The following is a 51783-nucleotide window of genomic DNA, read 5'->3' as shown; positions in this document are numbered from 1 at the left end:
GGGACCCATGTCTGAGTATCGCCTTAAGGCGATGCGAGTTTGGGTCCCGGCCGCTCTTTTCGTCGAATCCCGAGGGGGTGTCGCCCCATCCGGCGCCTTTTTTGCCTACTTTTTTGGCAAGACAAAAAAGTAGGTCGCCGCCCCGCAGGGGTGGTGAAACTGCAGTTGCTTTTGACGTTAAGCAGTTGCAGTTGCAGCCGCCACCACACCCCACATAAACTAAAACCTCCCCCGAACCCCCCACAGGAACCCGCCATGCCCCAGGCCCACCCCCGTGAGTTCGAGAATTTCGCCGCCTTCTACCCGTTCTACCTGAACGAACACCGCAACCCCACCTGCCGCCGCCTGCATTTCGCCGGCTCCACAGTGGCATTGCTGTGCCTGCTCGCGCTGATCCTCAGCGGCAACTGGTGGTGGCTGGCAGCGGCCGCGGTATCAGGCTATGCCTTCGCCTGGGTCGGCCATTTCGCCTTCGAGAAGAACCGCCCCGCCACCTTCCGCCATCCGCTCTACAGCCTGATGGGCGACTGGGTCATGTACAGCGAGATGTGGCGCGGCAGGATTCCCTTCTAGCCCACGAGGCTATCAAACCTGGCCGTGCCAGCCGGGCGGCACCACCTCAAGGGTGCGCCGTGCGGGATCGGCCGGGCGTTCCTGGGCTGCCGACCCTGCCTGCGCTTGCCCCTGCTGATCCTGTTGCCGGCGCCGGAAAACCGCCTCCAGCGGCTGGTCCAGGCGTGGGTTGTCCAGCACCTGCTTGAGTGCATCGGCGCCCTGCAGCTGCTGCGCCAGGGCCGTGCGCGGCAGGCGCGGCAGGTTCAGCACCAACCGGTCGTGCAGCGTGCGCAGCGTCACCTGCCCCGGGTCGCACAGCAGCGCCCAGTGCGCCTGGCCGCGATCCTGCGCCAGCCTGCCGACCAGATGCATGGCCTTGAGCTTGCCCAGCAGGTCCGCCAGGTAATCCGCCTCGACCCGCAGCTTGCGCCCCAGGTCCAGCTCGCCGACGCTGCGCGGCACTTCGTCCCGCGCCCGGTAGAGCAGGTAGAGCACGCCAAGCGCGTCGAAGAACTCGCTGCCGGCAAAGGTGCGGCGGCGCCAGTAGCCCTGCCGGATCACCGGCAGGTTGGCGGCGATGGTGGCGCCCAGCAAGGTCACCAGCCAGCTCAGGTAGATCCACAGCAGGAAGATCGGCAGCGCGGCAAAGGTGCCGTAGACCGCGGTGTAGGTCGGGATATGGGTGACAAAGTAACCGAAGCCGCGTTTGGCCAGCTCGAAGGCCAGCGCCGCCACCAGGCCGGCGGCAATCGCATCGCGCCATTCCACGTTGGCGTTGGGCACGGCGGTGTAGAGAAAGGCGAAAGCCACCGCCGAGAGCAGCACCGGCGTCAGGCTCACCACCAGCCCCAGCCCGAACGGCATGGTGCCGACATAGCCGGCCGAGACCGAGATCAGGTAGGAGCTGATCGACAGGCTGGCGCCGATCAGCACGGGGCCCAGCGTCAGCACGGCCCAGAAGACCAGCACGCGCTGCGCCAGCGGGCGGCGCTGCTTGACCCGCCAGATCGCGTTGAGCGCGTCCTCCACCGTCAGCATGGTCAGCACCGAAGTCACCATCAGGCCGCCCAGGCCCACGGCGGTCAGGCCCTTGGCGTTCTTGGCGAACTGGCCGAGGTAGCTGGTAATGGAATTGCTGACGTTGCCCGGAATCAGGTTCTGGAACAGGAATGACTCGGTCTCGCTGCGAAACTCGCGGAACACCGGGAAGGCCGCCAGCAAGGCAAAGGCCACCGTCAGCACAGGCACCACCGCCAGCACCGTGGTGAATGTCAGGCTGGCCGCGACCTGCGGCAAGCGGCCTTCGCCGGCGCGGCGCAGCGCGTAGCGGGTGAGCGCGCGCAGTTTTTGCAGGTTCCATTCCCTGCGCAGGCGAACGATGCGGGCGGCAAACATGCTGGGGCAAACTCCTAACCGGATTCAGTGGCGGGGCCGCAACTATAATACGCGCATTGCCTTCGCGCGCCGCGCAAGGCACAAACCCGGCCTGCCTCCCGGGACCGCCCCATCCTGGCGCCCCCCGGTTACCCGTGGGGCGCCGCAGCCCTGTCCATGACCGAACTCTTAGTCCTCTACTACAGCCGCCACGGCAGCACCCGCAAGCTGGCCGAATGCATCGCCACCGGCGTCGACAGCGTGCCCGGCGCGCAGGCGCGCCTGCGCACGGTGCCGCCCGTCTCGACAGTGAGCGAAGCCACCGCCCCGGATATCCCCGCGGATGGCCCGCCGTACGCGGAACTGCGCGACCTGGAGGAATGCGCCGGCCTGGCCCTGGGCAGCCCCACGCGTTTTGGCAACATGGCCGCGCCGATGAAGTACTTCCTCGATGGCACCGTGGCCCAGTGGCTGTCGGGCGCCCTCACCGGCAAGCCCGCCTGCGTGTTCACCGCCACCGGCAGCCTCCACGGGGGCCAGGAAACCACCTTGCTGTCGATGATGCTGCCCCTGCTCCATCACGGCATGCTGGTCATGGGCCTGCCCTATTCGGAAAGCGCGCTGATGACCACCACCGGCGGCGGCACGCCCTACGGTCCGAGCCACCACGCGCGCGTGGACAACAGCGCGCCGGTGTCCGAGGATGAAGCCGCGCTCGCGCGCGCCATGGGCAAGCGCCTGGCCGAGACCGCGCTGCGGCTGGCCGGCGGGAGCCGCGCATGAGCGCCGCCCCGAACCCCGCGGCACCGTCCGCCGCCAACGCCAGCGACGGCGCGCTGCACAACGCCGCCCTGTGGCGCCTGAGCGCGGGCAGCCTGATTGCGCTGATCGTGCTGTGCATCGCCTGGGAATGGTTCCTGGCGCCGCTGCGTCCTGGCGGCTCCTGGCTGATCCTCAAGTTCCTGCCACTGCTGCTGCCGCTGCGCGGCGTGCTGACCCGCAACCGCTACACCATGCAGTGGTCTTCGATGCTGATCCTGTTGTTCTTCACCGAAGGCATCGTGCGCGCCACCAGCGACCGCGCGCCATCTTCCACGCTGGCGTGGATCGAGGTCGCGCTGACGCTTGTGTTCTTCTTCGGCACCGTCCTCTACCTGCGCCCTTACAAGCGCCGCGCCAAGGCCCTGCAGCCGGCCAAGCCCGGCAAATGACCACGCCGGCGAGCTCGCCGTCAGCCCGCACCGATCCATCCCAGCGCGGCCGCCGCCACGGCGGCCGCCCTCCCGGACCCACCGCCATGAACGCCTCGCACCTCGACTCCTTCCTTGCCCTTTGCCGCGCCGCGCTCGGCGAGCAGCACGTGCTGACCGACGCCGCCGATAAGGCCCCCTACCTGACCGACTGGCGCAAGCGCTACACGGGCGAGGCAGTGGCGGTATTGCGGCCGGGCTCGGCGGAGGAAGTCGCCGCCGCCGTGCACGCCTGCCACGCGCACAAGCTGGCCGTGGTGCCGCAAGGCGGCAATACGGGGCTATGCGGCGGCGCCACGCCGCAGGCGGAACCCGCGTCGGTGGTGATCTCGCTGCAGCGCCTGAACCGGGTGCGGCAGGTGGACCCGCTCAACAACACCATCACCGTGGAAGCCGGCGTGATCCTGCAGCAGTTGCAAGACACCGCGCGCGAGCACGGCCGGCTGTTCCCGCTGAGCCTGGCCGCGGAAGGCAGCTGCACCATCGGCGGCAACCTCTCCACCAACGCGGGCGGCACGGCCGTGCTGCGCTATGGCAATACGCGCGAGCTCTGCCTGGGGCTGGAAGTGGTAACGCCTGCCGGCGAGATCTGGGACGGCCTGCGTGGCCTGCGCAAGGACAACACCGGCTACGACCTGCGCGACCTTTTTATCGGCGCGGAAGGCACGCTCGGCATCATCACCGCCGCCGTGATGAAACTCTACCCGCTGCCACGCGCCCGCGTCACCGCGCTGGCCGCCGTGGCCAACCCGCGCGCGGCGCTGGCCTTGCTCGCTATCGCACAGCAGCGCGCCGGCGCCATGCTCACCGGCTTCGAGCTGATGTCGGAGCGGTGCCTGTCGCTGGTCACGACCCACTACCCGCAACTGCGTTATCCGTTCGACCGGCCGCATCCGCAAGTCGTGCTGCTGGAGCTCTCCGACAACGAAAGCGAAGACCATGCGCGCGCCATCTTCGAAGCGCTGATGGAAACCGCCTTCGAAGCCGGCGTGGTGCAAGACGCGGTAGTCGCCGAATCCGTGCAGCAGTCGCGCGACTTCTGGAACCTGCGCGAGCATATCCCGCTCGCCCAGGTCGACGAAGGCAAGAACATCAAGCACGACATCGCCCTGCCCATCTCGCGCATCGCGGACTTCATCGACACCACCGACGCCCTGATCCAGCAAGCCTTTCCCGGCGCGCGCATGGTCACCTTCGGCCATCTTGGCGACGGCAACCTGCATTACAACGTTTCGCCCCCGGTGGGCGAGAGCCATGATGCATTCCTCGGCAATTCGGAAGCCATCAACCTGATCGTGCATGACAGTGTGCACGCGCATCGGGGATCGATATCGGCGGAACACGGGCTCGGCCAACTCAAGCGTGAAGAGAACCGGCGCTACAAGAGCGAAGTGGAACTGGCGATGATGCGGGCGATCAAGCAGGCGCTGGATCCGCAGGGGCGGATGAATCCGGGCAAGGTGGTCTAGGCGAATGCGGCGGCGGGCAGGCGCTCACGTGCCCTTCAACTCCGCCACGTGCTGGTCCTTCAGCTTGACGTAGTTGGCCGCCGTATAGCGGAAGAAACCGCGCTCCTTCTCCGTCAGCGGCCTCGCCTGCTTCACCGGGCTGCCGACATAGAGATGCCCGCTCTCTAGCACCTTGCCCGGCGGCACCAGGCTGCCGGCGCCGAGGATCACTTCGTCCTCGATCACCGCGCCGTCCATCACGATGGTGCCCATGCCGATCAGGATGCGGCTGCCCACCGTGCAGCCATGCAACAGCGCCTTGTGCCCGATCGTCACGTCGTCGCCGATGGTGAGCGGAAAGCCCTCGGGGTTGAACGGCCCGGCATGCGTGATGTGCAGCACGCTGCCGTCCTGCACGCTGGTGCGCGCGCCGATGCGGATGCGATGCATGTCGCCTCGGATGGTCACCAGCGGCCAGATGGAACTGTCCGCGCCGATCTCTACGTCGCCGATCACGACGGCGCTGGGGTCGACGAACGCGCGGTCGCCGAGTTGGGGGGCCTTGCCCTGGAAGCTGCGAATGGTCACGATGTAAGCCTGAAAACCTGAAAGCCGCCAATCAAACGCATGCGCCGCCGCGCCGGGGTGGCGCCGGGTCAGGCGTGAACATGCGCTGGCACGCGCATTCTAATCCGATCTTCGCTCTCAGCCGTGCCCCACGCGGTCCTTGATGAAGCCCGCCATCCGCTCCAGCACCTGGCTCAGGTCCGGCTGGCGCCGTCGTCGATGTTCATCGCGCTGCCGCGCGATTTCATCTAGTGGCAATCGCTGTGCCACTCCGCGCCGAAACGCGCATGCCGCACGCTCGCGCGATTCGACGCCACAAAAAACAAAACCCCGGAAGACCGCAATCTTCCGGGGTTCCGCCGCCAATACGATGTGTAGTGGCGGAGACGGAGGGATTCGAACCCTCGATCCAGGTTTTGGCCCGGATGCTCCCTTAGCAGGGGAGTGCCTTCGACCTCTCGGCCACGTCTCCCAAATCTGCCGTTGTGTGAGGGAGGCCACACAACGAAGCGCGTATTCTATCGGGCCAATTTCAATTGGTCAACGGTGATTCGATGACTAATTTAAAAAACTTGGTCGGCCCGTCAGAAGCGCAGGCCGCACGCGGCCTGCTTCGCATGGATCACGCCTGATCCAGCTCGAACACCTTATGCAGCGCGCGCACGGCAAGCTCCATGTACTTCTCGTCGATCAGCACCGAGATCTTGATTTCCGAGGTGGAGATCATCTGGATGTTGATGCCTTCTTCGGACAGCGTGCGGAACATCTTGCTGGCGATGCCGACGTGCGAGCGCATGCCCACGCCGACTACCGAGACCTTCGACACCTTCGGGTCGCCCGATACGCTGGCAGCGCCGATATGGGCCTTCACGCCATCGTTGAGGATGGCGAGCGCGCGCTGGTATTCGCCGCGCGGCACGGTGAAGGTGAAGTCGGTCTTGCCGTCGACGGACTGGTTCTGGATGATCATGTCGACGTCGATGTTGGCGTCGGCAACCGGGCCCAGGATCTGGTACGCGATGCCGGGCTTGTCGGGCACGCCCAGGACGGTGATCTTCGCCTCGTCACGGGCAAAGGCGATGCCGGAGATGACGGCTGCTTCCATTTCAGAATTTTCCTCAAAAGTGATCAGCGTGCCCGAGTGCATTTCTTGCTCGAGGGGCATCAGGGGGTCGGTGAGCGACGACAGCACGCGGGTCTTCACGCGGTATTTGCCGGCGAATTCCACCGAACGGATCTGCAGCACCTTGGAGCCCAGGCTGGCCATTTCCAGCATTTCCTCGAAGGTGATCTGGTCCAGGCGGCGAGCGTCTTCGACCACGCGCGGATCGGTGGTGTAGACCCCGTCCACGTCGGTGTAGATCAGGCATTCCTCAGCCTCGATGGCGGCGGCGATCGCCACTGCCGAGGTGTCGGAGCCACCACGGCCCAGCGTGGTGATATTGCCGTTGTCGTCGATGCCCTGGAAGCCCGTGACCACCACCACGCGCCCGGCGTCGAGATCGGCCAGGATGCGCTCGTCATCGATGGACTCGATGCGGGCCTTGGTGTGGGACGAGTCGGTCTTCACCGGCACTTGCCAGCCGGTGTAGCTGATCGCGTCGACGCCCTCACCTTGCAGCGCAATCGCGAGCAAGGCGGAGCTGGCTTGCTCGCCGGTGGCGGCCAGCATATCCAGCTCACGCGGGCTCGGCTGCGCCGAAATTTCCTTAGCAAGGCCAAGCAGGCGATTGGTCTCGCCCGACATGGCCGAAGGCACCACGACTACGCGGTGACCTGCACGATGCCATTTGGCAACGCGCTTGGCGACATTCTTGATGCGTTCCGGAGAACCCATCGAAGTGCCACCGTATTTGTGAACGATGAGAGCCATCTGTTTGTCGACACCAGCGATTGTGCAAAACCCCTGAAAATACACGAAGGGGCGACCCAAGGCAAGGCGTGAGGGCATCGGACGACGGCCGCGGCAAGTGGCGCGCAAGGGTTGCTGCGGCCAGAAAGCGGCCTGAAAGCGGCCCGAAGGCGGCTTACCGAGGCTTAATCGATCGGCGCGATGTGGCCCGGCGCATCCACCCACTCGACCCATTCGACACGCCAGCGCGGCGCGGCCGGCGCATCCGGCCAGCGCCGGTGCATGCCCAGGCCAGCCGCGAACACAAGCTGGTCGCCAGACCACAGCAGCGGCAGCCGCGCGCGGCGCGCCATCGGCACACCAGCTTCCTGGTAGGCCTGCTTGAGCGCGCGCGCGGGCCCGCCCGGGCGCAGCACGATGCGCTCGCCGCCTTGCCGCGCAGCAAGGCGCATGGGGCGGCGCAGTGCCGCTTCCGGCAGGCCGAAGGTATCGTCGCGCGTAAAGCGCAGCTCGCCATGCCACGCGGGCACAGGCAGGCTTGCTTCGCCCTGCCAATGCAGCGCCAGGTCTTCCGACGCGATGGCCGGCCCGGCGCGGCGTGCCAGCACGCGCCCCTGGAAGCGATGCAAGACCAGGGCCTCGTGATGGATGGCGGGCTCGCCGCCTTCGTGTTCGATCAGTTGCGCGCGCATGGCGGACAGCCGCGCGGTGGACGGGGCCTGCGTGCCGAGCTCGCGCAGCCACAGGCGCAGCACTGCATCGGCCTGGGCCGGCGCGAGCGCGCGCAGCCCCGCGAGATCCAGCTCGGCCAGCGTGCTGGCATCGCGCGGCGTGCGCACCAGCCCCGACATCCACTGCGTGGCGAGCGCGTCGAGCAATTCGCCGGCCTGCGCCAGGTGCGCTGCAGCCTGCGCCACGTTGGCACGCAATGCAGGAAACGCGGCAGCCAGCGCCGGCATCTGCTGCCTCAGCGCGTTGCGGGCGAAACGGGCATCGTCATTGGAAGGATCGTCGATCCAGGGGAGCGCGTGGATGGCGCAGTACGCATCGATGTCGTCGCGGCCGACCTCAAGCCAGGGACGCAGCAATACGATCTGCTGCCTCTCCCCAAGCCGGCGCAGGCGCGGCATGCCGCCAAGCCCGGCCAGCCCGCTGCCGCGGAACAGGCGCAACAGCACGGTCTCGACCTGGTCGTCCAGGTGATGCGCGAACAGCAGCAGTTGCGCCCCGGCCTCGTCGCACATGGCCTCGAGCGCAGCGTAGCGCGCGCGCCGCGCTGCTGCCTCCAGCCCTTCGCCCTGCCCCTGGGTCACGGTGACGCGGCGGCTGAAAAACGGCAGTTGCCAGTCGCTGCACAGCGAGGCGCAGAAAGCGTCCCACTGGTCCGCCTCGGCCTGCAGGCCATGATGCACATGCAGTGCGACAACGCGCAGCGGCAGCGACGACGCCACCACGGCCGCACGCAGCGCGTGCAGCAGCGCGACCGAATCGCGTCCGCCGGAAAGGGCCACCGCCACCGTGCCTGCCCGCGCGCCGTCGCCAGAAACAACAAAGGCCGCACCGGCCTGAAGCGCCTGTGCGACCTTGTCGGTCAGGCCGGCGGACGGGTCAGCCCGGTGCGCCGGTTTCCTTGAACTTGCCATAGGCCAGCAGGCGCTCATGACGGCGTGCCTGCAGCTCCTTCACGCTCATGCCCTGGAACTGGCGCAGCGAATCCGCCAGCGAGCGCTTGAGCATGGCAGCCATGCCCTTGACGTCGCGGTGCGCGCCGCCCAGCGGCTCGCTCACGATCTTGTCAATCAGGCTGAGCGCCTTGAGGCGGTGCGCGGTCAGGCCGAGGGCTTCGGCAGCTTCCGGCGCTTTCTCGGCGGTCTTCCACAGGATCGACGCGCAGCCTTCCGGCGAGATCACGGCGTAGGTGGCGAACTGCAGCATCTGCACCACGTCGCCTACGGCAATCGCCAGTGCGCCGCCCGAGCCGCCTTCACCGATGATGGTGGCGATCAGGGGCACCTTGAGGCCTGCCATGACATAGAGATTGTGGCCGATGGCTTCGGATTGGCCGCGCTCTTCGGCGTCGATGCCGGGGAATGCCCCCGGGGTGTCGACGAAGGTGAAGATCGGCAGGCCGAACTTGTCGGCGAGTTCCATCAGGCGCTTGGCCTTGCGATAGCCCTCGGGCTTGGACATGCCGAAGTTGCGCAGCGCGCGCTCCTTGGTGTCGCGGCCCTTCTGGTGGCCCATCACCATGCACGCCTGCCCGTTGAAGCGAGCCAGGCCGCCCACGATCGACAGATCGTCGGCAAAGGCGCGGTCGCCGTGCAGTTCGTGGAAATCGGTGAAGATCTCCCGCACATAGTCCAGCGTGTAAGGACGCTGCGGGTGCCGGGCGATCTGTGCCACCTGCCATGGGGTCAGGTTCGCGTAGATGTCCTTGGTAAGCTGCTGGCTCTTGCCGGCCAGCCGCGAAATCTCTTCGGAGATATCGACAGCCGAATCGTCCTGCACAAATCGCAGTTCTTCGATCTTTGCCTCGAGTTCGGCAATAGGCTGCTCAAAATCTAGGAAGGTGGTTTTCATGAGACTCGCGTACCTGTCTGTGAAGGAGCGCATTCTACCGGAATTCGCCCACTAAACCGCAAGTCTGCGGATGCAGTCTCGCGCACTTCCGTGCAAATTTTGCTGCCTTCCAGCCTAATACGTCACAGGCAAGGGATCAAGACTACGCCACATATACCAGGTAGCGACGGTGCGCCACGGCTCCCAGTTGGCCGCAACCTCGCGCGCCTCGCTGCGCGTGACGGGCTCGCCGCTGAAATAATTCGTCGAGATGGCGTTGATCAGGCCGACGTCATCGAGTGGCAGCACATTGGGCCGCATCAGGTTGAACATCAGGAACATTTCGGCGGTCCAGCGGCCTATGCCGCGGATCTGCGTCAGCTCCGCGATGACGGCTTCGTCATCCATCTCGGTCCAGCTATTCACATGCACGCGCCCTGCCTTGAAATGCTCGGCAAGATCGACGATGTATTCCGCCTTGCGGCGCGACAGGCCGCAGGCGGCCAGGTTGTCGTGGCCCGCCTTGAGCATCTGCGCCGGCGTGAGCTTGGGACAGACCACCACCAGCCGCTCCCACACCGTCTGCGCGGCCTTCACCGAGATCTGCTGGCCCACTACGGACCGGGCCAGCGTGATGAACGGGTCGCCACGCGAGATCAGGTGCGCGGGGCCGTAGGTGGGGATCATCTTGCGCAGGATGCGGTCGCGCTTCATCAGGTCGGCGCAGGCCTCATCCCAGTAAGCCGGACGCACGGCATCCACCACCGTTTCAACCGGCAGCGGCAGCGCCTCGGCTTCAGGCAGCACAGGCCCCCTGGCCGCGCGCGCGCCGGTCTTGAGCGCGGGCTTGCCGTCCGCCTTTAACACCGGGCCAAGTGACTTGCCAGCTTCCTTGGCGGCCGCCTTCACTGGCTTGGCTGGCTTGGCCACCTTCGCCGCCGTGCTCGCCTTAAGCAGTTTCGCGGGCGCCAGCGGCTTGGCCGCGGACTTGGCCTTGGTGGTCGCAGCGGTCTTGGACGGCGCCGCGGGCGTCGCCGTCTTGCGCACGGCAGCGTTCAAGCGCGCCTCCACTCGGTAGCACCGCCGGGCTTGTCTTCGAGAACCACGCCGCCCGCGAGCAACTCGGCTCGGATGCGGTCGGCTTCGGCAAAATTGCGATCGGCCTTGGCCTGCTTGCGCGCCGCGATCAGCCCTTCGATCTGCTCCGGCTCGAGGCCATCGGCCGGCTTGCCGCCTTGCAGGAACGCATGGGCATCGCGCCCCAGCAGGCCCAGCGTGGCGGCCAGCCCCTTGAGCTGGCGCGCCATCACGGAAGAACCAGTGCGATTGACTTCGCCGGCCAGGTCGAACAGCACGGCCATGGCGATCGGCGTATTGAAGTCGTCGCCCATTGCGTCGACAAAGCGCCGCGCATGCGCCTCTTCCCAGTCCAGCGGCAGGACATCGGGTTGCACGTCCTTGAGCGCCGTGTACAGGCGCGTCAGCGAGTGACGGGCGTCTTCCAGGTGGACATTGCTGTAGTGCAGCGGGCTGCGGTAGTGCGCGCGCAGGATGAAGAAGCGCACCACCTCGGCGTCGTACTCCTTGAGCACGTCGCGGATGGTGAAGAAGTTGCCAAGCGACTTCGACATCTTCTCGTCATTGATGCGCACGAAGCCGTTGTGCATCCACAGGTTGACGAACGTCTTGCCGCTGGCACCCTCGGACTGCGCGATCTCGTTCTCATGGTGCGGGAACTGCAGGTCGGCGCCGCCGCCGTGGATGTCGAAATGCTCGCCCAGCAAGGCGCAGCTCATCGCCGAGCACTCGATATGCCAGCCAGGGCGGCCCGAGCCCCACTTGGAGTCCCACTTGCTTTCGGCGGGCTCGCTTTCCTTGGCGGACTTCCACAGCACGAAGTCGAGCGGATCGTGCTTGGCTTCGTTGGTGGCCACGCGCTCGCCGGCGCGCAGGTCCTCCAGCGACTTGCCCGACAGGCGGCCGTAGTTGGGGAACTTGCGCACGGCGTAGTTCACGTCGCCGTCGCTGGCATGGTAGGCCAGGCCGCGGGATTCAAGCTTGCTGATGATGTCGAGCATCTGCGGCACGTAGTCGGTGGCGCGCGGCTCATGGTCCGGGCGCTGGATGCCGAGCGCGTCGGCATCCTCGTGCATGTAGCGGATGAAGCGGTTGGTCAGCGCGCCGATGGTCTCGCCATTCTCCGCGGCGCGGCGAATGATCTTGTCATCGATATCGGTGATGTTCTGGACATATGTCACGTCGTAGCCGGCGGTGCGCAGCCAGCGCTGCACCATGTCGAATACCACCATCACGCGCGCATGGCCGACGTGGCAATAGTCGTACACCGTCATGCCGCAGACATACATGCGTACACGGCCGGGTTCGATTGGCACGAAAGGCTGCTTTTCACGCGCGAGCGTGTTGTAGATATTCAGAGGATGCATGAAACGAGGTGAATGGATGAGGGATTGCGCCATTGTCGCGCCATTCGCGAGACCGGCTACCTGGCGCCTGCCTAAAGCCTGGCGCGACCCATATCTTACCGGAAGCGCCCGGGCGCGGTGGGCCGTTGCCGCGCCTTGCGCCGCAGTACCGCAAGCCCGCGCGGCGAGGCCATCGCACCGATACCCGGGCCGGCATGCCCGCGCTTTGCTAGAATGCCGCGGAGTATAACGGACCGCCCATACATGAGCCTGTTCCTGCCCACCATAGCAACCGCTTCATCCCAGCCCGCGCGCCAACGCCTTGCGGCCGCCTCCTTCGCCTTGGCGGCGATCCTGGCAGGCCTCGTTGCCGTCGCAGCGCCCGCGCGCGCGCAGAACGGTCCGCTATCGCTCGCGGTGCCGGGCACCGCGCCCGGCGGCGTGCGCTCGGCCGACCCCGGCATGGTGGACGCCGAAAAGGCGGCGGCGCAGAAGCAGTATGGCGAGGCCATCGACCGTTTCGACCGCGTGCTGGCCACCAACCCGCGCAATGCCCAGGCGCGCTTCGAGCGTGCATGGGCCCTGGCCCAGGCCGGGCGCGAGGACGAGGCCATTGCGGCGCTGCAATCCATGGCCCAGGACTTCCCGGAGTTGCCCGAACCACACAACAACCTGGCGTTGCTGTATGCCAAGCGCGGGGACTTGAAGCGCGCCGAAGCGGAATTGCTGCTCGCGATCGATGTCAAGCCCGATTTCGCCGTGGGCTATGCCAACCTTGGCGATGTCTACCGCCGCATGGCCGAGAATGCCTACCGCAACGCCCTGCGCCGCAATCCCAAGGATGCGGGCGCCGCTGCCGGCCTCAAGCAATTGCAGCCTGTCGCGGCCACCCAGCCACCGGCCGTCGGCACCCGCAAGCCAGGCGCGGCCGCCAGCGAGCCGGCCGCCGCGCCCAAACCTTAATTACCTTGCCCAACGGGCGGGGCCGCGACCCTGCCCGGCCCTATCGTTTCCCCGATCCACGGAGTCAAGCATGATCTTTTCGCGTCGCCTCGTCCTTGCCGGCATCGCCGCCGCCGCCATGGCGCTCTCGCCGCTGGCCGCGCAGGCACAGCAGACAAAAACCGAGCGGGTGCAGTTCGTCACCAGCGCCGGCAAGTTCACGCTCGAGGTCTATCCGGACGCCGCGCCCAAGACCGTCGCGAACTTCATGGAGTACGTGAAGAGCGGCTTCTATAGCGGTACCATCTTCCACCGCGTCATCAACGGCTTCATGGTGCAAGGCGGCGGCTTCGACCGGGACATGAAGCAAAAGCCCACGCGCGCGCCGATCCCGCTGGAAGCCCAGAACGGGCTGAAGAACAAGGCCGGCACGGTGGCCATGGCACGCACCAGCGATCCGAACTCCGCCACCGCCCAGTTCTTCATCAATGTGGTGGATAATTCCAGTCTCGACTATCCGCAGCCGGACGGTAATGGTTACGCCGTGTTCGGCAAGGTGGTGGAAGGCATGGATACCGTCGACAAGATGAAGAACGCGCCCACCACCTCGTATGGCCCGATGCGCAATGTGCCGGCCACGCCGATCGTGATCGAATCGGCTACCGTCGTCAAATAACCGCCGAACAAACACCGAACAAAGGAAATCCAATGTCCAAGGTAGAGCTCCACACCAACCAGGGTGTCATCACCATCGAACTCGACGCTGAAAAGGCACCGAAGTCGGTTGAAAACTTCCTGTCGTATGTGCGCAAGGGTCACTACGACAACACCATTTTTCACCGTGTGATCAAGAACTTCATGATCCAGGGCGGCGGTTTCGAACCCGGCATGAAGCAAAAGGGCACCGATGCCCCGATCGAGAACGAAGCCGGCAACGGCCTGAAGAACGATCGCTACACGGTTGCCATGGCGCGTACCAACGCACCGCACTCGGCCACCGCGCAGTTCTTCATCAATGCGGTCGACAATGACTTCCTGAACTTCACCTCGCCGACCCCGCAAGGCTTCGGCTATGCCGTGTTCGGCAAGGTTGTCGACGGTACCGACGTGGTCGAGAAGATCAAGGGCGTGCGTACCGGCAGCGCTGGCTTCCACCAGGACGTGCCGCTCGAAGACGTGGTCATCGAAAAGGCCGTGGTGGTCGAATAAGCCACTGGCCATCCCGGGACACGTTTCACCGAGCCCCGCGGGGTCGCACCATGACGTCAGGCCAGCTTCTCTTTCCAACCGCATGACTGTGACCCCATCCACGCCGGCCGCCGGCGCCCTCGCGGTGCCAGCGCCGGCGTGGTTCATTTCCGACCTGCATCTCACCCCCGGCATGCCGCGCACGCTGGCGTCCTTCGAGCACGTGCTCGAACGCGCGGCGCAAGAGGCGCGCGCCCTGTTCATCCTGGGTGATTTTTTCGAATTCTGGGTTGGCGACGAAGAAACCGACAGCCCCTTCGCGGCGCAGGTGGCCGCCAGCCTGCGCCGGCTTGCCGAGCGCGGCGCCAAGGTCTACCTGATGCACGGCAACCGCGACTTCCTGCTGGGGCAGCGCTTTGCGCGCGCCGCAGGCGCCACCTTGCTGCCCGACCCCACCGTGATCGACTGCGCCGGCCAGCGCGTGGTGCTCAGCCATGGCGACATGCTGTGCACCGACGATGCACGCTACATGCGGTTTCGCCACTGGACCCGCAAACGCTGGGTGCAGCGTGTCTTCCTGTCGCTGCCCTTGACGCTGCGGCTGCGCGTGGCGCGCCGGCTGCGCGCGGACAGCGAGGCCGGCCGCACACAGGCCCGCCGCGATGCCCCGCCCGATTACGGCGACACCACCCCGCAGGCCGTGGCCGCACTACTGCGCGCAAGCCAGGCGCCGGCCCTGGTGCATGGCCACACCCACCGCCCCGCCCGGCATGAAAGCCCGGAAGGCGTGCGCTGGGTGCTGACCGACTGGGACCTCGACGGCAAGCGGCCGCGCGCCGCCGTGCTGCAACTCGACGCGGGTGGATTCAGCGTGCTGCCGCAAGTGGGCTGACGCCGAATCCCCCCTTTCCTGCTGCATCCGCCTGCTTCGTCAAATCACTTCGTCAGCTCACTTCATCAACTTGCGCAACTCGCTCGCATCGAAGCGGTCGTTCGGCGTGTTCTCGAGATGCTCGCCCAGGCGATCCAGCGCGGCCATCACGGTCTCCAGCCGTTCGTGCTGCTGCGCCGCGTTGTCGATCAGGCTCTTGAGCGCCAGCGAGACCGGGTCGTCCGCGTTCGGCGTGATGCCATAGGCGGAGAACTCCTGCTTGGCGCCCTGCTGCCCGCTGGGCGCGTCCGGCAAGATGATGCGCGCCGGAATGCCGACCGCGGTGGCGCCCGGCGGCACCGGCTTGAGCACCACGGCATTGGAGCCGATGCGCGCGCCGTCACCGATGGTGTAGCCGCCGAGCACCTTGGCCCCGGCGCTCACCACCACATTCGCACCCAGCGTGGGATGGCGCTTCACGCCCTTGTAGAGCGAGGTCCCGCCCAGGGTCACGCCCTGGTAGATGGTGCAGTCGTCGCCGATCTCCGCGGTCTCGCCCACCACCACGCCCATGCCGTGATCGATGAACACGCGCCGCCCCACCTTGGCGCCGGGGTGGATCTCGATGCCGGTGAAAAAGCGGGCCCAGTGCGAAATCCAGCGGCCCAGCCAGTGAAACCCTGCATTCCAGCAGGCATGCGCGAAGCGATGGAACATCACGGCGTGAAAGCCGGGATAGCAGGTCAGTACCTCCAGACGGCTGCGTGCGGCGGGGTCGCGCCGCATGATGGCGTCGATATCTTCCTTCAGGCGAGTGAACATCTTGGTCGTGTCGTGTTGCCACGCGGTGCGCCGCGCGCCCTGGGTCACCAGGGCTGGCGCGCGATCGCCAGCATGGTCATTGGCCGGTGAAAACGGGATCAGGGAGTGTAAGAGATTTGCTACCCTGCTGCCGCCATGGACATTGACTGCAATGACGCCGGCTGGTCCGCGGGACATGTGGAACATCCGGGACAGGCGGCGCCTGCCATCAACATCGCTCGGGCACGTGAACCAGGCCGGTCATCAGGCGGCGCGCGCTGGTGGGGCGCGAAGGCAATGACGCACCCGCGGGCGCGAGGTAGTCGAGCACGATCCCGGCCGCCGCAAACGGCAGGCCGTCCTCGGCAAGATCGCCATCCTCGAGCGGATGGCCATTGCGGCAAGGCACGCGGGCAACGCAGGCCTGGCCCACGTTCTGCTGCCAGATGCGCACGGAGGTGACGCTGTCGCGCGCGGGCACAAAACCGCGCCAGATCGCGAACGGGCCCGCCGCCGCCAGCAGGTCGCCGCTATTGCCGGCCCAGTCGATGCGCGGCTCGCCGATGGCCACCGCGCCGAACAGGCAGTCCACATCGCAATCGGGACGCTGCGAGGAACGCACCAGCACGACATGGCTGGTGCTGGCGGTGGCGCCGCCCATGCCATCGCTGTGCCGGCCATGCGGATCGAGCGAGCCGATCACGCGCAGCAGCACGCCGTCGCGGTCGCCCGGATCGGTGGGCAAGTCGTCAGCCAGGAAGAAGACGCCTTTGCTGGTGCCGCCACGCATGTAGTAGGCCGGAATCTCCACCTGCTCACTTCTCCTGTTTGGTTGGCGCCCGTGCGCCGGGGCCTTGCGCGGCCGCCAGCATGTGCTTGGCGATGCCCCGCAGGATATTGACTTCCTCGCGCTCCAGGCCGCTGCGTGCGAGCAGCCGGCGCAGGCGCGGCATGAGCTTCTTCGGGCTGGCCGGATCGAGGAAGCCGATGGCTTCCAGCCCCGACTGCAGGTGGCCGAACATGGCCTCGATCTGCTCGGCCGTGGCCGGTTCGCCAGCATAGCCGATCTCGGCGAGCGGCGTCGCCCTCACCTCCAGCAGCGCCAGGCGCATCTCGTAGGCCACCAGTTGCACGGCCTGGGCAAGATTGAGCGAGGTGTAAGCGGGATTGGCGGGAATATGGGTGACCGCCGAGCAGCGGTCGACCACCTCGTTGGGCAGGCCGAAACGCTCATTGCCGAACACGAAGGCTACGCGGGCACCGGCGGCGGCGGTGCTTTGCTGGATGGCTTGCGGGGTGGCTTGCAGGGCGGCAATGCGGGCCCCGGCCTGCGCCACCGCGTCGCGCGGCAGCAGGCGGGGCGGCCCGAACTCGCGCTGGCGTGCAGTGAGCGCCACTGCGTAAGCGGTGCCGGCCAGAGCGGCCTCGATGTTCTCGACGATCACCGCGCCTGCCAACACGTCGTCGGCGCCGCTGGCCATGGCGATGGCATCCGGATGCTCGCGCACCGCCGGCTCACGTGGCGAAACCAGCACCAGGCTGCCCGGCTCGGTACCGAAACCCATGGTCTTCATGGCCCGCGCGACGGCACCGACATTGCCGGGGTGGCTGGTCTCGACCAGCACGAAGCGCACGGCGGCGAACGCGGCGGGGGCCATCAGGGCCGCAGCGGCTGCGGCCTGCGCAGCGACAGCGGAAACTGCCTGGGAAGGCGCGCCAGATGGGGGATCAAGCTCCGGGCCGGCCTGGGTGGCGGGGGCTGCGGCGGGGGCGCCGCTGGCGTCCGCGCTCGTCTGGTTCTGCGGGTTCATATACAATTCAGGCTTCATCTTCGGTGCGCCGCCCGTTTTATGCGATAGCGACGCGCCCGTTCTTCTACAATCCGTTGTGTTGTCAGCCGCCCCGAAGGGCAGCGCGCCGGCCTTTTGCGCCAGGCCGCGCACCCTTGGCCGGCCTGGAGAGATTCATGCATCCGATGCTAAATATTGCCGTCAAGGCGGCCCGCAAGGCAGGTTCCGTCATCAACCGCGCGTCGATGGACGTCGACCGGGTTCAGGTCTCCCGCAAGCAGCACAACGATTTCGTCACCGAAGTCGACCGCGCCGCCGAGGCCGCGATCGTCGAGATCATCCGCACGGCCTACCCGGATCACGCCATTCTAGCGGAAGAGTCCGGCCAGTCCTGGGGCGAGGGCGAAGAACCCACCAGCGAATACGTCTGGGTCATCGACCCGCTCGACGGCACCACCAACTTTATCCATGGCTTCCCGCAGTATGCGGTTTCCATTGCCCAGTTGCACAAGGGCGTGCCGGCACAAGCCGTCGTCTACGATCCGTCGCGTGACGAACTCTTCACAGCCAGCAAGGGTGCCGGCGCGTTCCTGAACAACCGCCGCATCCGTGTGTCCCGCCGCGACAAGCTGGCCGACTGCCTGATCGGCACCGGCTTCCCCTATCGCGACATGGAAGGCCTGGACAAGTACATGGAACTGTTCGCGCTGATGACGCGAAGCTGCGCCGGCCTGCGCCGCCCGGGCGCCGCGGCGCTGGACCTGGCCTACGTGGCCTGCGGCCGCACCGACGGTTTCTTCGAGCAAGGCCTGCACCCGTGGGACATGGCCGCCGGCATGCTGCTGGTGACCGAGGCCGGCGGCCTGGTGGGCAACTACTCGGGCGAAGCGCGCCAGCTCGAGCAGGGTGAAGTGCTGGCCGGCAACCCCAAGGCGTTCGCGCAGATGGTGCGCCTGCTGTCCCCGTTCTCGGTGGACAACGCCAAGCCGGCCCGCTAAGGACCGCGGCAGCGACGCAGCGCGGCCGCCTGGCCGCGCTCAGCGTGACGGGCGCGGCGGCGCCCCGGCAGGATGCCAGATGCCGAGTGCCACGCCGCCCACGATCATCGCCATCGCGCCCAGCAGCGGCCGCCCAAGCGGCTCGCCCAGCACCAGGGCCGAACACAGGCTGCCGAACACCGGCACCCCCAGCAGGCCGAGCGACGTCGCCATGGCCGGCAGTGCGCGGTTCACCGTGGTCAGCGCCAGGTAAGCCAGCGCGATACCGAACACCCCGCCGTACAGCAGCCCCACCACGGCCAGCAGCGCGATGGCCTCTCGACGTGAAAGCACAGGGATGGCCATGGGGTGCTGCCGGCTCAAGCATCCACCGCGACTGTCCTGTCCGGCACCTCCGCCTCGGCGCAGGCGCCCTGCCCCCAGCGCCGCACATAGTCCGGCACGCTGCGCTGCAAGCCATCCGGCACCGGCCGTTGCCCCTGCAGGCTCAGCGGCAGCACGCCCGCCCATACGGGCAACGCCATATCGGCCTCGTCATCCTTGGGCCCGCCGCTGCGGATCTTGGTGGCCGCCTCCTCCAGCCCGATGCGCAACACCGTGGTCGCCGCCAGCTCATTGGCATCCCCTGGCCTCGCCTCGCCCGAACGCCCCACCGCAATGCGCTCCAGGAAGGCATCCATCGCCGCCGCCTTCGCCGCGCCGCCCACCACTTCAAAACTGCCGTAGATCACCGCCGAGCGGTAGTTCATCGAATGATGAAACGCGGATCGCGCCATCACCAGGCCGTCGAGGTGCGTCACGGTTACGCAGACCTGGCTGCCTGTCGCGGCCAGCTTCAGCATGCGGCTGCCATTGGAGCCATGGATGTAGAGGTGCTCGCCCTCGCGCCAGCATGCGGTGGGAATGCAGTGGGTGCCGTGATCGTCGGTGAAGGCCAGGTGGCACAGGTAAGCATCGTCGAGGATCGCATGCAGGGTCGCGCGATCGTAATGGCCGCGCTCGGCAACGCGCCGCACGCGGGTACGTTCGCTCGGCGGCATGGGTTTCTGGCTCATGGTGGCTCCTTGTCATGGGGTTGGGGGGTGGGCTTGCCGCATGGCAATGCATCGCGTTGCGGCGATGCAGCCAAGATAGGGTTTTCGTGGCACCATGGCTAGACCCAACCTACGCACAGTTTTTAGAACCACGGAAACCACGGAAACCACGGAAACCACGATATGGACTACGGCCTGCTGGTCTCGACCTTCACGCGCCAGCTCGATGGCCGCAAGCTCACCCAGCAGCGGCTCCTGTACGAATGCCTGCGCGGCGCCATCCTCGACGGCAGGATCGCCCAGGGCAGCCAGCTGATCGCCACGCGCACGCTGGCGGCGGAGCTCGGCATGGCACGCAACTCGGTGATCTACGCCTACGAGAGCCTGGCGGCGGAAGGCTTCGTGGTGCCGACGCGGCACGGCACCACGGTGGCGCGCGTGGGCCTGGTGCAAGCCGGCCACAGCGCGGGGGCGGTCAAGCGCGTCGCCGCGTTGTCGCAGCGCGTGCGCGGACTGCGGCGCGATGCCGACGGCATGCACGACCTGCTGCCTTTCGTGCCGGGCGTGCCCGACCTCGATGGCTTTCCGCTGGCCGCGTGGCGGCGCTGCATCGAACGCGCCTGGCGCCAGCTCGGTCCCCGCCATCTTGGCTACGGCAAGGTCGAAGGGCAGCCCGCGCTGCGCCACGCCATCGCCGAGTACCTGAAGGTCTCGCGCGGGGTGCGCTGCGACATGGACCAGGTCTTCATCACCGACGGCACGCAGACCAGCCTGGACCTGTGCGCGCGCATCCTGGCCGATGCCGGCGACACGGCCTGGATCGAGAATCCCGGCTACGGCGGCGCGCGGGCCGCCTTCCAGTCGGCCGGGCTTGTGCTCGAGCCCGTGGCGGTGGATGCGGACGGACTGGCGCCCCGCCCCGAGCAGTGGCGCGACGCCCCGCCCCGGCTGATCTACATCACGCCATCCCATCAGTATCCGCTGGGCTCCATCCTCAGCCTGGAACGGCGCCTCAAGCTCATCGAAGATGCCCGCGCCGCCGGCGCCTGGGTCGTCGAGGACGACTACGACAGCGAGTTCCGCCGCGGCGGCGTGCCGCTCTCGGCCGTGCAGGGGCTCAGCGAGGATGCGCCGGTGATCTACCTGGGCACGTTCAGCAAGACCATGTTCCCGGCGCTGCGCCTGGGCTTCATGGTGGTGCCGCGCTACCTGGCCGCGACCATCGCCGGCACGCTTGGCGAAATCACCCGGCGGGGCCACGTGGCCGAGCAGATCGCACTGGCTGACTTCATCGACAGCGGCCAGTTCGCCCGCCACCTGCGCCGCATGCGCCAGCGCTACGGACTGCGCCGCGACGCCCTGGAGGCCGCACTGGCGCGCCACCTGCGCGGCAGCTTGACGGTATCGGCCAGCGCTGGCGGCATGCACCTGTCCGCGCGCCTGGAACTGCCTCTTGCCGATACCGTGGTCACCCGCGCGGCCCGCGCGCAAGGACTGATCGTGCGGCCGCTGAGCACCTACCGCTTGCCCGGCACGCCGCTGGCGCAGTACAACGGCTTCGTGTTCGGCTACGCCGGCGTGCCGGCCGGCGCCATCGACGGGCTGATCGCGCGGCTGGCACAGGTGATCGACGCGCTGCGGGGCGAGCCGGCGTCGTAGCACGGCGCTGAACCCGTGCTTGCGAATCGGCCCGCTCGCCGCCTACATTACTTCCATGGGAGTGCCGAGCTCCCTGTGCTGGCACGCGGGCAGCGACGCCGCCAGCCGCAATCGCGTCCCAATCGCGTCCCAATCGCGTCCCAGTCGCGTCCAAATCGCATTCCAGGTGGCGAACATGGCGGCATTGTCGAAGTGGTGGAGGCACCTGGCCGGCAAGCCGCTCGACCCGCTCGCGCCGGAAACCCGCCACGCGATCGCCGTGGTGCCCGTTCTGGCCTGGGTTGGGCTGGGCGCCGACGGGCTTTCCTCCTCGTGCTACGGGCCCGAGGAGGCATTCCTGGCCCTTGGCACCCACACGCCGCTGGCACTCTTCCTTGCCCTTGCCACCGCCAGCACGGTATTCATCATCGCGGTCGGCTACAACCAGGTCATCGAGCTGTTCCCCACCGGCGGCGGCGGCTACCGCGTGGCCACGGCCTTGCTGGGGCCGCGCCCCGGACTGGTGTCGGGCGCGGCGTTGCTGGTCGACTACGTACTCACCGTCGCGACCTCGCTGGCCAGCGGCGTCGACGCGTTCTTCAGCCTGCTGCCGGTCGAGGCGCAACCCCTCAAGCTGGCAACCGAGCTGGCGATCGTGGTCATGATGACGGGGCTCAATTTCCGCGGCATGAAGGAATCGATCCTGGTGCTTATGCCGATCTTCCTGGCCTTCGTGGTCTTGCATCTCGGGCTGATCGTGTATGGCGTTGCCGCGCACGGCGATCACCTTGGCGCGGTCGTGCCCAACGCCATTGGCGAGGCGTCCGGGATGTCGCAGGCGATGGGGCCGATCGTGGTGGCTGCGCTGCTGATGCGCGCGTTCTCGCTGGGTGGCGGTACCTACACCGGGCTGGAGGCGGTTTCGAACAACGTGAACATGCTGGCCGAGCCGCGGGTGCCGAACGGCAAGTGGACGATGTTCTACATGGCGACTTCACTGGCCTTCACGGCGGGCGGGATCATCCTGCTGTATATGCTTTGGAACGCATCCCCGGTGGAGGGCAAGACGCTGAACGCCGTGGTCTTCGACCGCATCATCGACCATCTCGGCTTCGGCTCGGCATGGTCCCACCAAGCGCTGCTCGCGGCGATCCTGGCCTCGGAGGCCGGGCTGCTGCTCGTAGGGGCGCAGACCGGCTTCCTGGACGGCCCGGCGGTGCTGTCGAACATGGCGGCGGACTACTGGGTGCCGCGGCATTTCCGCGATCTCTCCGCCCGGCTGGTGCGGCAGAACGGCGTCATCGTCATGGGCGTGGCCAGCTTGCTGATCCTGCTGTGGACGCACGGCCAGGTTGCGGTCCTGGTGGTGCTGTACAGCATCAATGTGTTCCTGACCTTCAGCCTGTCGCTGCTTGGCCTGTGCATCTATTGGTGGCGCCATCGCGGCGAGCCGCGCTGGATCGTGCGCTTCGCCCTGTCCCTCTTGGGCTTGACGGTCACCGCTACGGTCCTGGTGATCACGCTGGTGGAAAAATTCACCGCCGGCGGCTGGCTGACCGTGCTGGTAACGGGCCTGGTGATCGCATTGTGCGTGCTGGTCAAGCGGCACTACACGGCCACCCGCACCGAGCTCGCCCGCGCGGATGCCCTGTTCGCAGGCAGCCCGCCGCTGGTCGATGCGAGCCGCGTGCGGCCGCTCGACCGCACATTGCCCACCGCGATCGTACTGGTGGGCAAGCACCGCGGCGTCAGCATGCATGCACTGCTCTGGGTCGAGCGCCTGTTTCCGGGACACTTCAAGAACATGATCTTCCTGGCCGTGGGAGAGGTCGATGCGCAGAGCTACGAGGGCCAGGAAACCCTGCACCACCTTCAGCAGGCGATTGGAGAGTCACTGCGCTACTACGTCGCCAATTGCCAGCGCCACGGCCTGGCGGCCGATTCGCGCGCGGCATTCGGCACAAACCCGGTGCTCGAGTTCATGACGCTGGTCGATGCCGTAACGGCGGAGTACCCGAACAGCGTCTGCTTTGCCAGCAAGCTGATCTTCCAGCACGTCAATTTCCTCACCGCCAGGCTGCACAACCAGACCCCCGCCGAGCTTCAGGCACGGCTGCACCTGCAAGGAAAGCAGATGGTGCTGCTGCCGATGAACGTGGCGTGAGAGTGCCGTGAGAGTGCGAGCTACTTGACCAGCGTCACCGGCACGCTCGACATGCGTATCAGCTTGTTGGTCAGCCGTCCCGCCAGCAACGCGCCCACGGCCGTGCGCCCGGCCGTGCCCATCACGATGGCATCGCAGTCGTTCGCGGCCGCGGCCTGCGCAATGGTGTGCGCCACGTCGCCCACCTTGATCTGCGCAACATACCTGGCCCCGGCGTCGTCCAGGATGCTGCGTGCATCGCGCAGCGCGGCCTCCCCGCTCGCCTCCTCCAGCTTGCGCAACGCGGCCAGCGAGTGGAAGGCCGAGGCGCGGCCGAATTCCAGCGGCGGCTGGACATTGAGCAGGACCACCTCGGACACACAGCGGTCCCGGAACATGAAGGCGGCATGACGCACCGCATCCAGCGCGTGCGCGGAGCCGTTGACGGGTACCAGAACTCTCAGCATGTCGACCCCCTTCCCTTGTCTCGATCCTTGATCGTTTCGCGACCGGCGTGTATCGGCCAGTCATCTCGATTCCATATAAGTTCGGATCCCGCAAAGATTCTGTAAAGACACAGATTGCCGCATATTTTTTTCGTAAACATCCTTCATCCGCGAACGCGCCGCGGCACGCCGCCTTTTTTTGTTTACGGAAATTTGACATCGGGCCCGCCCATCTTTACCGCATGATGCCGCCGGCACGGCTATAGCTAATGCAGATATCGCGCGCCCTCCCGTATCAGCCTCCGACGGGCCGGCACAGCGCTTCAGGCGACGTGGAGCACACGCTCATGAACCTCTTCTTATGGCTTCCCCTGCTGTTCGCGCTGGGCCTTGCCGGCATCGGCCTGTGCGGATTGTTCCTGCTCGGCTGCGAACGCATCTGAAGGCCGCCGGGGCGGCTCGATTGCATTGGAGATACCCACCATGACCTGGCTTGCCGCGGGCTTGTCCCTGTTCGTCTTTGTGTACCTGGTGCTGGCCCTGATCCGGCCGGAATGGTTCTAGCGCGGCGAAATTCGCCGTCACTTCCCGGAGCGACCTATGTGGACCCTCCCCCTGCTCATCCTGGCCCTCGCCATTGCCGTGTCGATCCCGCTCAGCCGCTACATGGCGTGGATCATGGATGGCAAGTACCGGCCGCTGCCGGGCCTGCGCTGGTTCGAAGCGCGCCTCGATAGCGGGCCCCAGGACTGGAAGCAATACACGCTGGCCTTGCTGGTGTTCAACGGCTTGCTGTTCGTCTATGGCTACCTGGTGCTATCGCTGCAGCCCGTCACGCCGCTCAACCCGATGGGCCGCGGCATGCTGGCGCCATCGACCATCTTCAACACGGTCATCTCGTTCATCACCAATACCAACCTGCAGCACTACTCGGGCGACCAGCACCTCTCCAACTTCAGCCAGATCTTCTTCATCCTGCCGAACATGTTCCTGTCGGCGGCGGTTGGCTTGTGCGCGCTGGCAGCCATCATCCGCGCGCTGCGCGGCGAGCCGGCCCTGGGCAACTTCTTCGTGGACATGTGGCGGGTGGTGATCTACATGTTCTTGCCGGCGGCGCTGGTGTGCGGCGTGATCTTCATCCAGCAAGGCACGCCCATGACCTACCAGAGCGCCTACCAGGTGAGCACGCTGGAGCCAGCCGCGATGGGCACGGCCGACAATGGCGAGCCCAAGACGCAGACCATCATCGTCGGCCCGGTCGCGGCGGTGGTGCCGATCAAGATGCTCGGCACCAATGGCGGTGGCTTCTATGGCATGAACGCGGCGCATCCTTTTGAAAACCCGACGGCGGCCAGCAATGTGCTGACCACCGTTGCCATGATGGTGTTCCCGTTCGCGCTCGTGCTGATGTACGGCCGCATGCTCGGGCGGCTGCGCCACGCCGTGGTGATCTACGGCGTGATGCTGACCATGATGGTCAGCCTGATCGGCTGGACGATCTACTGGGACGCCTTGCAGCCCAATCCCGCGCTGACGGCGCATCCGGTGGCGCGCAGCTACCCGATGCCCGGCAAGGCAGCGGGCTCGCCCGCCATGCTGACGATACCGGCGCTGCCCGCACTGCCGGTGGACCAGCACCTGGGCAACCTGGAAGGCAAGGAACTACGCTTTGGCACTTCCGCCGGCGCGACCTTTGCCGCCATCACGACGGATGTGACCTGCGGCGCCGTCAATGCCGAGCACGACAGCCTGCATCCGATGGCGGGGCTCGCGCCGCTGATCGGCATGTGGATCAATTGCGTGTTCGGCGGCAAGGGCGTCGGCATGATCAACCTGTTGCTGTTCCTGATCGTGGGCGTGTTCCTGGCGGGACAGATGGTGGGCCGCACACCGGAGTACCTGGGACGCAAGGTCGGCGCGCGCGAAATGAAGCTGGCCATGATCGCGCTGCTGATCCATCCGATCCTGATCCTGGGCCCCACCGGCATCGTCTCCGCGACCGACTGGGGCCCCAAGGCCGCGCCCAATGCCGGCCCGCACGCCTTCACCGAGATCACCTACCAGTTCTCCTCGGCCTCGGCCAACAATGGATCCGCCTTCGATGGACTGGCAGTCAGCTATGGCCCCAACGCCAACCCGGCCCCGCCACCGTCGGCCGTGCCGCTGGACGTGTCGACCGGCCTGGTGATGCTGTTCAGCCGTTACCTGCCGATCATCGCGCCGATCGCCATGGCGGTCTTCCTCGGGCGCAAGAAGGTGGCGCCGACGACCTTGGGCACCATGCGCGACAACACCCTGACCTTCGGCCTGCTGCTGCTGGGCACCATTGCCATCGTGGGTGCGCTGCTGTTCCTGCCGGTAGCAGCGCTTGGGCCGCTGGCCGAGTATCTCGGGCCGATCCCGTTCGGGGGTTAGCCAGGGAGCGCCCCCGGTTGCAGTTTTGCAGTGATGCCTCTATCGAAGGAACCCTGTCATGGCTAGCATCAAGACACCTCACGATGCGGTTGCCGGCCTGCCCACCGGGCTGAAGCCGTCGCGCAGCCTGATGCCGCACGAACTCTTCCCCTGGCCGCTGGTGCGCACCGCCATGTGGGAGGCGGTGCTGGCGCTGCGGCCGGACGTGCAATGGAAAAACCCGGTGATGTTCGTGGTGGAGCTCGGTGCGCTGCTGACCCTGTTCTACACCGTGCAAGTGGCGCTTGGCCACGCCGTGAGCCAGGTTCCGCTGACCTACTTCGTCGCGCTCGATGGCTGGCTGTGGGCGACCGTGCTGTTTGCCAATTTCGCCACGGCCATCGCCGAGGAGCGCGGCAAGGCACAGGCAGAATCCATGCGCCGTACGCGCCACGACACGGTGGCCTACCGGCTGCAGGGCGATCGCGTGGAGACAGTGAGATCGACCAAGCTGGTGCCGGGCGACCTGGTGATCGTCAAGGCCTGGCAGATCATTCCCAGCGACGGCGAAGTGGTCGAGGGCGCGGCGGCGGTGGACGAATCCGCCATCACCGGCGAGTCCGCGCCGGTGATCCGCGAGTTCGGCGGCGACCGCACCGGCGTGACCGGCGGCACCATGGTGATCTCCGACGAGATCACCATCCGCATCACCGCGCGCGCGGGCGACACCTTCATCGACCACATGATCCGCCTGGTGGAAGGCGCGGTACGGCAACGCACACCGAACGAGATCGCGCTGACGCTGGTCCTGTCCGCCTTCACCCTGATCTTCCTGATCGTGGTGGTGCCACTGTGGCCGATGGCCCTGAACGCCGAGCAGTACATGACGTCGTACCTCGGGCTGGCCACGCCGCTCAAGAGCCTGGGCACCGATATCCCGACCCTGGTGGCCCTGCTGGTATGCCTGATCCCCACCACCATCGGCGCCCTGCTCGCGGCCATCGGCATCGCCGGCATGGACCGGGCGATGCGCGCCAATATCATTGCCAAGAGCGGCAAGGCGGTCGAGGTGGCGGGCGATATCGACACCGTGGTGCTCGACAAGACCGGCACCATCACCGTGGGCAATCGCCGCGCCACCCAGTTCCTGCCCGTGGCCACCTGCTCCGAGGCCGAGCTGCAGCGGCTGGCGGCGCTAGCATCCGCCGGCGACCAGACTCCCGAGGGCAAGAGCATCGTGACGGCAGCCCTTGGCCGCAGCGCCAATGCACCGCCCCATGGCACCATCATCGTGCCCTTCTCGGCGCAGAGCCGCATGAGCGGCATCGACCTGCCGGATGGGAGCGTGCTGCGCAAGGGGGCGCCGGATGCGGTCCTGGCCCACGTCGGCAAGCTCGGCGGCACGGTGCCGCCCGGACTGGACGCCATGCTCAGGATGATCGGCGGCAAGGGCGCCACGCCGCTGGTGGTGGCCTCCGGCAATGCCATCCTCGGCGTGGTGGTGCTGGAGGACGTGCTCAAGGAAGGCATCCGCGAGCGCATCCTGCACCTGCGCAAGATGGGGCTGCATACCGTGATGGTGACCGGCGACAACGCCCTCACCGCCGCCACGATTGCGGACCTCGCAGGCGTGGATGAATTCATCGCGCAAGCGACGCCGGAGGCCAAGCTCACCTACCTGCGGCGCGAACAGGCCGAGGGCAAGTTGGTGGCCATGATGGGCGACGGCACCAACGACGCCCCGGCCCTGGCCCAGGCCGATGTCGGCCTGGCCATGAATTCCGGCACCCAGGCCGCCAAGGAGGCCGGCAATATGGTCGACCTCGACAGCGACCCGACCAAGCTGATCGAAGTGGTCGAGATCGGCAAGCAGTTGCTGATGACCCGCGGCGCGCTGACCACGTTCTCCATCGCCAACGACGTGGCGAAGTACTTCGCCATCGTGCCGGCGCTGTTCGCGGGCACGCTGCCGTGGCTCAAGGGGATGGACGTGATGCAACTGCACTCGCCCACCTCGGCCATCCTCTCGGCGGTGATCTTCAATGCGCTCATCATCCCGATGCTGATCCCGATCGCGCTCAAGGGCGTCACCTACCGGCCGCTGGGCGCCGATGCCCTGCTGCGCCGCAACCTCCTGGTGTGGGGGCTGGGCGGCGTGGTGGTGCCGTTCATCGGCATCAAGTTGATCGACCTGCTGCTGGTGGCGCTGCAGCTGGCGGGCTGAGGCTCGTGCCACGAAAGGACACGAAAGGACATGAAAGGAGAAAGCCATGTTTCGCCATGTCATCAAGAGCATAGGGTTGCTGGTCAGCGTGGTGGTGGTGGTGTGCGGCCTCTATCCGGCCGTGCTGTGGGTCATCGGCCAGAGCGCGTTTCCCTTCCAGGCCAACGGCAGCATGGTCGCCGGCCCCGATGGCAAGCTGGTCGGCTCCTTGCTGATCGCGCAGCCGTTCAGCAAGGACGAATACTTCCAGCCGCGCCCATCGGCGGTCTCGTACGACGCCTCCGCCTCGGGCTCGTCGTCGCTGGCGCCCAGCAACTACGCGCTGCGCGACCGCGTGGCGCGCTCGCTCGGGCCGGTGGCGCGCTATGGCAGCGGGCCGCAGCAGGGTCAAGCGGTGGGGCCGGATGTGGAACGGTGGTTCCAGGCCGACCGCTTCCAGGGGCAGCCGCACCTGGTGGCGCAGTGGGCGCAGGCGCACGGCAGCCTGGCGCAAGCCTGGGTCAGCGCCAGCCCGGCGCATGGCGCCTATGTCGACACTTGGGCAAAGCACAACCCGCAACGGGTGGCGGCGTGGGTCAAGGACAATCCAGGCACGCCACAACCCAAGGCAGCCGACCTGGCCGTACCCTTCTTCGAAGCCTTCTCCATCGCGCAACCCGGCAGGTTCCCAAGTGACGTTTCCCATCCCGGCGCGGACGGCAAGACCGTCAGCACGGTCGAGGCCGTGCGGGAAGGCAGCGACATCCAGTCGGTCTTCTTCGACATGTGGCGGCAGGACCATCCGCAAGCCGACATCGCGCCGGTGCCCGCCGACATGGTCACCACCTCCGGCTCCGGCCTGGACCCCGACATCACCCTGGCTAACGCACTATTCCAGCTCGAGCGCGTCGCGGGCGCATGGGCGCGCGATACCAAGCGCGACGCCGGCCCGGTGCGCCAGGAAATCGCAGACCTGTTGCAGCAGCGGGCCAAGGCCCCCCTTGGCGGCCTGGCCGGCGAGCCGATGGTCAATGTGCTGGCCATCAACCTCGAACTGCGCAAGCGCTACGGCCAACCGGCAGGCTAGCGCGGCCTGCCCGGCCCGCGCGGGCTGCCGGCTCGCGCGGACCCCGCCCCTTCCCGCCCCTTCCCCCTTCCTGCACCCTTCTGTCCCCTTCTCGCCCCCTTCGGCGCCCGGCTCGCAGTAAAATGCCGGTTTTATCCGCGCCCGCCCATCCACGGCGCCTGCCGCGCACGCCGCGCCAGGCCCGCGGGCCGCCGGAGTACCCGAAAACAGGTGGTTTCGCCAAAACCGCCCGAGAGGATTGCATGTCCGTAGAACCCCGACAGTCCGCCAAGACCGAGCCCAAGGCCGGCAACGCGGAAAAGCACACGCCCATGATGGCGCAGTACCTCGGCCTGAAAGCCGACCATCCGGACACCTTGCTGTTCTACCGGATGGGCGACTTCTACGAGCTCTTCCACGACGATGCCGAAAAGGCCTCGCGCCTGCTCGACATCACCCTGACATCGCGCGGCAGCTCCAACGGCGTGCCGATCCGCATGGCCGGGATCCCCTTCCATTCGGTGGACCAATACCTCGCGCGGCTGGTCAAGCTGGGCGAATCGGTGGCGATCTGCGAGCAGATCGGCGACCCGGCCACCAGCAAGGGGCCGGTGGAGCGCAAAGTGGTGCGCATCGTTACGCCGGGCACGTTGACCGACGCGGCGCTGCTGCCGGACAAGGTCGATACCTACCTGATGGCGGTGCACCAGCAAACCACGCGCCGCGGCGTGAGCAAGACCGGGCTGGCCTGGCTCAACCTGGCCAGCGGCGAGTTGCGCCTGATGGAGTGCGATGTCGCGCAGTTCGGCCGCGAACTGGAGCGGATCCGCCCGGCGGAGCTGCTGTATGCCGATGGCATCGAGCTGCCTGCGCTGGAGTGCGCGCGCACCCGGCTGCCGGAATGGCATTTCGACCAGGAAGCCGGCACCCGCCGCCTGCGCGAGCAACTCGGCGTGGCCAGCCTCGATCCGTTCGGCTGTGCCGGGCTGGGCGCGGCGCTGGGCGCCGCCGGCGCGCTGCTGAACTACGCGGCCGCAACCCAGGGACAGTCGCTGCGCCACGTGAAGGGCGTGACGGTCGAGCGCGAAACCGAATTCGTTGGCCTGGACACCGCCACGCGGCGCAATCTGGAACTGACCGAGACCCTGCGCGGCGGCGAGTCGCCGACGCTGTTCTCGCTGCTGGACACCTGCGCCACCGCCATGGGCAGCCGCCTGCTGCGCCACTGGCTGCACCATCCGCTGCGCGACAGCACCATCCCGCAGGCGCGCCAGCAAGCCATCGGCGCGCTGATCGGCCAAGGCACCGATGCGCTGCGCGCGGCGCTGCGCCGGCTGTCCGACGTGGAGCGCATTACCGCGCGCCTCGCCCTGATGAATGCGCGCCCGCGCGACCTGTCCTCGCTGCGCGACACGCTGACCGCCCTGCCCGACGTGCAGGCCTGCCTGCGCGCTGACGATGCCGCGCCGTTGCTCAACCAGACGCTGACGGAACTGGCGGTGCCGTGGGAATGCCATGCCCTGCTGGCCAGCGCGGTGGCGCCGGAGCCGGCCACCGTGATCCGCGATGGCGGCGTGATCGCCCGCGGCTACGATGCCACGCTCGACGAGCTGCGCGATATCTCCGAGAACTGCGGCCAGTTCCTGGTGGAACTGGAAGCCCGCGAGCGCACCCGCACCGGCATCGCCAACCTGCGCGTGGAATACAACCGCGTGCATGGCTTCTATATCGAGGTGACCAACGGCCAGGCCGACAAGGTCCCCGACGACTACCGCCGCCGCCAGACGCTGAAGAACGCCGAGCGCTACATCACGCCCGAGCTCAAGGTCTTCGAGGACAAGGCCCTGTCCGCGCAGGACCGCGCGCTGGTGCGCGAGAAGCAGCTGTATGACGCGTTGCTGCAGCAGTTGCTGCCGCATATCGGCGAGTTGCAGCGGGTCGCCGGCGCGCTGGCGCGCCTGGACGTCCTCGCGGCGCTGGCCGAGCGCGCGCAGACGCTGGACTGGACCCAGCCCGAGCGCGTCGCCGAGAACGTGATCGACCTCACCCAGGGCCGCCACCCGGTCGTGGAGGGCCAGCTCGCAGCGGAATCCGTGCCGTTCATCGCCAACGATTGCCAGCTGACGGAAGCGCGCAAGCTGCTGCTGATCACCGGCCCGAACATGGGCGGTAAATCGACCTTCATGCGCCAGACCGCGCTGATCGTGCTGCTGGCTTGCGTGGGCGCCTATGTGCCGGCGCGGCGCGCGGTGATCGGCCCGATCGACCGCATCTTCACCCGCATCGGCGCCGCCGACGACCTGGCGGGCGGGCGCTCCACCTTCATGGTGGAAATGACCGAGGCCGCCAGCATCCTGCACAACGCCACGCCGGCCAGCCTGGTGCTGATGGACGAGATCGGCCGCGGCACGTCGACCTTCGACGGCCTCGCGCTGGCATGGGCGATTGCGCGCCACCTGCTGGCGCACAACCGCAGCCATACGCTGTTTGCCACCCATTACTTCGAGCTGACGCAGCTGCCGCAGGAGTTCACGCAGGCGGCCAATGTCCACCTGTCCGCGGTCGAGCATGGCGACGGCATCGTCTTCCTGCACGCCGTGCAGGACGGGCCCGCCAGCCAGAGCTACGGCCTGCAGGTGGCGCAGCTGGCAGGCGTGCCGCAGCCCGTGATCCGGGCTGCGCGCAAGCACCTGGCCTGGCTGGAGCAACAGTCGGCGGACGCCACGCCCACGCCGCAGCTGGACCTGTTCGCCGCGCCGCCCTCGCCCCCGGACGATGACGACGACTACCTGGAACAAGCCGAAGGCAATGGCGAGCGCATTGGCGATGGCCAGACGGTCAACGCGATCTCTGCGCAGCAGGCCGCGCTGCTCGACGCGGTGGCCGAGCTCGACCCGGACAGCCTGACGCCGCGCGACGCGCTCGATGCGCTCTATCGGCTGCGCGCGCTCGCCAAGGATGCTGTAGCCACAGCATGACGCCCATCGGGATCGTGCGCCAGCGCTGGCAGCGCCTGGCCGGACTGGCCATGCTCGGCGTGTTGCTGGCGCTGCCTGCGCTGCCGGGCCAGGCGCTGGTGAACCGCGCCCGGGTTCCGGCTCAGGTTCCGGCCGCGGAAACGATCCGCGTGGCCCTGATCGCCGACCAGCCGCAGTGGCCGGCCGCCGAAGCGGGCACCGCCCGCCTGCTCGAATTCCTGGCCGCGCGGCGGCTGGAATTTGTCGTCCATCTGGGCGGCATCAAGGGCGATACCGAATCCTGCGGCGACACCTTGCTTTCCGCTCGCCAGCGGCTGCTCGACCAGTCGCCCCTGCCGCTCGTCTACCTGCCAGGCGAGACCGACTGGGCGGAATGCGCTCGCGCCGCCAACGGGCGCTTCGATGCGGTGGAGCGGCTGAACCGCCTGCGCGAGCTGTTCTATCCGGCCGATACCACGCTGGGCCAGCGGGTGCTGCCGCTGATGCGGCAGTCCGAGCAGGCTACCTTTCGCAGCTATCGGGAAAACGTGCGCTGGCACGCTGGCAGCGTCATGCTGGTGGGGTTGAACCTGCCGGGCGACAACAATCACTATCGCTCGGAAGGCGGGCGCAACGGCGAGTTCGAGGATCGCCGCGAGGCCAACCGCCAATGGCTGGCGCGCGCGTTTTCGCTGGCACAGCAGCAGAACCTGCCCGGCATCGTGCTGCTCACGCATGCCGACCCGCAGTTCGGCAACGGCTGGGAGCAGCGCGGCAATCCCTCCCTGTTCGACGGATTCCTGCGCCGGCGCACGCGCGATGGCTTCCTGGAGTTCAAGCGCCAGCTGCGCGAGCTGGCCGGGCGCTACCGGGGCCAGGTCCTGCTGGTGCATACCGGCCTGGGCGGCTTCGGCATCGACAGGCCGATGAAAGATGCCAGCGGCAAGACGCTGCGCAATGTCTCCCGCGTGGTGTTGCCAAGCGGCGCGCCCGGCCAGTACACCGAACTGGCGATCACGCCGGGGTCGCCTTCGCTGTTTGAAGTCACGCTCAAGGATGGCCCCGAGGCGGAATAAATGGCGTCAGTCCAAGCCCGCGAGCACAAAGAAAAAGCCGGCGATGCCGGCTTTATTCGTGGGACCTTCCGCGAGGGCTCGCGCGCGCCGCGCACTCAGTGCAGCGTGCGGCTGCTGTCGCCTTCGTCGTCCTCATCCTCGTCCACGACTTCGATGCCCGAGGCACCGTGCGCGTGGCCGTGCTGCACTTCGTCGGCCGTGGCTTCGCGGACTTCCGCTACCTGCAGCCAGAAACGCAGTGCCATGCCGGCCAGCGGATGGTTGCCATCCAGCACGACCTTGTCTTGGGCCACGTCGGTCACGGTGTAGATGATCGAGTCTTCGTCGTCGCCGTCTTCGGGCACGCCTTCGAACTGCATGCCGACTTCCAGCGGCTCGGGGAAACGGTCGCGCGGCTCTACCTTGACCATATCGGCGTCGTAATCGCCGAAGGCTTCCTCGGGCTCGAGCTGCAGCTGGGTTTCGAAGCCGGCTTCATGGCCTTCCAGCGCTTCCTCGATCTTGGGGAACGTGCCATCATATCCGCCGTGCAAGTAGACCATCGGCTCATCCGACTCCTCGATCAGATTGCCCTGCGCATCCGACAGCTTGTACACCACGGATACCACCGTGTTCTTAGCGATTTTCAATTCTTGACTCCATGAACGATTCCGCATTATACGCGCAGGCCTTGCCCCCCGGCCCCGTCGATCCTGACGCGCCGCTCACCCTCCTGGGTGGCATGACGCCAGCTGCTTTCATGCGCGATATCTGGCACCGCAAACCCCTGCTGATTCGACAAGCCCTACCGGGAATCGTGCCGCCGGTATCGCGCGAGTCGCTTTTCCAACTGGCCGACCGCGACGATGTCGAGTCGCGCCTGGTGTCGCACTTTCGCAACCGCTGGAAGCTCGAGCAAGGCCCCTTCGCCGCTGACAACCTGCCCTCCCTGAAAGCCCGTCAATGGTCGCTGCTGGTGCAGGGCGTTAACCTCCACGATAGTGCAGCCGCGGACTTGCTGGGGCAATTCCGTTTCGCCCCGGATGCGCGCCTGGACGACCTGATGGTCAGCTACGCCACCGACGGCGGCGGCGTGGGCCCGCACTTCGATTCCTACGACGTTTTTCTCTTGCAAGTATCGGGCCGGCGGCGCTGGCGCATCTCGTCCCAGACCAAGCTCGACCTGGTCCCGGACCTGCCGCTCAAGATCCTGGCGGACTTCACGGCCGAAGAGGAATGGGTGCTGGAGCCAGGCGATATGCTGTACCTGCCACCTCAGTACGCCCACGACGGCGTGGCCGAGGGCGAGTGCATGACATACTCGATCGGTTTTCGCGCACCGGCCTACCGCGAGCTGGCGGGGCACTTCCTGGCCTGGTTGTCGGAAACGGTCGAGGACAACGAGGACCTGAGCGGACGCTACGCTGACCCCGGCGAGCCGGCAACGGCACATCCGGCCCAGTTGCCGGCCCGGATGGTGCGGGCGGTGACCGAAAAACTGAGCGCCCTCCGTTGGTCGGGTAGCATGGTTTCGGAGTTTCTGGGCGCGCATCTATCGGAGCCCAAGCCTAGCGTGGAGTTTGCGGAAATACCCGAAATCACGCTGAAGAAATACAACAAACTCGCCTTGTCTCACGGCGTAGTACTTGCGCCGGGATCCATTGCGTTGTATGACCGCACCCATTTCTTTATCAATGGCGAAGCCTACGAACCGCCCTCGGCGCTGGCGCGCTGGCTGCGCCTGCTGGCGGACCAGCGCTGCCTGAGCGCCGCGGAAGTGGCTGCCTGCGCGGATCTGCCGGATCTGATGGAGACTTTCCATCACTGGGCGCTGGAAGGCTGGCTGCAATTCGGACCCGTGTCGCTGTAATAATCCGTAACAACCAAAAACAGGAAAAGACAGCGCTACACAAGCCGGGAAAACGCGGATATAATCATCGGCTGGCTAGTACTGTGTACCACTGCATTTGTCGGCACCCGGGAGAGCCTCTATTTTGCAGTTCAAGAGCGATAATTACCGGTAATTATTCATCGCCTGTTTTTCTGTTATTAAAGTTAAAGGACGAACAATGAAGAAGTCTCTCCTGATCGCATCGCTGCTCGCCGCCGTTGCTCTCGCCGCTTGCGGCAAGAAAGAAGAAGCCGCTGCTCCGGCACCGGAAGCTTCGGCTCCGGCTGCTGCCGCTCCGGCTGAAGCATCGGCTCCGGCTGCTGCTGCTCCCGCTGCTGACGCATCGGCTCCGGCCGCTGAAGCTTCGGCACCGGCTGCTGACGCATCGGCTGCAACTGCTAAGCAGTAATCGGTCTCGACCGATAAAAAAGCCGACCTTCGGGTCGGCTTTTTTTACGTCTGCAGCATTTGCACTTGCAGGTTTCGTCGGCGTATTGCCCGCCCCGCCTCAGGCCCTGACCGGCTGCCAGTCCAGCCCCTCGTGCTGGTCCGCCACCAGGATTTCGTCGGGCGACGCGCCAAGCACGGTCGCCAGTGCCTGGGTAGCCAGTTCCCGGGTATTGTTCTGCTGGCTCAGGTGCGCGGCCACCACGCGCTGCAGCCCCGCATGCGCCACCCGCTCCAGGATGCCGGCCGCAACTTCATTGGCAAGGTGGCCAAAGTCGCCACCGATGCGCCGCTTCAGCGAATACGGATAGGCGGAATTGCGCAGCATCTCCCGATCATGGTTGCACTCCAGCACCAGCGCATGCACCCCGGCCAGCCGCGCGGTGACGTAAGGCGTCTCCATGCCGGCATCGGTCAGCACGCCCAGGCGGGCGTCGCCGTCACTTAGCACGAACTGCAATGGCTCGCGCGCATCGTGCGGCACGGTGTACGGGAGTATGTGGAGGCTGCCGATCAGCAGCGGATGGTCGGCACCGCACACGCGCACGTCGGCCTTGTCCGCCCCGCGCATATGCGAGGTGGCAAGCCAGGTGCCGTGGCTGGTGTGCACCGGCAAATCGTGACGGGAAGCAAAGGCGTAGGCCGAGCCGACATGATCGCCGTGCTCATGGGTGACCAGCACGGCATCGAGCTGGTCCGGCGTGACGCCAAGCCGCTCGAGCCGCCGTGCGGTTTCTCGAATGCCAAATCCGCAATCGAGCAACACCCTGGTCGTGGTGATGCCCTCTTGCGACTCGATCAACAGGGAATTGCCCTCGCTGCCGCTACCGAGGAAGGCAAAGCGCATCATGCGCCCGCCTCCCCTGGCAGCCCGGCAGGCCACCCCGCGGCCGGGCGCCGCGGGCTGGTTTGCGTGACCCGCACGCCGGTCAGCGCAGTTGCTCGTCGAGCAAGGAAAGGATGCGCTTGCCGACTTCGGTGCCTTCCGGCTGGCCCGCATCGTTCTGCACCGTCACGGTCGTGCCGGTGCCGTCGCCCTTCAGCGCCACGCGATATTTCTTCGCCTTCTTGCTGTCTTCGGTGCCGGTCTTGGTGAACAGCTTGGAGAAGAAGCCACGATTGTCCACGGTGTCGCGCGGGTCGACATAGCGCACGTAGTACACGCCCTGCGCGCGGTCCCGGTCTTCTACCGTGAAGTTCACGCGGTCCAGTGCCAGGCCGACCGAGCGCCAGGCGCGGTCGAACGGCTCGGACAGCTGCAATGCCTGGCTGCCATTGACCTGGGTCAGGTTGGAATTGGCGCTAGGCGCAGCACCCTTTGCGGCTGCCGCCGTCGTGCCCGCAGCAGCGGCTGCCGGTGCGGCGGGGTTCTTGGCCATGCGGTCGGCCTGCTCCTTCTGCACGCCCAGGCGCTGCGCGAAGCGCGAAAGGAATTCGGCTTCCAGCTCAGGATCGGAGGGGCGCGGCGTCCAGATCGTGTTCGACTTGTCGATGCCGGTCAGCTGTTCCTGCGCGCCGCGATGGCTGATGAAGACTTCAAGGTTGCCGTTCTGCGAGCGCTCCACGCGCGTGCGGAACTTGTCGCGCTCGGACGTCGAGTACAGGCCATCGAAGACCTTGCCGATCGTATTGCGGATGAAATCCTGCGGGATCTTGGCGCGGTTCTCGGCCCAGTCGGTTTCCATGATGCCGGTCTCGGGCGAGTCCTGCACCAGCAGGAAACCGCTCTCCTGCCAGAATTCACGCATCGACTGCCACAGCTTGTCCGCCGGCATGCCGTTGCTGATCACCAGCCAGCGCTGGTTGCCGTCGCGCTCCATGCGGATGCCTTGCGTGGAGGGCAGCACGTTCTCGCTACCGGCCTGCTGTTGCACGGTCTTGGTCGCCTGGTTGTAGGTCGACAGCGTGGAGGTGCCGTTCTGATCCGGCACGGAGTAGCGGCGATCGCCTTCGATCTTGGTCAGGTCCGGCGGCACGTCCAGCGTGGAGGTGCGCTTGGCAGCGGACTTGTAGTCGATCTTGTCGGGCGCCATCGCGTCGTTGATGCTGCTGCAACCGGACATCGCGCTTGCCACTAGCACGGGCAAGATCAGGGCGGCACGGCCAACTTGCGTTGCACCGTGGCGGTTAAGCTTGAGTTTCATTGACACGCAATCCTAGTTGATGGGATGACGGCAAAACACCGGACGATCAGCCGAGCAGGCCGGCCGCCGACAGCGCCTTGCGCACCGCTTCGTGGTATTCCGTTGACAGCGGGGTGAGCGGGAGGCGGATACCGCCCTGCATCTTGCCCATTTGCTGGAGCGCCCACTTGACGGGAATCGGGTTGGCCTCGACGAACATCGCCTTGTTCAGCGCAACCAGTTCCATATGGATGCGACGCGCGGTGATAGCGTCGCCCTTCAGGGCAGCCACGCACAATTCGTGCATCTTGCGTGGCGCCACGTTGGCCGTGACCGAGATATTGCCATGACCACCCAGCAGCATCAGGGCAATCGCGGTGGGATCGTCGCCACTGTAGATGGCGAAGCCTTCCGGCGCATCCTTGATCAGCTGCGCGGCGCGGTCGATGTTGCCGGTCGCTTCCTTCACGCCGATGATGCCCGGCACCTGCGCCAGGCGCAGGATGGTGTCGTGCTGCATGTCGGCCACGGTACGGCCCGGCACGTTGTACAGCACAACCGGCAGTTCCACCGCTTCCGCGATCGTGCGGAAATGGCGGTACATGCCCTCCTGGGTGGGCTTGTTGTAGTAGGGCACCACCTGCAGCGACGCATCGGCGCCGACCTGCTTGGCGAACGCGGTCAGCTCGATCGCTTCCTTGGTCGAGTTGCCGCCGGTGCCGGCGATGATCGGGATGCGCTTGTCGGCCTGCTCCACGGCAACGCGGATCAGCTCGCAATGCTCATCCACGTTCACCGTGGGAGACTCGCCGGTGGTGCCGACGATCACAATGCCATCGGTGCCCTCGGCCACGTGCCAGTCGACCAGGGCGCGCAGCGCGGGGAAATCCAGGCTGCCATCTTCCTGCATCGGCGTCACGATAGCGACGATGCTGCCGTTAATCTGTGTCATAACGTTTGAGAATTCGAGAAACGAATACCGCGATTGTACCGGATACCCAAGGCCTTCCGACCGCACCTTCGACCGGGGAAAACCCAAGGCAGTTCAACGCGTGAAGCCCAGGTCTCGCCGACCGGGCCCGCACATAACCGGGGCCGCACTTCAGCCCGGCAAAGGATACCGCGGCGGCGCTCGGCCGCCCGTTTTGCCTGATTCTTCGCGAATCGCGCAAATACGCTGCACAAAGGCAGTTTTAGGCACTTCCAGCATACCATCTTCGAAGGCAACCACCCGCAAGATGCCGCGCACGGCATCCAGCAACTCGCCCGGCTGCAGCAAGAAATCAGGGTTCGAAGGCTTGCCCACGGTCTCGTTGCCGGCCGCGAAGGTTTCGTAAAGAAGCACGCCGCCGGGCGCCAGCGCAGCGAACAAATGCGGCCAAAGAGGCCTGTGCAGGTAATTTGTGACCACGATCGCGTCGAAACCCGGCTCGTCCGCAAGCGGCCACGCGCCCTGCTCCAGGTCGGCCGGGCGCGTGGCGACGCCTTCGGGCAATGCCGCCAGCGCGTCCAATGCCGCCGCATCGCGATCGACGCCCAGCACCACATGGCCGCGGCGCGCGAACCAGGTGGCGTGGCGGCCGTTGCCACAGGCCAGGTCGAGCACGCGGCCGCCAGGGCGCACCAGATGTGCCCAGCGCGTCACCCACGGCGACGGCGCGCCCAGCGGCGCGTGGGGGAGGCCCGCCGCCGTGCTCACCGGTACCCCAGGCCCATGACGGCACGCACGTCGCGCATCGTCTCGCGCGCCACCCGCCTGGCCTGGTCGCAGCCGTGGTCGACGATGGCGCGCAGCAGCACGGGATCGTCCATGTATTTTTGCGCCCGCTCGAGCAGGGGCTGCTGCTCGCGCAGGATGCCCTCGATCACCGGCTGCTTGCATTCGATGCAGCCGATGCCGGCGCTGCGGCATCCCTTCTCGACCCACTCGCGGGTGGGCGCATCCGTATAGACCTGGTGCAGTTGCCACACCGGGCAACGCGCCGGCTCGCCGGCATCGGTGCGGCGCACGCGGGCTGGATCGGTTGGCATGGTGCGCACCTTCTTTTCCACCGACGCCTTGTCCTCGCGCATGCGGATGGTGTTGCCATAGGACTTCGACATCTTCTGGCCGTCCAGCCCGGGCATGCGCGATGCCGCGGTCAGCAGCGCCTGCGGCTCGACCAGGATGGTCTTGCGCGAGCCGCCCAGGTAGCCCAGCAGCAATTCACGGTCTTCGGCGGCCAGGCTCTGCGACTGCGCCACCAGCGCGCCGCCCTCTTCCAGCGCCTCCGCCTTGCCCTGTTCCTGATAGGCGCGGCGCAGTTCCAGATAAGCCTTGGTGCGCTTGCCGCCCAGCTTTTTGGCGGCTTCCTGCGCCTGCGCCTCGAAGTCCGGCTGGCGCCCGTACAGATAGTTGAAGCGGCGCGCGATCTCGCGCGTGATCTCCACGTGCGGCACCTGGTCCTCGCCCACCGGCACGCGGCCGGCGCGGTAGATCAGGATATCGGCGGCCTGCAGCAGCGGATAGCCAAGAAAGCCGTAGGTGGAGAGATCCTTGTCCTTGAGCTTCTCGATCTGGTCCTTGTAGGTCGGCACCCGCTCCAGCCAGCCCAGCGGCGTGCCCATCGACAGCAGCAGGAACAGCTCGGCATGCTCGGGCACGCGGCTCTGGATAAACAGCGTGGCGCGCTCGGGATCGACGCCGGCGGCGAGCCAGTCGATCAGCATCTCCCACACCGATTCGCCGATCACCTCCGGCGATTCATAGTGCGTGGTGAGCGCATGCCAGTCTGCCACGAAGAAGAAACAGGGATATTCGGCCTGGAGCTGGACCCAGTTCTTGAGTACGCCGTGATAGTGACCCAGGTGCAGCGCGCCGGTAGGCCGCATGCCGGAAAGAACGCGATCGGGGAACATGTCTATCTGTATTTGTGGGAGTCGGTGCAGGTACGGGTACTCGTATTCGACCTCGGCGCCGCCATGGGCGCCGGCGCCGTGGCGCGGCCTACTGCACCAGCGCCAGGATGGGTTGCAGCATCAGCAGCACCAGGCTTCTGAGCGCCCCCATCACCGGCTGCATCCACACTTTGGTGATCACGCCAGCCGCCACCAGCGCCAGCACCACGAAGATGCCGTAGGGCTCGATGCGCGACACCGCATGCGCGATCCGCTGCGGCAACAGCGCAGTCAGCACGCGGCCGCCGTCGAGCGGCGGCACGGGGAACAGGTTGAACGCAGCCATCACCAGGTTGACCAGCACGCCGGCCTGCGCCATCTGGGTGAAGAAGGGCTCCTGCACCCTGGCCACCACCAGGCCGACCGCCATCAGCGCCCACAGGAAGGCCTGCAGCACATTGCTGCCCGGGCCCGCCAGCGCCACCCACATGCCATGCCAACGCGGATTGCGCAGGTGGTCGAAGGCGACCGGCACTGGCTTGGCGTAGCCGAAGACGAACTGGCCGCTGGTCATGAAATAGAGCAGCAGCGGCACCGCGATGGTGCCGATGGGATCGATATGGCGCGCCGGGTTAAGGCTGACGCGGCCCATCGAGTAGGCGGTGTTGTCGCCGAACAGCTTGGCCACGTAGCCGTGCGCGGCCTCATGCAGCGTGATGGCGAACAGGACCGGCAGGGCGTAGACCGCTAGGGTCTGAATCAGGGAAGAATCCATGGGTCGCTATTGTACCGGGACCGCGGCAAAGCGACTGTTCGGTGGCAATCAGAGGCCGAAACGTTCGATATCGCCGCCCCCCTGGCGCACCAGCTCGGGCTCGCCGGCGGTCAGGTCGATCACCGTGGTCGGCTGCGCCGGCGCGGCACCGCCGCAGATCACCAGTTCCAGCAGCTTTTCCAGCCGGGCACGGATCACTTCCGGTTCGTTGAGCGGGGCTTCGTCTCCCGGCAGCTGCAGGGTGGCCGAAATCAGCGGCTCGCCCACTTCGGCCAGCAGCGCCAGCGGGATGGGATGGTCGGGCACCCGCACGCCGATGGTCTTGCGGGCGGGATGCGAGAGCCGGCGCGGCACTTCCTTGGTGGCCTCGAGGATGAAGACATAGGGCCCGGGCGTGGCGCCCTTGAGCCAGCGGTACTGCCGGTTGTCCACCCGCGCGAAGTTGCCGAGCTCTGACAAGTCGCTGCACATCAGGGTCAGATGGTGCTTGTCGTCGATCCCGCGCAGGCGGCGCAGCCGCTCCACCGCGGCCTTGTCGTCGAGCCGGCAGGCCAGCGCGTAGCTGGAGTCGGTGGGCAAGGCAATCAGCCCGCCCTGCCCGATGATCTGCGCGGCCTGCTTGATCAGGCGGGATTGCGGGTTGAGCGGATGGATTTCGAAGTATTGGGACATGTGCGGGCCTGGGGCGGCCAGCCGCGGGATCCGCGCAAACGCCGCGCGCACACCGGGCCGGTTCTGCGATGGGGAGATGCGAAGGGAGCGCATGGCGGATTCGGGCGGCCTTGGCGCCGGGCGGGCAGTGGCCGGCGCGGCTTACCAGTCATGCCAGACCGGGGTGACCGACGACGGCAGCGGCGGCAGCGAGCCCAGCTCGATCCGTCCCTCGCCCGGCCCATGGAAGTCCGAGCCGCGCGAGGCCAGCAGGCCGTAGTGATGCGCGACATTGGCATATTGGCGGTACTGCTCCGGCGTATGGCTGCCGGTGACCACCTCGACCGCCGCCCCGCCGAGCTGCTTGAACTCGTCGAACAGCGCATCGTGCTGGAGTTGCGTGTAGTTGTAGCGGCCCGGGTGCGCCATCACCGGAATGCCGCCGGCGGCCTGGATCCACTTCACCGCATCGGACAGTTTGGCCCAGCGGTGCCCGACATAGCCCGGACAGCCTTCGCCGAGGTAATCGTCGAACACCTCGCTGATGGTCTTGCACCGCTCTTGCTCCACCAGCCAGCGCGCGAAATGGGTGCGGGAGATCAGGTCGGGATTGCCGACATGGCGCAGCGCGCCCTCATAGGCGCCCTCGATGCCGATCGCGGCCAGCGCCTCGCCGATGTCCTGCGCCCTGGCGGCGCGCCCGGAGCGCGTGGCGGCCAGGCCATTGACCAGCACCTGGCAGTCGGGATCGATCTGCAAGCCAACGATATGCACGGTCTGGCCGGCCCACGTCACCGAGATCTCCACCCCGGGCACGTAGCGCATGCCGAGCGCCTCGGCCGCGGCCCGCGCCCTGGCCTGGCCCTTGACCTCGTCATGGTCCGTCAGCGCCCAGAACGCCACGCCGCCGGCGTGTGCGCGCGCGGCAACCTCCTCGGGGGACAACATGCCGTCGGAAACCGTGGAATGGCAATGCAGATCTGCGTTGATTGCGTGTGAATTTTGCATACGTCTATTCTACTCTCGCGATAATTCCACGTTAATCCAACTTCAATCCGACTTTAATCCCGCGCCAATGCGCGCCGCGTGGGCTGGCCCACACATTCGCGCCGATAGCCCTGCCGCCAACGCTGGCGTAGGCGGCCGGCCCGGCCCTGCGCGGTATAGTTGGGGCCTGACGACCCTCCTGCCTGGCGCCGCCGCGCGCGCCGCCTGCCAAGCCATGCCGACCCAAGCCCCTGCTTCCGCCACGCCCGATGCCCGCCCCCCAACCGTCCCGACCGACGTGATCCGCACCGATGTGCTGATCGTCGGCGCCGGCCCGGTCGGCCTGTTCGCCGCTTTCCAGGCGGGCGTGCTGGGGCTGAAGTGCGAGCTCATCGACGTGCTGGACCGCGCCGGCGGCCAGTGCACCGAGCTCTATCCGGAAAAGCCGATCTACGACATCCCCGCGGTGCCCGGCTGCCTGGCGCAGGACCTGGTCGACCGCCTGCTCGAGCAATGCGCGCCGTTCGCCTTTCCCATGCATTTCAACGAGCGCGCCAACGGACTGACCGAGATCCCGCGCGAACATCACGCCGCGGCCGGCCATGAGCACGCGCACCGCCTGCTGGTCACAACCGACACCGGCAGGCGCTTCGACGTGGCCGCGGTGCTGGTGTGCTCCGGCGCCGGCGCCTTCGCCCCGCAGCGCGTGGCGCTGCCCGAGGCTGCTGCGCTGGAAGACCGCCACCTGCACTACGCCGTGCGCGATACCGCGCGCTTCAAGGGCAAGCGCGTGGTGGTGGCCGGCGGCGGAGACTCCGCCCTGGACTGGGCGCTGGCGCTGCGCAAGACCGCCGCGCGCGTCACGCTGCTGCATCGCCGGGAAGCCTTTCGCGCGGCCGACGGCACGGTAGCCGAGATGCGCGCGGCCGTCGCCGCCGGCGAGATGGACTTCGTGGTGGGCATGCTGGGCGCGATCAAGACCGAGGGCGACACCCTGGCCAGCGTCGACATCCGTACCCGCGACGACACCATCAGCCTGCCCGCCGACGAACTCGTGGCGCTGTACGGCCTGGTCTCCGAGCCCGGCCCGATCGCCCAATGGGACCTCGACATGCACGCCGGGCGCATCATGGTGGATACCACCACCTACGAAACATCCCGGCGCGGCATTTTCGCCGCGGGCGACATCGCCTTCTACCCCAACAAGCAAAAGCTCATCCTGTCGGGCTTCCACGAGGCCGCGCTGGCGCTGCGGCGCGCGTATCACTACGCCTTCCCCGAAAAGGCGCTGGTCCATGTCCACACCAGCAACAACGCCACGCTCAAGGAAAAGCTGACGCACGCCTGAGCGCGTCAGCAGCGACAGCCGCGCAGCTTCAGGCGCAGAAGGACTCCACCAGACCGGCAACCATCCGCGGCTGGTCGTGATGGAGCATGTGGCCGGCGTCATCGACAACGGCCTCGCGGAAATCGCGGAACGCCTTGAAGCGCTGCTTGAACGCCTCCAGCGGCTGCCCCTTTGCGATATGGCTGAGCGTCTGCGAATTGCGCGCTTCCACATGCAGCACCGGCGCGGTGGCCTGCGCCCAGATCGCCATCACCTCGTCGAGCCGGTACAGGACCGGGTTGACCATCTTGTGCGCGGCATCGCCCAGGATCTCCCAACGGCCATCCGCATTGCGCGCTGACCAGTGCTCAGCCAGGAAAGCTGCGCGGTCATCGGGCAGGCGCGGGTTGGTCTTCTGCAGCCGTGCCGCCACCGCCCCCACGCTGTCATAGGACCGCAGCGGCTGGCGCTGGCGCAACTCATCGAGCCAGCGCGCATAGCGACCGGGCGCTTGCTCGGCGCGCGTGCCCGTCATGCCAAATCCCTCCAGGTCGACCACGCGGCGCACCCGCTCGGGACGGATGCCAGCATAAAAGCAGGCCACGTTGGCGCCCATGCTATGCCCCACCAGGTTCACCGGCGCGTCCGGCTGGTAGTGGTCGAGCACGGCCTCGAGATCGGCGACATAGTCGGGAAACCAGTAGGACTCCGTGCCGGGATAGCGCGTGGGCCAGTCGGTCTGGCCAAAGCCGCGCCAGTCCGGGGCGATCACGTGCCACTCGCGTTCCAGCGCGTCCACCATGAACTGGAACGAGGCCGCCACGTCCATCCAGCCGTGCAGCAGGAACAAGGGGGGCGCGCCGGGCTCGCCCCAATGGCGCACGTGCATGTTGAGGCCGCGCAACGTGATAAATTCCGAGCGCGAGGTTTCTCTTATTGTCATGGTGTCTCCCCGGGTGCCTTTTCCCTGATCGTGGCGGACGCTTTCACCCGCGACAACGGGGAAGCCTAAAAATAGAACGATCGTTCGTTTGCGGATTATAGCGGCAAGCCGGCGGGCCCACATCCCGGCCCGCCTCCGGCGCAAAGCGAGCGCAACCCAGGAGACCCAGCATGGCCGCACCCGCCCTGCCAGCAAGCCGGCGCGACGATTATCCCGCGCTCTACACGCAATTCCACTGGCATGTGCCCGAGTTATTCAACCTGGCCGACGCATGCTGCGGCCGCTGGGCACGCGACCCCGCCACGATGGACCGCATCGCGGTCCACACCGAGCATGAGGACGGGCGCCGCGCCAGCTACAGCTACGCCTTCATCCAGGCCGAGGCCGATCGCCTCTCGCGAGCGCTGCGCACGCTGGGGGTGGCACGCGGCGACCGCGTCGGCATCGTCATGCCCCAGCGCATCGAGACGGTGATTGCGCACATGGCGATCTACCAGCTCGGCGCCATTGCCATGCCCTTGTCGATGCTGTTCGGCCCGGAGGCGCTGGCCTACCGCCTCCAGCACAGCGAGGCCAGCGTGGCCATCGCCGACGAATCCTCGATCGACAACCTGCTGGCCGCGCGCGCGCAGTGCCCCGCCCTGGCCTCGGTGATCGGCGTCGGCGCTGCCGTGGGCCGCGCGGAGCATGACTGGGACGTGATGCTCGCCGCGGAACTGCCTGAATTCACCGCCGTGGAAACCAAGGCTGACGAGGCCGCGGTGCTGATCTACACCAGCGGCACCACCGGCCAGCCCAAGGGCGCCCTGATCCCGCACCGCGCGCTGATCGGCAATCTCACCGGCTTCGTCTGTTCGCAAAACTGGTTTCCCCGAGCCGGCGACGTGTTCTGGAGCCCGGCCGACTGGGCCTGGACCGGCGGGCTGTGGGATGCGCTGATGCCCACGCTGTATTTCGGCAAGACCATCGTGGGCTACCAGGGCAGGTTCTCCGCGCAAACCGCCTTCGCGCTGATGGAGCGCTATCGCGTCACCAATACCTTCCTGTTTCCCACCGCGCTCAAGCAGATGATGAAGGCCTGCCCCGCGCCGCGCGAGCACTATCAGTTGCACCTGCGCGCGCTGATGAGCGCGGGCGAAGCCGTGGGGGAAACCGTGTTCGCCTGGTGCCGCGACGCGCTCGGCGTGGTCGTCAACGAAATGTTCGGCCAGACCGAGATCAACTACATCGTGGGCAACTGCACCGCGCAGAACGACGATGGCCAGCTAGGCTGGCCGGCGCGCCCGGGCTCGATGGGCCGGCCCTACCCCGGCCACCGCATCGCCGTGGTCGACGACGAGGGCAAGCCCTGCGCGGCGGGCGAGGACGGCGAGGTGGCCGTGTGCAGCACCGACGTCCACGGCCACCCCGACCCCGTGTTCTTCCTCGGCTACTGGCGCAACGAGGACGCCACTGCCGGCAAGTACCTGGAGCGTGACGGGCTGCGCTGGTGCCGCACGGGCGACCTGGCGCGCATCGACGAAGACGGCTACCTGTGGTATCAGGGGCGCGCCGACGATGTCTTCAAATCCTCAGGCTACCGCATCGGCCCGAGCGAGATCGAGAACTGCCTGCTCAAGCATCCCGCCGTGTCGAACTGCGCGGTGGTGCCCTCGCCGGACCCGGAGCGCGGCGCGGTGGTCAAGGCGTTCATCGTGCTGGTGCCATCGGTCGCGCGTTCGGCGCAAGCCGACGCCGCGCTGGTTGCCGAGCTGCAGCAGCATGTGCGCGGCCAACTTGCGCCGTATGAATATCCCAAGGCCATCGAGTTCATCGCGCAGTTGCCGATGACCACCACCGGCAAGATCCAGCGCCGCCTGCTGCGCGAGATGGAAGCCAAGCGCAATACCGCTACGCGCCCGTAGCCTGGCGCGGGCGCGGCCGCAAGGCTGCCGCCCGCCTATCGCCTTTCATCGCCCCCTCCCCCCGGTCAAGTATTCCCCGAATCTGACGTTAGCAAGGACATGCAACGCCAGGCCCGGGGAGTCGCCTATGGCAATTCAAAATTCCAGGAATATTTATAAGAATGTTCTTATAAAAACCCTGAAAACAAACCAGATCCCCTTTCAAACTAGGAATATTCCTATGCATGACCGCTCTCTGCCGCGCTCAATACACCTATCAGCGCCAATCTGACCAGACAGAATAGTGCAAAAATATGTCTAGGAAAATTCAGATTAGCGTGAATATTTTTTCTGATTATTGGAAATAAAATTCCCAAAGAGCGCGCAGAAATTTCCTAACGCGCTTCAACTCGATGCTGAACAGGGGGTCACGATGAGCACGTTTGCACGCACCGGCCACTGCGCCGCCCAACAACTCGCAAGGCGCCTGCCTCTCGTCCTGGCGAGTGCAGCGCTATCCGTCTGCGCGTGGGCCGCGGATGGCGTCATCATCTTCCAGGGAGCCATCGTGGCGCCGTCCTGCACCGCACAGATGAGCGCGAGCGGAACCCCCTCGGTGAGTTGTCCGGCGAACGGCAGCCATTCCGCGGAATTCGCCGCGCTGCCGCCGGTGCCCGGCAAGGTGGCCATCCTGAAGACTGCACGGACATCCGTCCAGGCCGTGCAGTTCATGAAAGGCAACGATCCCGGCAGCAGCCGGCAAGGCATCGTCTTGATGGCCGACTATTACTGAGCCGCCTGCCCTTCCAGCAAGGCCAGCTCGATCTCGTCGAAGCCCGCCGCGCGCCGCGCCGCCAGGTTGAAAGGCGGGCGCAGGCGCGGCGCCTGGTAGCGCTCGGCAAGTTCTGCGTAGGTGGCGACAGGGTCGAGGCCACGGCCCGCGCATAGCCAGCGATACCAGTGGTTGCCGATCGCCACGTGGCCAACCTCATCGCGCAGGATGATGTCGATGATGGCGGCGGCGTCATGATCGCCGGCCGCGGCCAGCTTGGCCCGCACCGGCGGCGAGGCGTCCAGCCCCCGCGCCTCCAGGGTGCGCGGCACCAGCGCCATGCGTGCCAGCACGTCGCCAGCGGTCTTGTCCGCCATTTCCCACAGGCTGTTGTGCGCGGGCAAGTCGCCGTAACGCGCGCCCAGCGTGGCCAGGTGCCCCGCCAGCAGGCTGAAGTGCAGCGCTTCTTCGTCGGCCACGCGCAGCCAGTCCACGTAGAAGGCCGGCGGCATCCCGCCAAAGCGCCAGATCGCATCCAGTGCCAGGTTGATGGCATTGAACTCGATATGCGCAAGCGCGTGGATCAGCGCCGCGCGGCCGGCCGGCGTATGGATGGAGCGCCGCCGTTCCACCCTTTGCGGAGGCACCAGTTCGGGCAGTGGCGGCCGGCCCGGTACCGGCAGCTCGGCCAGGATCGACTCATCGATGCCGAGCGCCTCTGGCGTCACGGCGGCGACCGCCTGCCGCATCCAGCGCGTGGCGGCGGCCTTATGGTGCGCATCGCTCAGGCACAGGATGGCAAGCGCCTGGCGGCGCAAGGACAGGGATGCGAAGCCGCGCGGCAGCTCAGGTGCAGCAAGCGGCGCGCCGCAGGCATCGGGATCAGGAAGGTTTGCTGGCATAAGCGTAAAATCCGGGTTGCCGCCATTGTAGGGTGCCGCGGACCGCGCAGTCGCACCCCCGCCCCGCACCCTTTAAAGCCTGGCGGCAAACCCCATATACCCATACGAACTTGTGCAGGAGACCCCATGGCGCTTTACCAGCTCGGCGACGTTGCCCCCACCATCGATCCGGATGCCTACGTGGCGCCGGAGGCCACCATCATCGGTAATGTGACGCTTAAGGCACGTTCCAGCGTTTGGCCAGGCGTGGTGATCCGTGGCGACAACGAGCCGATCGTGGTGGGTGAGTCCAGCAATGTGCAGGAAGGCACCGTGCTCCATACCGACCCCGGCTGCCCGCTGACCATCGGCGACAAGGTCTCGATCGGCCACCAGGCCATGCTGCACGGCTGCACGGTGGGCGAAGGCTCGCTGATCGGCATCCAGGCGGTGATCCTGAACCGTGCCGTGATCGGCAAGGAGTGCCTGGTCGGCGCCGGCGCCGTCGTCACGGAAGGCAAGGTCTTCCCGGACCGCTCGCTGATCCTCGGCGCGCCGGCCAAGGTGGTACGCGAGCTCACCGAGCAGGACGTGGCCAACCTGTATCGCAATGCCGAGACCTACGCCACGCGCCAGGCCATGTACAAGACGCAACTCAAACGCATCGACTAAGCGACCAAGGCGCCGCGCCAGCGGCACCGATTTACCGACGGATCATCGTGACTGACACCACCACCCCTGACACCCTGCAGAAATTCCTGTTCGACGCGGCCCCCGTGCGCGGCGAGCTGGTACGCATGCAGGCCACCTGGCAAGAAGTGCTGCGCCGCAATCATTACCCCACGCCGGTGCGCCGGCTACTGGGCGAAATGATGTCGGCCGCCGCCCTGCTTTCAGCCAACCTGAAGTTCAACGGCGCGCTGGTGATGCAAGTACACGGCGACGGCCCGGTGCGCATGCTGGTGGTGGAGTGTCTGTCCGACCTGTCGATGCGCGCAACCGCCAAGCTCGCCGAAGGCGTGACGCTGGCCGACGACGCTACGCTGGCGGATCTCGTCAACGTCAGCGGCCACGGCCGCTTCGCCATCACGCTGGACCCGCAGGACAAGCTCCCCGGGCAGCAGCCTTACCAAAGCATCGTGCCGCTGGCCGACAAGCATGGCCCGATGGCATCCATGACCGCCGTGCTCGAGCACTATATGCAGACGTCCGAGCAGCTCGACACGCGGCTGTGGCTGGCCGCCGACGACAAGATCGCCGCGGGCATGCTGCTGCAAAAGCTGCCGTCCTACGGCGGCACGCTGGAAGGCCACGCCGAACGCCCGCCCGCGGAAGTCGGCGAAACCGGTGCACCGCTAGGGGAAAGCGGCCGCGCGCAGGATCTCGACACCTGGGACCGTGCCTGCCAGCTCGGCGCCACGCTGAAGGACGCCGAACTGCTGGCCGAGACGCCGGATACCTTGCTGCGCCGCCTGTTCTGGGAAGACCTGGAAGCCACCGGCCTGCGTGTGTTCGAGCCGCTGACCCCGCACTTCCAGTGCTCGTGCTCGCGCGCCAAGGTGGCGGGCATGCTGCAGAACCTGGGCCGCGTGGAGATTGAAGACATCCTGGTGGAACGCGGCGAAGTGGAAATCCAGTGCGATTTCTGCGGCCAGCAATACCACTTCGACCCGGTCGACTGCGCGCAGCTGTTCACGCCGGTCCCCGTGGCTACCGGCGCCGGCGACGGCGCGGGCCAGCAGCACTGAGCGGCAGCGCCGGCGGACGATGCAAGCGACGACACCAGGCGCAGCGGCAGGAACCTTTCTGCCCTGCGCCGGGGTCCAAGCGTCAGCGACCCACCAGAGTCAGGGAGTCATCATGCCCGCTTTGCCTTCTCACCCGTGCGCCACGATCAGCGCCCTGCTTCTAGGCACCGTCCTGGCCTGCGGCGGCTGCGCCCAGTTGCCGCGCGACATCAACGGCTCGCCGCCGACTGCCCGCCTGGCGCCCAATGGCGTGCCGCCGCCTCCCGTCACCGCAGAAGATATCCAGAAGATCGATGCGCTGAACCGCCAGGTGCTGCGCGAGCAGGAGGCCGCGATTGCCCGCCAGCAACAGGCGGAGGCCATGGCGCGGGCCGCAACCTATGGCTATCCTTCGCCAAGCTGGAACCTGTATTACGGCGGATGGGGAGGTGGCCACTGGGGCGGCGGGGTTGGCTTCAGCAGCCCGGGATACTACCGGGGTTGGGGCGGCTACCCGTACTGGTGGTGAGCTTGCGGGAATGCGCCAAAACCGACTGAAATGACGACGGTGTTTGCTCCCTCTCCCCTCCGTGGGAGAGGGGGCGGGCGCCCGCTACCGATCGAGGCTGACGCCAGTCAATGGCGATTGAATGCCGGGGAGTTCGCCGGAGGCGGCAGCGGCGGCGTGGCGCTGACCTTGGGGGCCGGCGCCACGAACTGCACGAACACCTCGCCATCCTTGACCATGCCCAGCTCGTAGCGGGCACGCTCTTCAATGGCCCCGGTGCCATCCTGCAGGTCCTTCACTTCCCCTTCCAGCTTGGCATTGCGCAGCTTGAGCGCCTGGTTGTGCGCGCTCTGTTCCTGCACCTGCTTGTCCATATCCCACACACGCAGCCAGCCGCCCTTGCCCAGCCATAAGGGATACTGGATGGCGAGCAACAG

Annotated in this window: 50 protein-coding genes and 1 tRNA gene; 25 read left to right on the top strand and 26 right to left on the bottom strand. The window is 66.8% G+C overall.

What is annotated here, in order from left to right:
- Positions 1-255: 255 nt before the first annotated feature.
- Positions 256-573 carry an Mpo1-like protein gene (locus ACYP5B_RS32705; RefSeq protein ID WP_459572387.1) on the top strand — a complete coding sequence of 106 codons (318 nt, stop codon included), beginning with the start codon at positions 256-258 and terminating at the stop codon, positions 571-573.
- Between the two features lie 12 nt (positions 574-585).
- Here the strand turns inward: ACYP5B_RS32705 and ACYP5B_RS32700 are convergent, their stop codons facing one another.
- Positions 586-1950, bottom strand: a complete 1365-nt coding sequence (locus ACYP5B_RS32700) for a YihY family inner membrane protein (RefSeq protein ID WP_400095606.1) — start codon at positions 1948-1950, stop codon at positions 586-588.
- 156 nt (positions 1951-2106) lie between these two features.
- Between ACYP5B_RS32700 and wrbA the strand changes: the two genes are divergently transcribed.
- The 3 genes from wrbA (at position 2107) to ACYP5B_RS32685 (ending at position 4648) form a co-directional block, all read left to right on the top strand.
- The gene (gene wrbA / locus ACYP5B_RS32695; RefSeq protein ID WP_267606164.1) at positions 2107-2712 is read left to right on the top strand and encodes an NAD(P)H:quinone oxidoreductase; all 606 of its coding nucleotides are present in this window, start codon (positions 2107-2109) and stop codon (positions 2710-2712) included.
- Complete coding sequence (locus ACYP5B_RS32690; protein WP_400095608.1) at positions 2709-3140, top strand: DUF2069 domain-containing protein; 432 nt, start codon at positions 2709-2711, stop codon at positions 3138-3140. The genes wrbA and ACYP5B_RS32690 overlap by 4 nt, the downstream gene beginning before the upstream one ends.
- Positions 3141-3226: 86 nt before the next feature.
- Positions 3227-4648: an FAD-binding oxidoreductase gene (locus ACYP5B_RS32685; RefSeq protein ID WP_400095610.1), complete on the top strand. Its 1422-nt coding sequence runs from the start codon at positions 3227-3229 to the stop codon at positions 4646-4648.
- Between the two features lie 24 nt (positions 4649-4672).
- Here the strand turns inward: ACYP5B_RS32685 and ACYP5B_RS32680 are convergent, their stop codons facing one another.
- The 7 genes from ACYP5B_RS32680 to cysS form a co-directional block, all read right to left on the bottom strand.
- Positions 4673-5215: a gamma carbonic anhydrase family protein gene (locus ACYP5B_RS32680; protein WP_400095612.1), complete on the bottom strand. Its 543-nt coding sequence runs from the start codon at positions 5213-5215 to the stop codon at positions 4673-4675.
- 357 nt (positions 5216-5572) lie between these two features.
- Positions 5573-5666 (bottom strand) — tRNA-Ser (locus ACYP5B_RS32675).
- Between the two features lie 150 nt (positions 5667-5816).
- Entirely contained in the window at positions 5817-7067 is a 1251-nt protein-coding gene (locus ACYP5B_RS32670; RefSeq protein WP_183030978.1) for an aspartate kinase, read from the bottom strand.
- Between the two features lie 164 nt (positions 7068-7231).
- Positions 7232-8689 carry a tRNA lysidine(34) synthetase TilS gene (gene tilS, locus ACYP5B_RS32665; protein WP_459572385.1) on the bottom strand — a complete coding sequence of 486 codons (1458 nt, stop codon included), beginning with the start codon at positions 8687-8689 and terminating at the stop codon, positions 7232-7234.
- Positions 8655-9626: an acetyl-CoA carboxylase carboxyltransferase subunit alpha gene (locus ACYP5B_RS32660; RefSeq protein ID WP_006163150.1), complete on the bottom strand. Its 972-nt coding sequence runs from the start codon at positions 9624-9626 to the stop codon at positions 8655-8657. The genes tilS and ACYP5B_RS32660 overlap by 35 nt, the downstream gene beginning before the upstream one ends.
- 114 nt (positions 9627-9740) lie before the next feature.
- Positions 9741-10664: a DNA-3-methyladenine glycosylase family protein gene (locus ACYP5B_RS32655; protein ID WP_400095615.1), complete on the bottom strand. Its 924-nt coding sequence runs from the start codon at positions 10662-10664 to the stop codon at positions 9741-9743.
- Positions 10661-12049 carry a cysteine--tRNA ligase gene (gene cysS, locus ACYP5B_RS32650; protein WP_400095616.1) on the bottom strand — a complete coding sequence of 463 codons (1389 nt, stop codon included), beginning with the start codon at positions 12047-12049 and terminating at the stop codon, positions 10661-10663. Before cysS ends, ACYP5B_RS32655 begins: the two co-directional genes overlap by 4 nt.
- A 243-nt stretch (positions 12050-12292) precedes the next feature.
- Here cysS and ACYP5B_RS32645 point away from each other — a divergent pair, with 243 nt between their 5' ends.
- The 4 genes from ACYP5B_RS32645 (at position 12293) to ACYP5B_RS32630 (ending at position 15050) form a co-directional block, all read left to right on the top strand.
- Positions 12293-12991 carry a tetratricopeptide repeat protein gene (locus tag ACYP5B_RS32645; protein ID WP_400095618.1) on the top strand — a complete coding sequence of 233 codons (699 nt, stop codon included), beginning with the start codon at positions 12293-12295 and terminating at the stop codon, positions 12989-12991.
- A 70-nt stretch (positions 12992-13061) separates the two neighbouring features.
- Complete coding sequence (locus tag ACYP5B_RS32640; RefSeq protein ID WP_318230754.1) at positions 13062-13646, top strand: peptidylprolyl isomerase; 585 nt, start codon at positions 13062-13064, stop codon at positions 13644-13646.
- Positions 13647-13678: 32 nt separating this feature from the next.
- Positions 13679-14179 carry a peptidylprolyl isomerase gene (locus ACYP5B_RS32635; protein WP_267606156.1) on the top strand — a complete coding sequence of 167 codons (501 nt, stop codon included), beginning with the start codon at positions 13679-13681 and terminating at the stop codon, positions 14177-14179.
- A gap of 82 nt (positions 14180-14261) precedes the next feature.
- Complete coding sequence (locus ACYP5B_RS32630; protein ID WP_400095620.1) at positions 14262-15050, top strand: UDP-2,3-diacylglucosamine diphosphatase; 789 nt, start codon at positions 14262-14264, stop codon at positions 15048-15050.
- Between the two features lie 57 nt (positions 15051-15107).
- Here ACYP5B_RS32630 and cysE read toward each other — a convergent pair whose 3' ends face one another.
- The 3 genes from cysE to ACYP5B_RS32615 are packed head-to-tail and all read right to left on the bottom strand — an operon-like array spanning position 15108 to position 17659.
- A complete protein-coding gene (cysE, locus tag ACYP5B_RS32625; RefSeq protein WP_318230752.1) occupies positions 15108-16028 on the bottom strand; it encodes a serine O-acetyltransferase in 921 nt (306 codons plus the stop codon).
- A 31-nt stretch (positions 16029-16059) separates the two neighbouring features.
- Positions 16060-16641: a PrpF domain-containing protein gene (locus ACYP5B_RS32620; RefSeq protein ID WP_459572384.1), complete on the bottom strand. Its 582-nt coding sequence runs from the start codon at positions 16639-16641 to the stop codon at positions 16060-16062.
- A 4-nt stretch (positions 16642-16645) separates the two neighbouring features.
- The gene (locus tag ACYP5B_RS32615; RefSeq protein WP_459572383.1) at positions 16646-17659 is read right to left on the bottom strand and encodes an RNA methyltransferase; all 1014 of its coding nucleotides are present in this window, start codon (positions 17657-17659) and stop codon (positions 16646-16648) included.
- Positions 17660-17796: 137 nt separating this feature from the next.
- Here ACYP5B_RS32615 and ACYP5B_RS32610 point away from each other — a divergent pair, with 137 nt between their 5' ends.
- Entirely contained in the window at positions 17797-18618 is an 822-nt protein-coding gene (locus ACYP5B_RS32610; protein WP_459572382.1) for an inositol monophosphatase family protein, read from the top strand.
- A 39-nt stretch (positions 18619-18657) separates the two neighbouring features.
- On the opposite strand, the gene ACYP5B_RS32605 is transcribed toward ACYP5B_RS32610, so the two are convergent.
- Both ACYP5B_RS32605 and ACYP5B_RS32600 read right to left on the bottom strand, forming a co-directional pair.
- Positions 18658-18963, bottom strand: coding sequence for a hypothetical protein (locus ACYP5B_RS32605; protein WP_459572381.1), 306 nt, complete (start codon positions 18961-18963; stop codon positions 18658-18660).
- A 14-nt stretch (positions 18964-18977) separates the two neighbouring features.
- Complete coding sequence (locus tag ACYP5B_RS32600) at positions 18978-19673, bottom strand: pyridoxamine 5'-phosphate oxidase family protein (protein WP_459572380.1); 696 nt, start codon at positions 19671-19673, stop codon at positions 18978-18980.
- A gap of 162 nt (positions 19674-19835) precedes the next feature.
- Between ACYP5B_RS32600 and pdxR the strand changes: the two genes are divergently transcribed.
- Positions 19836-21311: a MocR-like pyridoxine biosynthesis transcription factor PdxR gene (gene pdxR / locus ACYP5B_RS32595; RefSeq protein ID WP_459572379.1), complete on the top strand. Its 1476-nt coding sequence runs from the start codon at positions 19836-19838 to the stop codon at positions 21309-21311.
- Positions 21312-21486: 175 nt separating this feature from the next.
- On the top strand, positions 21487-23454 hold the full coding sequence (locus ACYP5B_RS32590; protein ID WP_459572378.1) for an APC family permease: 1968 nt from the start codon (positions 21487-21489) through the stop codon (positions 23452-23454).
- Between the two features lie 20 nt (positions 23455-23474).
- Here the strand turns inward: ACYP5B_RS32590 and ACYP5B_RS32585 are convergent, their stop codons facing one another.
- Positions 23475-23900: a universal stress protein gene (locus ACYP5B_RS32585; RefSeq protein ID WP_267606147.1), complete on the bottom strand. Its 426-nt coding sequence runs from the start codon at positions 23898-23900 to the stop codon at positions 23475-23477.
- 447 nt (positions 23901-24347) lie between these two features.
- Between ACYP5B_RS32585 and ACYP5B_RS32580 the strand changes: the two genes are divergently transcribed.
- From ACYP5B_RS32580 to ACYP5B_RS32555, 6 genes are all read left to right on the top strand, one after another.
- On the top strand, positions 24348-24443 hold the full coding sequence (locus ACYP5B_RS32580) for a potassium-transporting ATPase subunit F (protein ID WP_267606146.1): 96 nt from the start codon (positions 24348-24350) through the stop codon (positions 24441-24443).
- 36 nt (positions 24444-24479) lie between these two features.
- Positions 24480-26294 carry a potassium-transporting ATPase subunit KdpA gene (gene kdpA / locus ACYP5B_RS32575; protein WP_459572377.1) on the top strand — a complete coding sequence of 605 codons (1815 nt, stop codon included), beginning with the start codon at positions 24480-24482 and terminating at the stop codon, positions 26292-26294.
- Between the two features lie 58 nt (positions 26295-26352).
- Positions 26353-28497: a potassium-transporting ATPase subunit KdpB gene (kdpB, locus tag ACYP5B_RS32570; protein ID WP_400095637.1), complete on the top strand. Its 2145-nt coding sequence runs from the start codon at positions 26353-26355 to the stop codon at positions 28495-28497.
- 46 nt (positions 28498-28543) lie between these two features.
- Positions 28544-29563 carry a potassium-transporting ATPase subunit C gene (locus tag ACYP5B_RS32565; RefSeq protein WP_459572376.1) on the top strand — a complete coding sequence of 340 codons (1020 nt, stop codon included), beginning with the start codon at positions 28544-28546 and terminating at the stop codon, positions 29561-29563.
- 242 nt (positions 29564-29805) lie between these two features.
- Positions 29806-32520 carry a DNA mismatch repair protein MutS gene (gene mutS, locus ACYP5B_RS32560; protein WP_459572375.1) on the top strand — a complete coding sequence of 905 codons (2715 nt, stop codon included), beginning with the start codon at positions 29806-29808 and terminating at the stop codon, positions 32518-32520.
- Positions 32517-33575: a hypothetical protein gene (locus ACYP5B_RS32555; protein WP_459572374.1), complete on the top strand. Its 1059-nt coding sequence runs from the start codon at positions 32517-32519 to the stop codon at positions 33573-33575. Before mutS ends, ACYP5B_RS32555 begins: the two co-directional genes overlap by 4 nt.
- A gap of 95 nt (positions 33576-33670) precedes the next feature.
- On the opposite strand, the gene ACYP5B_RS32550 is transcribed toward ACYP5B_RS32555, so the two are convergent.
- Positions 33671-34204 carry an FKBP-type peptidyl-prolyl cis-trans isomerase gene (locus ACYP5B_RS32550; RefSeq protein WP_267606142.1) on the bottom strand — a complete coding sequence of 178 codons (534 nt, stop codon included), beginning with the start codon at positions 34202-34204 and terminating at the stop codon, positions 33671-33673.
- An 11-nt stretch (positions 34205-34215) separates the two neighbouring features.
- On the opposite strand from ACYP5B_RS32550, the gene ACYP5B_RS32545 reads away from it, so the two are divergent.
- Together ACYP5B_RS32545 and ACYP5B_RS32540 are read left to right on the top strand one after the other, a co-directional pair.
- Positions 34216-35424: a JmjC domain-containing protein gene (locus tag ACYP5B_RS32545; RefSeq protein ID WP_459572373.1), complete on the top strand. Its 1209-nt coding sequence runs from the start codon at positions 34216-34218 to the stop codon at positions 35422-35424.
- Between the two features lie 199 nt (positions 35425-35623).
- Entirely contained in the window at positions 35624-35854 is a 231-nt protein-coding gene (locus tag ACYP5B_RS32540) for a hypothetical protein (RefSeq protein WP_459572372.1), read from the top strand.
- 99 nt (positions 35855-35953) lie between these two features.
- Here ACYP5B_RS32540 and ACYP5B_RS32535 read toward each other — a convergent pair whose 3' ends face one another.
- From ACYP5B_RS32535 to ACYP5B_RS32500, 8 genes are all read right to left on the bottom strand, one after another.
- On the bottom strand, positions 35954-36742 hold the full coding sequence (locus tag ACYP5B_RS32535) for an MBL fold metallo-hydrolase (RefSeq protein WP_459572371.1): 789 nt from the start codon (positions 36740-36742) through the stop codon (positions 35954-35956).
- Positions 36743-36821: 79 nt separating this feature from the next.
- Positions 36822-38036 carry an outer membrane protein assembly factor BamC gene (gene bamC / locus ACYP5B_RS32530; RefSeq protein ID WP_459572370.1) on the bottom strand — a complete coding sequence of 405 codons (1215 nt, stop codon included), beginning with the start codon at positions 38034-38036 and terminating at the stop codon, positions 36822-36824.
- A gap of 46 nt (positions 38037-38082) precedes the next feature.
- Positions 38083-38967, bottom strand: coding sequence for a 4-hydroxy-tetrahydrodipicolinate synthase (gene dapA / locus ACYP5B_RS32525; RefSeq protein ID WP_267606138.1), 885 nt, complete (start codon positions 38965-38967; stop codon positions 38083-38085).
- Between the two features lie 150 nt (positions 38968-39117).
- Complete coding sequence (locus ACYP5B_RS32520) at positions 39118-39714, bottom strand: class I SAM-dependent methyltransferase (protein WP_459572369.1); 597 nt, start codon at positions 39712-39714, stop codon at positions 39118-39120.
- Positions 39711-40913, bottom strand: a complete 1203-nt coding sequence (locus tag ACYP5B_RS32515; RefSeq protein WP_400095655.1) for a tryptophan--tRNA ligase — start codon at positions 40911-40913, stop codon at positions 39711-39713. Before ACYP5B_RS32515 ends, ACYP5B_RS32520 begins: the two co-directional genes overlap by 4 nt.
- Positions 40914-41001: 88 nt before the next feature.
- On the bottom strand, positions 41002-41667 hold the full coding sequence (locus ACYP5B_RS32510) for a site-2 protease family protein (RefSeq protein WP_400095656.1): 666 nt from the start codon (positions 41665-41667) through the stop codon (positions 41002-41004).
- Positions 41668-41715: 48 nt separating this feature from the next.
- On the bottom strand, positions 41716-42339 hold the full coding sequence (locus ACYP5B_RS32505; protein WP_267606633.1) for an L-threonylcarbamoyladenylate synthase: 624 nt from the start codon (positions 42337-42339) through the stop codon (positions 41716-41718).
- Positions 42340-42480: 141 nt separating this feature from the next.
- Positions 42481-43326 (bottom strand): 3',5'-nucleoside bisphosphate phosphatase, encoded by an 846-nt coding sequence (locus tag ACYP5B_RS32500; protein ID WP_459572368.1) that lies wholly within the window; start codon positions 43324-43326, stop codon positions 42481-42483.
- Positions 43327-43540: 214 nt separating this feature from the next.
- Between ACYP5B_RS32500 and ACYP5B_RS32495 the strand changes: the two genes are divergently transcribed.
- Complete coding sequence (locus ACYP5B_RS32495) at positions 43541-44653, top strand: NAD(P)/FAD-dependent oxidoreductase (protein WP_400095660.1); 1113 nt, start codon at positions 43541-43543, stop codon at positions 44651-44653.
- 28 nt (positions 44654-44681) lie between these two features.
- Here ACYP5B_RS32495 and ACYP5B_RS32490 read toward each other — a convergent pair whose 3' ends face one another.
- On the bottom strand, positions 44682-45575 hold the full coding sequence (locus ACYP5B_RS32490; protein ID WP_459572367.1) for an alpha/beta fold hydrolase: 894 nt from the start codon (positions 45573-45575) through the stop codon (positions 44682-44684).
- Positions 45576-45745: 170 nt separating this feature from the next.
- On the opposite strand from ACYP5B_RS32490, the gene ACYP5B_RS32485 reads away from it, so the two are divergent.
- Both ACYP5B_RS32485 and ACYP5B_RS32480 read left to right on the top strand, forming a co-directional pair.
- Complete coding sequence (locus ACYP5B_RS32485; protein WP_459572366.1) at positions 45746-47479, top strand: acyl-CoA synthetase; 1734 nt, start codon at positions 45746-45748, stop codon at positions 47477-47479.
- 412 nt (positions 47480-47891) lie between these two features.
- Positions 47892-48251: a hypothetical protein gene (locus tag ACYP5B_RS32480; protein ID WP_459572365.1), complete on the top strand. Its 360-nt coding sequence runs from the start codon at positions 47892-47894 to the stop codon at positions 48249-48251.
- On the opposite strand, the gene ACYP5B_RS32475 is transcribed toward ACYP5B_RS32480, so the two are convergent.
- A complete protein-coding gene (locus ACYP5B_RS32475) occupies positions 48245-49132 on the bottom strand; it encodes a ferritin-like domain-containing protein (protein ID WP_459572364.1) in 888 nt (295 codons plus the stop codon). The two genes, ACYP5B_RS32480 and ACYP5B_RS32475, sit on opposite strands and share 7 nt — an antisense overlap.
- A gap of 126 nt (positions 49133-49258) precedes the next feature.
- On the opposite strand from ACYP5B_RS32475, the gene ACYP5B_RS32470 reads away from it, so the two are divergent.
- The 3 genes from ACYP5B_RS32470 (at position 49259) to ACYP5B_RS32460 (ending at position 51367) form a co-directional block, all read left to right on the top strand.
- Positions 49259-49783: a gamma carbonic anhydrase family protein gene (locus ACYP5B_RS32470; protein ID WP_459572363.1), complete on the top strand. Its 525-nt coding sequence runs from the start codon at positions 49259-49261 to the stop codon at positions 49781-49783.
- Positions 49784-49830: 47 nt separating this feature from the next.
- Complete coding sequence (gene hslO, locus ACYP5B_RS32465; RefSeq protein WP_400095668.1) at positions 49831-50859, top strand: Hsp33 family molecular chaperone HslO; 1029 nt, start codon at positions 49831-49833, stop codon at positions 50857-50859.
- Between the two features lie 112 nt (positions 50860-50971).
- Entirely contained in the window at positions 50972-51367 is a 396-nt protein-coding gene (locus ACYP5B_RS32460) for a hypothetical protein (protein ID WP_400095670.1), read from the top strand.
- Between the two features lie 107 nt (positions 51368-51474).
- Here the strand turns inward: ACYP5B_RS32460 and ftsB are convergent.
- On the bottom strand, positions 51475-51783 hold a 309-nt coding region (gene ftsB, locus ACYP5B_RS32455), incomplete at its 5' end, for a cell division protein FtsB (RefSeq protein ID WP_459572362.1).

The sequence above is a fragment of the Cupriavidus sp. 8B genome (genome assembly GCF_054589115.1).
The sequence above is the reverse complement of the archived record's forward strand: the minus strand, read 5'-3'. Positions and strand labels throughout refer to the sequence as shown.

Excerpts from the sequence above, each read along its gene's own strand:
- ACYP5B_RS32705 (WP_459572387.1), top strand. The coding sequence starts at position 256 with ATGCCCCAGGCCCACCCCCGTGAGTTCGAGAATTTCGCCGCCTTCTAC.
- ACYP5B_RS32700 (WP_400095606.1), bottom strand. The coding sequence starts at position 1,950 with ATGTTTGCCGCCCGCATCGTTCGCCTGCGCAGGGAATGGAACCTGCAA.
- wrbA (WP_267606164.1), top strand. The coding sequence starts at position 2,107 with ATGACCGAACTCTTAGTCCTCTACTACAGCCGCCACGGCAGCACCCGC.
- ACYP5B_RS32690 (WP_400095608.1), top strand. The coding sequence starts at position 2,709 with ATGAGCGCCGCCCCGAACCCCGCGGCACCGTCCGCCGCCAACGCCAGC.
- ACYP5B_RS32685 (WP_400095610.1), top strand. The coding sequence starts at position 3,227 with ATGAACGCCTCGCACCTCGACTCCTTCCTTGCCCTTTGCCGCGCCGCG.
- ACYP5B_RS32670 (WP_183030978.1), bottom strand. The coding sequence starts at position 7,067 with ATGGCTCTCATCGTTCACAAATACGGTGGCACTTCGATGGGTTCTCCG.
- tilS (WP_459572385.1), bottom strand. The coding sequence starts at position 8,689 with ATGGCAAGTTCAAGGAAACCGGCGCACCGGGCTGACCCGTCCGCCGGC.
- ACYP5B_RS32660 (WP_006163150.1), bottom strand. The coding sequence starts at position 9,626 with ATGAAAACCACCTTCCTAGATTTTGAGCAGCCTATTGCCGAACTCGAG.
- cysS (WP_400095616.1), bottom strand. The coding sequence starts at position 12,049 with ATGCATCCTCTGAATATCTACAACACGCTCGCGCGTGAAAAGCAGCCT.
- ACYP5B_RS32645 (WP_400095618.1), top strand. The coding sequence starts at position 12,293 with ATGAGCCTGTTCCTGCCCACCATAGCAACCGCTTCATCCCAGCCCGCG.
- ACYP5B_RS32640 (WP_318230754.1), top strand. The coding sequence starts at position 13,062 with ATGATCTTTTCGCGTCGCCTCGTCCTTGCCGGCATCGCCGCCGCCGCC.
- ACYP5B_RS32635 (WP_267606156.1), top strand. The coding sequence starts at position 13,679 with ATGTCCAAGGTAGAGCTCCACACCAACCAGGGTGTCATCACCATCGAA.
- ACYP5B_RS32630 (WP_400095620.1), top strand. The coding sequence starts at position 14,262 with ATGACTGTGACCCCATCCACGCCGGCCGCCGGCGCCCTCGCGGTGCCA.
- cysE (WP_318230752.1), bottom strand. The coding sequence starts at position 16,028 with ATGTCCCGCGGACCAGCCGGCGTCATTGCAGTCAATGTCCATGGCGGC.
- ACYP5B_RS32615 (WP_459572383.1), bottom strand. The coding sequence starts at position 17,659 with ATGAAGCCTGAATTGTATATGAACCCGCAGAACCAGACGAGCGCGGAC.
- ACYP5B_RS32610 (WP_459572382.1), top strand. The coding sequence starts at position 17,797 with ATGCATCCGATGCTAAATATTGCCGTCAAGGCGGCCCGCAAGGCAGGT.
- ACYP5B_RS32605 (WP_459572381.1), bottom strand. The coding sequence starts at position 18,963 with ATGGCCATCCCTGTGCTTTCACGTCGAGAGGCCATCGCGCTGCTGGCC.
- ACYP5B_RS32600 (WP_459572380.1), bottom strand. The coding sequence starts at position 19,673 with ATGAGCCAGAAACCCATGCCGCCGAGCGAACGTACCCGCGTGCGGCGC.
- pdxR (WP_459572379.1), top strand. The coding sequence starts at position 19,836 with ATGGACTACGGCCTGCTGGTCTCGACCTTCACGCGCCAGCTCGATGGC.
- ACYP5B_RS32590 (WP_459572378.1), top strand. The coding sequence starts at position 21,487 with ATGGCGGCATTGTCGAAGTGGTGGAGGCACCTGGCCGGCAAGCCGCTC.
- ACYP5B_RS32585 (WP_267606147.1), bottom strand. The coding sequence starts at position 23,900 with ATGCTGAGAGTTCTGGTACCCGTCAACGGCTCCGCGCACGCGCTGGAT.
- kdpA (WP_459572377.1), top strand. The coding sequence starts at position 24,480 with ATGTGGACCCTCCCCCTGCTCATCCTGGCCCTCGCCATTGCCGTGTCG.
- kdpB (WP_400095637.1), top strand. The coding sequence starts at position 26,353 with ATGGCTAGCATCAAGACACCTCACGATGCGGTTGCCGGCCTGCCCACC.
- ACYP5B_RS32565 (WP_459572376.1), top strand. The coding sequence starts at position 28,544 with ATGTTTCGCCATGTCATCAAGAGCATAGGGTTGCTGGTCAGCGTGGTG.
- mutS (WP_459572375.1), top strand. The coding sequence starts at position 29,806 with ATGTCCGTAGAACCCCGACAGTCCGCCAAGACCGAGCCCAAGGCCGGC.
- ACYP5B_RS32555 (WP_459572374.1), top strand. The coding sequence starts at position 32,517 with ATGACGCCCATCGGGATCGTGCGCCAGCGCTGGCAGCGCCTGGCCGGA.
- ACYP5B_RS32545 (WP_459572373.1), top strand. The coding sequence starts at position 34,216 with ATGAACGATTCCGCATTATACGCGCAGGCCTTGCCCCCCGGCCCCGTC.
- ACYP5B_RS32540 (WP_459572372.1), top strand. The coding sequence starts at position 35,624 with ATGAAGAAGTCTCTCCTGATCGCATCGCTGCTCGCCGCCGTTGCTCTC.
- ACYP5B_RS32535 (WP_459572371.1), bottom strand. The coding sequence starts at position 36,742 with ATGATGCGCTTTGCCTTCCTCGGTAGCGGCAGCGAGGGCAATTCCCTG.
- bamC (WP_459572370.1), bottom strand. The coding sequence starts at position 38,036 with ATGAAACTCAAGCTTAACCGCCACGGTGCAACGCAAGTTGGCCGTGCC.
- dapA (WP_267606138.1), bottom strand. The coding sequence starts at position 38,967 with ATGACACAGATTAACGGCAGCATCGTCGCTATCGTGACGCCGATGCAG.
- ACYP5B_RS32515 (WP_400095655.1), bottom strand. The coding sequence starts at position 40,913 with ATGTTCCCCGATCGCGTTCTTTCCGGCATGCGGCCTACCGGCGCGCTG.
- ACYP5B_RS32510 (WP_400095656.1), bottom strand. The coding sequence starts at position 41,667 with ATGGATTCTTCCCTGATTCAGACCCTAGCGGTCTACGCCCTGCCGGTC.
- ACYP5B_RS32505 (WP_267606633.1), bottom strand. The coding sequence starts at position 42,339 with ATGTCCCAATACTTCGAAATCCATCCGCTCAACCCGCAATCCCGCCTG.
- ACYP5B_RS32500 (WP_459572368.1), bottom strand. The coding sequence starts at position 43,326 with ATGCAAAATTCACACGCAATCAACGCAGATCTGCATTGCCATTCCACG.
- ACYP5B_RS32495 (WP_400095660.1), top strand. The coding sequence starts at position 43,541 with ATGCCGACCCAAGCCCCTGCTTCCGCCACGCCCGATGCCCGCCCCCCA.
- ACYP5B_RS32490 (WP_459572367.1), bottom strand. The coding sequence starts at position 45,575 with ATGACAATAAGAGAAACCTCGCGCTCGGAATTTATCACGTTGCGCGGC.
- ACYP5B_RS32485 (WP_459572366.1), top strand. The coding sequence starts at position 45,746 with ATGGCCGCACCCGCCCTGCCAGCAAGCCGGCGCGACGATTATCCCGCG.
- ACYP5B_RS32480 (WP_459572365.1), top strand. The coding sequence starts at position 47,892 with ATGAGCACGTTTGCACGCACCGGCCACTGCGCCGCCCAACAACTCGCA.
- ACYP5B_RS32475 (WP_459572364.1), bottom strand. The coding sequence starts at position 49,132 with ATGCCAGCAAACCTTCCTGATCCCGATGCCTGCGGCGCGCCGCTTGCT.
- ACYP5B_RS32470 (WP_459572363.1), top strand. The coding sequence starts at position 49,259 with ATGGCGCTTTACCAGCTCGGCGACGTTGCCCCCACCATCGATCCGGAT.
- ACYP5B_RS32460 (WP_400095670.1), top strand. The coding sequence starts at position 50,972 with ATGCCCGCTTTGCCTTCTCACCCGTGCGCCACGATCAGCGCCCTGCTT.